The sequence below is a fragment of the Trinickia camelliae genome (genome assembly GCF_053525655.1).
In genome coordinates, this window is sequence record NZ_JBCHAA010000002.1 from 398183 (window position 1) to 454875 (window position 56693).

Annotated in this window: 55 protein-coding genes (2 of these 55 running past the window's edge); 16 read left to right on the plus strand and 39 right to left on the minus strand. The window is 61.6% G+C overall.

Annotated features, from left to right (window positions below; translation table 11 throughout):
* Nucleotides 1–367, minus strand: the 5' portion of a protein-coding gene (locus AAHK20_RS05295) for a cytochrome b (RefSeq protein WP_449180387.1). The gene continues 194 nt to the left of window position 1, outside the view; 367 of the gene's 561 nt are visible here — the first part of the coding sequence; its start codon is at nt 365–367; its stop codon lies beyond the left edge, outside the window.
* A gap of 100 nt (nt 368–467) precedes the next feature.
* On the opposite strand from AAHK20_RS05295, the gene AAHK20_RS05300 reads away from it, so the two are divergent.
* On the plus strand, nt 468–1385 hold the full coding sequence (locus AAHK20_RS05300; protein WP_449180388.1) for a LysR family transcriptional regulator: 918 nt from the start codon (nt 468–470) through the stop codon (nt 1383–1385).
* A 3-nt stretch (nt 1386–1388) separates the two neighbouring features.
* On the opposite strand, the gene AAHK20_RS05305 is transcribed toward AAHK20_RS05300, so the two are convergent.
* Complete coding sequence (locus AAHK20_RS05305; RefSeq protein WP_449180389.1) at nt 1389–2345, minus strand: alpha/beta hydrolase; 957 nt, start codon at nt 2343–2345, stop codon at nt 1389–1391.
* Between the two features lie 152 nt (nt 2346–2497).
* On the opposite strand from AAHK20_RS05305, the gene AAHK20_RS05310 reads away from it, so the two are divergent.
* Together AAHK20_RS05310 and AAHK20_RS05315 are read left to right on the plus strand one after the other, a co-directional pair.
* Nucleotides 2498–3073, plus strand: coding sequence for a DoxX family protein (locus AAHK20_RS05310; protein WP_449180390.1), 576 nt, complete (start codon nt 2498–2500; stop codon nt 3071–3073).
* Complete coding sequence (locus tag AAHK20_RS05315) at nt 3051–3890, plus strand: aldo/keto reductase (RefSeq protein WP_449180391.1); 840 nt, start codon at nt 3051–3053, stop codon at nt 3888–3890. The genes AAHK20_RS05310 and AAHK20_RS05315 overlap by 23 nt, the downstream gene beginning before the upstream one ends.
* Nucleotides 3891–3901: 11 nt before the next feature.
* Here the strand turns inward: AAHK20_RS05315 and AAHK20_RS05320 are convergent, their stop codons facing one another.
* Both AAHK20_RS05320 and AAHK20_RS05325 read right to left on the minus strand, forming a co-directional pair.
* On the minus strand, nt 3902–4516 hold the full coding sequence (locus AAHK20_RS05320; protein ID WP_449180392.1) for an FMN-dependent NADH-azoreductase: 615 nt from the start codon (nt 4514–4516) through the stop codon (nt 3902–3904).
* Between the two features lie 195 nt (nt 4517–4711).
* Nucleotides 4712–5926, minus strand: a complete 1215-nt coding sequence (locus tag AAHK20_RS05325; RefSeq protein ID WP_449180393.1) for a porin — start codon at nt 5924–5926, stop codon at nt 4712–4714.
* Between the two features lie 138 nt (nt 5927–6064).
* Here AAHK20_RS05325 and AAHK20_RS05330 point away from each other — a divergent pair, with 138 nt between their 5' ends.
* Entirely contained in the window at nt 6065–6529 is a 465-nt protein-coding gene (locus AAHK20_RS05330) for a MarR family winged helix-turn-helix transcriptional regulator (RefSeq protein WP_449180394.1), read from the plus strand.
* Between the two features lie 69 nt (nt 6530–6598).
* On the opposite strand, the gene AAHK20_RS05335 is transcribed toward AAHK20_RS05330, so the two are convergent.
* From AAHK20_RS05335 to AAHK20_RS05375, 9 genes are all read right to left on the minus strand, one after another.
* The gene (locus AAHK20_RS05335) at nt 6599–8830 is read right to left on the minus strand and encodes a xanthine dehydrogenase family protein molybdopterin-binding subunit (RefSeq protein WP_449180395.1); all 2232 of its coding nucleotides are present in this window, start codon (nt 8828–8830) and stop codon (nt 6599–6601) included.
* Entirely contained in the window at nt 8827–9291 is a 465-nt protein-coding gene (locus AAHK20_RS05340) for a (2Fe-2S)-binding protein (RefSeq protein ID WP_449180396.1), read from the minus strand. The genes AAHK20_RS05335 and AAHK20_RS05340 overlap by 4 nt, the downstream gene beginning before the upstream one ends.
* On the minus strand, nt 9288–10643 hold the full coding sequence (locus tag AAHK20_RS05345) for an MFS transporter (RefSeq protein ID WP_449180397.1): 1356 nt from the start codon (nt 10641–10643) through the stop codon (nt 9288–9290). The genes AAHK20_RS05340 and AAHK20_RS05345 overlap by 4 nt, the downstream gene beginning before the upstream one ends.
* Nucleotides 10644–10682: 39 nt before the next feature.
* Nucleotides 10683–12152, minus strand: coding sequence for an aldehyde dehydrogenase family protein (locus AAHK20_RS05350; RefSeq protein WP_449180398.1), 1470 nt, complete (start codon nt 12150–12152; stop codon nt 10683–10685).
* 40 nt (nt 12153–12192) lie between these two features.
* On the minus strand, nt 12193–13164 hold the full coding sequence (locus AAHK20_RS05355) for an amidohydrolase family protein (protein ID WP_449180399.1): 972 nt from the start codon (nt 13162–13164) through the stop codon (nt 12193–12195).
* Between the two features lie 445 nt (nt 13165–13609).
* On the minus strand, nt 13610–13990 hold the full coding sequence (locus AAHK20_RS05360) for a BON domain-containing protein (protein ID WP_449180400.1): 381 nt from the start codon (nt 13988–13990) through the stop codon (nt 13610–13612).
* Between the two features lie 123 nt (nt 13991–14113).
* Nucleotides 14114–14416, minus strand: coding sequence for a Dabb family protein (locus tag AAHK20_RS05365; protein ID WP_449180401.1), 303 nt, complete (start codon nt 14414–14416; stop codon nt 14114–14116).
* Nucleotides 14417–14546: 130 nt separating this feature from the next.
* A complete protein-coding gene (locus AAHK20_RS05370; protein WP_449180402.1) occupies nt 14547–15551 on the minus strand; it encodes a zinc-binding alcohol dehydrogenase family protein in 1005 nt (334 codons plus the stop codon).
* A 65-nt stretch (nt 15552–15616) separates the two neighbouring features.
* Entirely contained in the window at nt 15617–16519 is a 903-nt protein-coding gene (locus tag AAHK20_RS05375) for a LysR family transcriptional regulator (protein WP_449180403.1), read from the minus strand.
* Nucleotides 16520–16625: 106 nt separating this feature from the next.
* Here AAHK20_RS05375 and AAHK20_RS05380 point away from each other — a divergent pair, with 106 nt between their 5' ends.
* Entirely contained in the window at nt 16626–17540 is a 915-nt protein-coding gene (locus AAHK20_RS05380) for a pirin family protein (protein WP_449180404.1), read from the plus strand.
* Nucleotides 17541–17650: 110 nt separating this feature from the next.
* Here the strand turns inward: AAHK20_RS05380 and AAHK20_RS05385 are convergent, their stop codons facing one another.
* Both AAHK20_RS05385 and AAHK20_RS05390 read right to left on the minus strand, forming a co-directional pair.
* Complete coding sequence (locus AAHK20_RS05385; protein WP_449180405.1) at nt 17651–18073, minus strand: DoxX family protein; 423 nt, start codon at nt 18071–18073, stop codon at nt 17651–17653.
* A gap of 48 nt (nt 18074–18121) precedes the next feature.
* Entirely contained in the window at nt 18122–18820 is a 699-nt protein-coding gene (locus AAHK20_RS05390) for a pirin family protein (protein ID WP_449180406.1), read from the minus strand.
* Between the two features lie 178 nt (nt 18821–18998).
* Between AAHK20_RS05390 and AAHK20_RS05395 the strand changes: the two genes are divergently transcribed.
* On the plus strand, nt 18999–19916 hold the full coding sequence (locus AAHK20_RS05395; protein ID WP_449180407.1) for a LysR substrate-binding domain-containing protein: 918 nt from the start codon (nt 18999–19001) through the stop codon (nt 19914–19916).
* Between the two features lie 25 nt (nt 19917–19941).
* Here the strand turns inward: AAHK20_RS05395 and AAHK20_RS05400 are convergent, their stop codons facing one another.
* Entirely contained in the window at nt 19942–20907 is a 966-nt protein-coding gene (locus AAHK20_RS05400) for a LysR family transcriptional regulator (protein ID WP_449180408.1), read from the minus strand.
* Nucleotides 20908–21040: 133 nt separating this feature from the next.
* Between AAHK20_RS05400 and AAHK20_RS05405 the strand changes: the two genes are divergently transcribed.
* The 3 genes from AAHK20_RS05405 (at nt 21041) to AAHK20_RS05415 (ending at nt 23932) form a co-directional block, all read left to right on the plus strand.
* Nucleotides 21041–21925: an intradiol ring-cleavage dioxygenase gene (locus tag AAHK20_RS05405; protein ID WP_449180409.1), complete on the plus strand. Its 885-nt coding sequence runs from the start codon at nt 21041–21043 to the stop codon at nt 21923–21925.
* 87 nt (nt 21926–22012) lie between these two features.
* The gene (locus AAHK20_RS05410) at nt 22013–23080 is read left to right on the plus strand and encodes a maleylacetate reductase (RefSeq protein WP_449180410.1); all 1068 of its coding nucleotides are present in this window, start codon (nt 22013–22015) and stop codon (nt 23078–23080) included.
* Between the two features lie 201 nt (nt 23081–23281).
* Nucleotides 23282–23932 carry a TetR/AcrR family transcriptional regulator gene (locus tag AAHK20_RS05415; protein ID WP_449180411.1) on the plus strand — a complete coding sequence of 217 codons (651 nt, stop codon included), beginning with the start codon at nt 23282–23284 and terminating at the stop codon, nt 23930–23932.
* Nucleotides 23933–23943: 11 nt separating this feature from the next.
* Here the strand turns inward: AAHK20_RS05415 and AAHK20_RS05420 are convergent, their stop codons facing one another.
* The 9 genes from AAHK20_RS05420 to AAHK20_RS05460 form a co-directional block, all read right to left on the minus strand.
* On the minus strand, nt 23944–24879 hold the full coding sequence (locus AAHK20_RS05420; protein WP_449180596.1) for a hydroxymethylglutaryl-CoA lyase: 936 nt from the start codon (nt 24877–24879) through the stop codon (nt 23944–23946).
* An 89-nt stretch (nt 24880–24968) separates the two neighbouring features.
* Nucleotides 24969–26723, minus strand: a complete 1755-nt coding sequence (locus tag AAHK20_RS05425) for an FAD-dependent monooxygenase (protein WP_449180412.1) — start codon at nt 26721–26723, stop codon at nt 24969–24971.
* A 124-nt stretch (nt 26724–26847) separates the two neighbouring features.
* A complete protein-coding gene (locus AAHK20_RS05430) occupies nt 26848–28569 on the minus strand; it encodes an AMP-binding protein (protein ID WP_449180413.1) in 1722 nt (573 codons plus the stop codon).
* A gap of 4 nt (nt 28570–28573) precedes the next feature.
* Nucleotides 28574–29362 (minus strand): enoyl-CoA hydratase/isomerase family protein, encoded by a 789-nt coding sequence (locus AAHK20_RS05435; protein WP_449180414.1) that lies wholly within the window; start codon nt 29360–29362, stop codon nt 28574–28576.
* Nucleotides 29363–29427: 65 nt separating this feature from the next.
* The gene (locus AAHK20_RS05440) at nt 29428–31167 is read right to left on the minus strand and encodes a CocE/NonD family hydrolase (RefSeq protein WP_449180415.1); all 1740 of its coding nucleotides are present in this window, start codon (nt 31165–31167) and stop codon (nt 29428–29430) included.
* A gap of 229 nt (nt 31168–31396) precedes the next feature.
* Nucleotides 31397–32320, minus strand: coding sequence for an amidohydrolase family protein (locus tag AAHK20_RS05445; protein WP_449180416.1), 924 nt, complete (start codon nt 32318–32320; stop codon nt 31397–31399).
* 101 nt (nt 32321–32421) lie between these two features.
* The gene (locus AAHK20_RS05450; protein ID WP_449180417.1) at nt 32422–33813 is read right to left on the minus strand and encodes an MFS transporter; all 1392 of its coding nucleotides are present in this window, start codon (nt 33811–33813) and stop codon (nt 32422–32424) included.
* Between the two features lie 38 nt (nt 33814–33851).
* The gene (locus AAHK20_RS05455) at nt 33852–34946 is read right to left on the minus strand and encodes a porin (RefSeq protein WP_449180418.1); all 1095 of its coding nucleotides are present in this window, start codon (nt 34944–34946) and stop codon (nt 33852–33854) included.
* 407 nt (nt 34947–35353) lie between these two features.
* On the minus strand, nt 35354–36115 hold the full coding sequence (locus AAHK20_RS05460) for an enoyl-CoA hydratase/isomerase family protein (protein WP_449180419.1): 762 nt from the start codon (nt 36113–36115) through the stop codon (nt 35354–35356).
* Between the two features lie 240 nt (nt 36116–36355).
* Between AAHK20_RS05460 and AAHK20_RS05465 the strand changes: the two genes are divergently transcribed.
* On the plus strand, nt 36356–37123 hold the full coding sequence (locus AAHK20_RS05465; RefSeq protein ID WP_449180420.1) for a TetR/AcrR family transcriptional regulator: 768 nt from the start codon (nt 36356–36358) through the stop codon (nt 37121–37123).
* Here AAHK20_RS05465 and AAHK20_RS05470 read toward each other — a convergent pair.
* A complete protein-coding gene (locus AAHK20_RS05470; protein WP_449180421.1) occupies nt 37106–38032 on the minus strand; it encodes a LysR family transcriptional regulator in 927 nt (308 codons plus the stop codon). The two genes, AAHK20_RS05465 and AAHK20_RS05470, sit on opposite strands and share 18 nt — an antisense overlap.
* Nucleotides 38033–38041: 9 nt before the next feature.
* Complete coding sequence (locus AAHK20_RS05475; protein ID WP_449180422.1) at nt 38042–38203, minus strand: hypothetical protein; 162 nt, start codon at nt 38201–38203, stop codon at nt 38042–38044.
* On the opposite strand from AAHK20_RS05475, the gene AAHK20_RS05480 reads away from it, so the two are divergent.
* Nucleotides 38202–38804: an NADPH-dependent F420 reductase gene (locus AAHK20_RS05480; protein ID WP_449180423.1), complete on the plus strand. Its 603-nt coding sequence runs from the start codon at nt 38202–38204 to the stop codon at nt 38802–38804. The two genes, AAHK20_RS05475 and AAHK20_RS05480, sit on opposite strands and share 2 nt — an antisense overlap.
* A 321-nt stretch (nt 38805–39125) precedes the next feature.
* Here AAHK20_RS05480 and AAHK20_RS05485 read toward each other — a convergent pair whose 3' ends face one another.
* The gene (locus tag AAHK20_RS05485; RefSeq protein WP_449180424.1) at nt 39126–39509 is read right to left on the minus strand and encodes a helix-turn-helix domain-containing protein; all 384 of its coding nucleotides are present in this window, start codon (nt 39507–39509) and stop codon (nt 39126–39128) included.
* 79 nt (nt 39510–39588) lie between these two features.
* On the opposite strand from AAHK20_RS05485, the gene AAHK20_RS05490 reads away from it, so the two are divergent.
* Nucleotides 39589–40401, plus strand: a complete 813-nt coding sequence (locus AAHK20_RS05490; RefSeq protein ID WP_449180425.1) for a hypothetical protein — start codon at nt 39589–39591, stop codon at nt 40399–40401.
* An 87-nt stretch (nt 40402–40488) separates the two neighbouring features.
* Here AAHK20_RS05490 and AAHK20_RS05495 read toward each other — a convergent pair whose 3' ends face one another.
* Nucleotides 40489–41454, minus strand: a complete 966-nt coding sequence (locus AAHK20_RS05495) for a LysR family transcriptional regulator (protein ID WP_449180426.1) — start codon at nt 41452–41454, stop codon at nt 40489–40491.
* 151 nt (nt 41455–41605) lie between these two features.
* On the opposite strand from AAHK20_RS05495, the gene AAHK20_RS05500 reads away from it, so the two are divergent.
* The 4 genes from AAHK20_RS05500 to AAHK20_RS05515 all read left to right on the plus strand — a co-directional run bounded on the left by AAHK20_RS05500 (nt 41606) and on the right by AAHK20_RS05515 (nt 45488).
* Entirely contained in the window at nt 41606–42427 is an 822-nt protein-coding gene (locus AAHK20_RS05500; RefSeq protein WP_449180427.1) for an aldo/keto reductase, read from the plus strand.
* Nucleotides 42428–42564: 137 nt separating this feature from the next.
* A complete protein-coding gene (locus AAHK20_RS05505; RefSeq protein ID WP_449180428.1) occupies nt 42565–43752 on the plus strand; it encodes an NAD(P)/FAD-dependent oxidoreductase in 1188 nt (395 codons plus the stop codon).
* Nucleotides 43753–43808: 56 nt separating this feature from the next.
* Entirely contained in the window at nt 43809–44558 is a 750-nt protein-coding gene (locus AAHK20_RS05510; RefSeq protein ID WP_449180429.1) for an electron transfer flavoprotein subunit beta/FixA family protein, read from the plus strand.
* A complete protein-coding gene (locus AAHK20_RS05515; RefSeq protein ID WP_449180430.1) occupies nt 44559–45488 on the plus strand; it encodes an electron transfer flavoprotein subunit alpha/FixB family protein in 930 nt (309 codons plus the stop codon).
* Between the two features lie 75 nt (nt 45489–45563).
* Here the strand turns inward: AAHK20_RS05515 and hutG are convergent, their stop codons facing one another.
* From hutG to AAHK20_RS05565, 10 genes are all read right to left on the minus strand, one after another.
* Nucleotides 45564–46367, minus strand: a complete 804-nt coding sequence (hutG, locus tag AAHK20_RS05520) for an N-formylglutamate deformylase (protein ID WP_449180431.1) — start codon at nt 46365–46367, stop codon at nt 45564–45566.
* Nucleotides 46364–47533, minus strand: a complete 1170-nt coding sequence (locus AAHK20_RS05525; protein ID WP_449180432.1) for an alpha-hydroxy acid oxidase — start codon at nt 47531–47533, stop codon at nt 46364–46366. The genes hutG and AAHK20_RS05525 overlap by 4 nt, the downstream gene beginning before the upstream one ends.
* 4 nt (nt 47534–47537) lie before the next feature.
* Complete coding sequence (locus tag AAHK20_RS05530) at nt 47538–48980, minus strand: FAD-binding oxidoreductase (RefSeq protein ID WP_449180433.1); 1443 nt, start codon at nt 48978–48980, stop codon at nt 47538–47540.
* A gap of 7 nt (nt 48981–48987) precedes the next feature.
* The gene (locus AAHK20_RS05535; protein ID WP_449180434.1) at nt 48988–50160 is read right to left on the minus strand and encodes an ABC transporter ATP-binding protein; all 1173 of its coding nucleotides are present in this window, start codon (nt 50158–50160) and stop codon (nt 48988–48990) included.
* A gap of 14 nt (nt 50161–50174) precedes the next feature.
* Entirely contained in the window at nt 50175–51041 is an 867-nt protein-coding gene (locus AAHK20_RS05540) for an ABC transporter permease (protein WP_449180435.1), read from the minus strand.
* Nucleotides 51038–51910 (minus strand): ABC transporter permease, encoded by an 873-nt coding sequence (locus AAHK20_RS05545; RefSeq protein ID WP_449180436.1) that lies wholly within the window; start codon nt 51908–51910, stop codon nt 51038–51040. Before AAHK20_RS05545 ends, AAHK20_RS05540 begins: the two co-directional genes overlap by 4 nt.
* Nucleotides 51911–51957: 47 nt before the next feature.
* Nucleotides 51958–53028: an ABC transporter substrate-binding protein gene (locus tag AAHK20_RS05550; protein ID WP_449180437.1), complete on the minus strand. Its 1071-nt coding sequence runs from the start codon at nt 53026–53028 to the stop codon at nt 51958–51960.
* Nucleotides 53029–53042: 14 nt separating this feature from the next.
* Nucleotides 53043–53957 carry a 4-hydroxy-tetrahydrodipicolinate synthase gene (gene dapA, locus AAHK20_RS05555; protein ID WP_449180438.1) on the minus strand — a complete coding sequence of 305 codons (915 nt, stop codon included), beginning with the start codon at nt 53955–53957 and terminating at the stop codon, nt 53043–53045.
* A 226-nt stretch (nt 53958–54183) separates the two neighbouring features.
* Nucleotides 54184–55797, minus strand: a complete 1614-nt coding sequence (pruA, locus tag AAHK20_RS05560; protein ID WP_449180439.1) for an L-glutamate gamma-semialdehyde dehydrogenase — start codon at nt 55795–55797, stop codon at nt 54184–54186.
* 227 nt (nt 55798–56024) lie between these two features.
* Nucleotides 56025–56693: the 3' portion of a LysR family transcriptional regulator gene (locus AAHK20_RS05565; protein WP_449180440.1), read on the minus strand. It continues 333 nt past the right edge of the window; only the last 669 of its 1002 coding nucleotides appear in the window; its start codon lies off the right edge, out of view; the stop codon is at nt 56025–56027.

Genomic DNA, 56693 nt, shown 5'->3' on the forward strand with positions numbered 1-56693 from the left:
CGACCGGGATATTCGACGCCGAGCTGTAGAGGTAGCCGGTCACGGGAATCGCGAGCATCAGCACATACAGAAGCACATGCACCCCATGCGCACCGACCCGCTGCACCAGCGGCATATCGGCCGGCAGCGGCGGCGGCACGTGGGTCGCGCGCCACAACACACGCACGATCGAGAGCGCGAACACGGTCACGCCGATCCACTTGTGCCATGAGAAGTACTTGAGCTTGGTCGGCGTGAAGCCGGGGATGTCGGTCATCACCCAGCCGAGCGCGAAGCCGCAGATGATCAGCAGCGCAATCAGCCAGTGCAGCGCTACTGCAGTCCGCGTATAGCTGGCCGGCGCGGCCGGCATCGAATTCGAATTCATCGGTTCACCTTACTGTGCAATGCCTCAAGTATGAGGACAGAAAGCGTTTATCACTAGATGGTAAGATCGGAATTGATTAATCCATTTTTGGGGAAATCTCATGCTCGACCTCAATGATCTGGCGATGTTCGTTCAAGTGGTCCGCTCCGGCAGCTTCTCCGAGGCGGCCCGGCGTCTGCGCATGCCGGCGAATACGTTGAGCCGGCGCATCGATCAACTCGAAGTGCAGCTCGGCACACGTTTGCTGCATCGCTCGACACGCAAACTCGCACTGAGCATGGAAGGTCAGGCCTTTTTCGAGCGCTATGCGCCGGCACTCGACCAGATCCTCGAGATCGGGCGGCTCCATGCCGATGAGCAGACGCCGTCCGGCACGGTACGCGTCGCCGCGTTGGCCGGCCTGTTCGAATTCTTTCGCTTGGAATGGCTGGTCGAGTTCTACTCGCGCTATCCCCACATCAGCATCGACTTCTTGCTCGACGATTCGCCATCCGATCTGATCGCCGAGCGCATCGATCTGGCCTTGCGCATGGGCATCGAGACCAGCAGCGGTTTTAAAGTGCGCCGGCTGGGACCGAGCACGATGTTCCTCGCGGCGAGCCCGTCCTATCTGGAACGGCGCGCAGCACCTCGCACGCTGCGTGAGCTGGCCGAACATGACTGTCTGATGATTACCAATCGCCAGGGCCGCAACACGTGGCGTCTGCAGGGGCAACGCGGTGCTCAGGAGGTGTCGATCAACAGCCGGTTCGCGGTCAACGACATGCGCGTGCTCACACAGGCTTGCATAGCGGGACTGGGTATTGCGCTACTGCCGCAGTTGATCGTCGAGCCGATCATCGCGCAGGGGAAACTGGTACGCGTGCTGCCCACCTATCGGCGTTCGAGCACCGACCTCGGCCTGCAGCTCGTCTATACGAGCCGCCCACCCGTGCCGCCTGCCGTAACCGTCTTTGCCGAATTTCTGTTGGAGAAACTGGGCGACTCGCTGACAAACCCATCACGGACCTATGCCTGACGACTAGTCGCTCTGCAGCTTCTCAACGAGAAACGTACCGACGGCATCCAGCGATTGCGCCGATGCCTTCAATTTCCCGATGCTGCCGGCAAAGCCATGCGGCATCCCCATCCAAACATCAAGTTGCGCATCGACTCCTTCGGCAACGGCGCGCTCGACGAATCGACGTGAATCGTCCAGCAGCACTTCGTCGTCTCCGACGTGAATGCGGACGGCGGGTAACCTGGAAAGTTGTCCGTAGAGCGGCGAAGCCAGAGGATGTTTTGGATCAGTGTTCCGCAGATAGGAGTGCACCAGTTCCGAGACCTGAGGACGTGTGAAAAGAGGATCGGCCTCGGCGCGCGTCTCGTACGTCGCGCCCGACAGCGTCAAATCGGTAACCGGCGACCATGCCGCCACCCCGACAAGCGTCGCATCACTGGAAACCGCTCCATCGGCAATACGCGAGGCGAGCACCAATGCGAGATTGCCCCCGGCAGAGTCTCCCGTGACGGCAATTCGACGAATACCCCTTTCCTCAAGCTCTCGGTAACAGGCGAGCACATCATCAACAGCGGCGGGGAATGGATGTTCGGGCGCGAGCCGATAGTCGGGAATAAACGCTCTCGCTTTGGCTCTCGCTGCGATATGCCCGACAAAATGGCGGAATGCCTCGGCGGCTCCGAAATTGAACCATCCCGCATGCAGATGGAGAATCGCCTCATCGGATCGATGCTGCTCCGGATACACCCAAAGGCCGCGGATACCGCCCACCGAGGCGACTTCGAACGTGACGTCGTCGCGCGGCTGGACTCTCTCGATCATGGCATCGAATGCGCTGCGTGCTTCGATGCCCATACGCTTGCCTTTAGCGGCACTCATCCCGGCTCGCATGGCGGTGACGATAGCCGCATCGTCCGGATCGAGGGCATGCGTGACGATGAAGTCGCTTGATTCGCTGTCGTCAGGCAAATGATTCATCGTCAGATCTTTCTTCTCAATGGGTCGAATGGTGGGACGATCCTATAGGCCGGACGACCCGTCGCATATCTCCTGAGCGGCAAAGCATCGTTGCGCTCGATGGAACGATAGCGCTCGACAGGCGCGCGCCTGCGCCACGCAGCATCAACTGCATGGCATCCATCGCTCCCGACGATGGATCGCATCGAAATATAGAGACTTCCTCTGCAACGCAGCAGCGGCTAATCTGCGCGGGTCACTCCATCGAACACGTTGCCTCGAGCATGAACACCTCGCAATCCACGCGCCGGGATCTTCGCCTCTTTGCCGGACGCGTTCTGATGGCTGCTGTCTTCGTCTTAAGCGGGCTCGGAAAGCTGGCCTCGCCGTATGCGGCATTCCGGTATATCGCGTCGTTCGGGTTGCCCGCGGCAGAACCGGGATTGATGGTGGCGATGTTGCTCGAACTCGCGTGCGGGACGTTGCTGATCGTCGGTTACCGGACACGATGGGTCGCATCGGTGCTGACGGCGTATTGCATCATCACCGCGTTCATCTTCCATCACGCATTTGACGATCCGAATCAGATGTTTCATTTCCTGAAGAATCTGGCGATGGCGGGCGGTTTGTTGGGTTTCACCGCGTCCGGCGCGGGCGCGTTCAGCATCGACCATTTTCTCGGCCGGATCTCGAAGCATGGTGTTCCAATCTCCCCAAAAATCGATCATGCAGAACGTCTATGCAGGTGATGCCGTCATTCCCGCGTTGGGGTACGGCACCTATGGAATGAGCCCGCAAGAGATTCATCGTGTTCTTCCAGCCGCGCTTCACGCCGGCTTTCGCCATATCGACACCGCTCAAATCTATGGCAACGAAGCTGCGATCGGTGAATGCGTCGCCGCATCACGCATCCCGAGAGCGGAGATGTTTGTCACGACCAAAGTCTGGGTCAGCAATTACGCAATTCACAAGCTCGAGGCTTCCGTCGACGAGAGTCTTCGCAATCTCAAGACGGACTACGTCGATCTCCTTCTGCTGCACTGGCCAAGTCCGGCCACACCGCTAACCGAACAAATCGCCGGACTGACCGCAGTAGCGAAGATCGGTAAAGCGCGCCACATCGGCGTCAGCAATTTCAATCGGGCGCTGATGGCGGAGGCCGTCGAACTCTCGGCTGTTCCGCTCGTGACGAATCAGTTCGAATACCATCCCTATCTGAACCAGTCCCGGCTTATCGAAAGCACGCGTAAAGCTGGACTTGCGGTCACCAGCTACTGCGGCATGGCGATCGGTCAGGTCTTCTCCGACGAAGTGCTGAAGGAGATGGCAGCGCGCCACGGTAAGACCATCGCTCAGATTGTGCTGCGATGGCTGGTGCAACAAGACGGCGTCATCGCTCTTTCGAGAACGTCGAAGATCGAGCGACTGGCGCAGAACGCAGCGATCTTTGATTTCGAGCTAAGCGCCGCGGACATGGCCGCCATACAGGGATTGGCGAGGCCGGGTAGTCGAATTGTCGATCCGCGCGGGCTAGCTCCGGATTGGGATAGCACCGAACCTCGCTAGCCGGGTTCGTATCAAGCCGTCATTGCCGCGATGTCGGATCGCGCCTTCCTAATGGCTGTGTTCTTGCTTTCGAGGCCGAACGCGAGTCCTTCCGCGCGTACGATCGTCACATCATGCAGACCGAGAAACGAGAGCACGCCCTTTAGATAGCTCTCGTGGTGCTCGAGCGAAGCCGTCGGCGAACCTGGCTGATAGACATTCCCTCTCGTCGAAGCGATGAAGACTTTTTTATTGGGCGGCAGGAGCGTCTGGACTTCTCCGCCTTCGCCGTACTTGAAGGTCTGGCCGGCGACGACGACGCGATCGATCCACGCCTTCAGTTGCGAGGGAACCGAGAAGTTATACATGGGCGCGCCAATGACGATGATCTCGGCATCGAACAGTTCGGCAATATATTCCTCGCCGGTTTCGAGGTCGCAGCTCAGCCCGGCGCCTTCGACGTGCCCGCCCGCCCATGCTTTAACGTGCGCACCCGACAGATGCAGAGCGGGATCGGCTGCCAGATCACGGTAGATGAGTTCGATACGCGGGTGCAACGCGGTTTGGCGTTCGACGATTTCGGCGGATAGCGCACGACTGACAGAGTGAGGACCCTGAATGCTGGAATCGATATGCAACAATTTCATTTCTGAGGTCTCCGGCGTTGGCTTGCCTCACTCCGTCACATCGGACGCGCGGCGAAAAGTCTGCTTGGCGAACACACTCGCAATTTCGCATGGTTGCGTCGCGTCTGAATAGGCATTATTTCTCGATGCTTCCTATCGCCCCAGTGAATGGATCGGTCGTGGCCTTCCCCATTGCTTCAGGCGGCCACGGCCCCCTTAGAACAGGTGGCGAATACCCACCAACGCTCCGGTTTGATCCACTCCCGGCAATGGCGTAGACGCGGGCGGCACCACGCCGCCATCAATCGAGAACGACGCATTGCGCTGGTTGAACACGTGCCCGGCGGTGACATACACCGCAGTGCGCTTGGACAGCAGATACATCGCGCGCGCGGCAATGACGGAACCTCCGGCGCTATTGCGCACGCTGATATGGCCGACCTGAGCGTCGAGAGAAATATCCGGACGGGGCAAATAGTTTCCACCGAGCCACCAGTAGTTGCTCGTCGCGTCAAAAAGGGTCGGCGTCTGCGCTCCGTGATTGATGCGATGTTGGAATCCAGCGCCGATAGTCGCGTTGCCGAACTTCACGTAGCCATCGATAACAGCACGCGTATCGGTTTGCGAGCTGACAGGCAGCGGCGAGCCCGTGCCGCCGCCACCGTAGTTGCGATCGACAGCGGCCACGGCACCCCACTTCCCCGCGTCATACTTCACCATGGCGGAAAACGCCTTGCAGGCCTGCCAGTTGGCCGTCTGTTGGGCACAGCCTCCTGCCGGCGCGCTATCCACTGCGTCACGTCCGAACGAATACATCGCGGCCACCGTCAGCCCCGATGACTTGAACGTGTAGGCGATCGAATTGTCGACTCGCGGCTGGGTCAAGTACGGGTCCAGATCGGCAGCGGCATAGATATTCGGCGCCAAGGTGTCGCCGGTTAATACCGCCCAAAAGATTTGCGAGTATTGCCGACCGAGCGTCAACGTCCCCCACCGCCCCGACGAAAGTCCGACATAAGCTTGCCGGCCAAATATACGCCCGCCTTGATTCAGCGTGCCTTGTCCCGGGGCGAAACCCGACTCCAATACGAAAACAGTGCTAAGACCGCCACCCAGGTCTTCTTTGCCGCGGATGCCCCACAGCGACGGCAGCGAGGCTGTCAAAGTCGGCACGTGCACTGAACTGGACTTCTGGGCGCCGATGTTCGTCACATACTCGACGCCGGAATCGATAACGCCATACAGGGTCACTGCGCTCTGCGCATGCGACGTGCCCGATGCACCTGCCGCCAGCGACGCGACTCCGCACCCGACCATACGGCGCCATGAGCGGCCACGTCTGGCCCGATTCACACGTGAACTCATTTTTTTGTCTCCGTCCTTCAACCCATTGAAAAATTCGTTTTTTATATGTATTACTAACCAATGCATCGAGTATATTTCTGGATCTGCTTGTACCTGCTTTGACTTGTTCCGGACTATTGTTTATTTGATTTTTCAACTACTTTCCCGATGGAGTATAGTTGATTTTTCAAGTATATCTGCCCACGTAAACCCTCGGCGCCACCGATGATCATGAAGACACCCAAACGGCAGCAAGAGCTCGAGCAGGCGATTCCCTTCCTGTTGACACGCGCCGGAAGCAGGATGGGAAACGCGTTCGCGAAAGCACTGAAAGCCTTTGACCTGAATCTCAGCGAGTGGCGAGTCTGCGCTTCGCTGCTGTACGTACCGCGCCAGACGTTGTCTGAACTATCCGTGCATTCGTCGTCGGATATTTCCGCGCTGTCCAGGATCATTGACCGCCTCGAGAGTCAAGATCTGGTCAAGCGCGAGAGGAGTGCGACGGACGGACGGTCAATCAAGATCGTCCTGACGAGGAAGGGCGAGGACCTGGCTCAGCGCATCGTCCCTGTCGCAAAGCAACATGAGTCGGTGCTCCTTTCCGGCTTCACCGCGAGCGACGTTCAGTCGCTTCGCGCGATGCTGCTCAAGTTGTACGAGAACGCAGGCGCGCTTGACGAGCTTGAATAGCCCGGCTCGAACCTGACCACTTCGCTTGGGCTCTCAACGCCCCTGCCTGCCAGCGGAACGCTGCGAGCATCAGGAGCGTTGCTGGTTCAAAACCTTCTCCGGCGCCAACGGCAGATCGCGTATGCGTACACCGCTTGCATTTGCCACCGCATTGGCCAGCGCAGCACCCGTCGGACCGACTGAAAACTCACCCGCGCCAATCGACGCTTCATCGGGACGCTCCAACACCACGACGTCGATCGGCGGCACCTCCTCAAAGTACAGGATCGGATAGTCCTGCCAATGGCGCGTCGTAATCTCCGTTCGATCGAACATGACGCGCTCCTTGAGCGCCCAGCTCAGCGCCTGGACGATGCCCCCCTCGATCTGGTTCTTCACGCCGTCGGGATTGATCACGCAGCCCACGTCGACTGCGGCGGTCACGCTCGTCACACTGACCACACCGGTGGCGCGGTCGACGTGGACATCGACAACGATCGCCGCATAGGCCCCGATGTTCTTGTAGCGTGAATAGGCAAAGCCGCGACCGCGCTGTCCGTCGCCTTTCAACCCAGGCTGCCATCCGGACCGGCTTGCCGCTTCCCGCACCACGGCGATCGCACGCGGATCGCTCAGATGCGCCAGCCGAAATTCGACCGGGTCTGCGTTTGCCGCGACAGCCAGTTCGTCCATGAACGACTCGATCGCAAACACATTTCCGAAAGCACCCAGCGTGCGCAGCGAACTCGTGCGGATGGGAGCGTCCAGCAGAAGATGATTGGTTATTTTCTTGCGCGGCAAATCATAGACCGGCACGGCGTTGCGATCGCCATTGCCGTATGGCTGCGGAATCTCCGGCGGCGGCGACGGTTCGAACGGCTTGGCGAGGTGCCAGGCGGCCAACAGGTTCACGCCTCCAGGTTGGCCCGGCCGCATCGCGTGCGAATTGCTCCACACGTCATAGTTCCAATCGGCAATTCGGCCGTCCTTGGTCAAGCCCGCTTTCACCCGCATGACCATTGCCGGGCTGATTGGCGCCCAAGCGAATTCGTCATCGCGCATCCATTGAAGCTTTACCGAACGCCCTTCGGTTTCACGCGCAAGTAACGCCGCATCGAGCGCTACGTCATCGGCGCCGTTATGCCCGTAACAGCCCGAGCCGGGAACATGCACCACGTCGACCGCACTCGTGGGCATATCAAGCACCTTCGCAAGATCGCCCCGCAGCGGAAACGCGCCCTGCGTGTGCGACCAGACGGTCATATGCCCGTCCTTGAGCAAGGCAACGGAACATGAAGGACCAATCGAAGCGTGCGATAGATACGGCCGGGAATAGGTAGCCTCCAGTTGGGTCGCGATATTGGACGCCGGCGTATCTTGTCCCGCTTCGCCGACCACCTTGTCTTTGCTCCGCCAACTCAGCAATGCCTGCTGGAGATGATCGACGTCGGGCAGCGCCACGAAATCCGCGCTCCACTGCGCGGCCTCCTGCAACGCGCGACGTGCCGCGATCGCCTGCTCTTCCCGCTCGGCGATCACACCGAGGAAGCTGCCGTTTCGAACCACAGTGACCACACCGGGGAGCGCTCTTACGGACGCGTCGTCGACGGCCACTAGCTTTGCACCGTACCTCGGCGGCCGCACGATCCGACCGAACAACATGCCGGGCAACCGCATGTCCTGAACGTACGATGCGCCACCCGCAAACTTCGCCGGAAAATCAATCCGAGGCACCGACTTGCCGACCACCTTGTATTCCGACGCTCGCTTGGGAGCGACTGCAGCGGTCACATCGCGCGAGAGAAGCGCCCGTTCGTCCTTGACGATATCCGCATAGGCGATCCGGCGGCCATCGGCGAGCAGCATCACGCCGTTCTCGACACGGACGTCCGACTGCGCAACGCCGAACCGCTGGCAGGCCGCTCCAAGCAGTACCGCACGCGCTTGCGCTGCGGCGGCTCGTATTGCCGCCCCGCTCTGCTCGACCGACTGGCTGCCGAAGGTATAACCCTCGTTCGGGCTGTGGGCCGTATCCGCGGAAACCATGCGAATGCGCGCGAAATCGACATCGAGTTCGTCGGCGGCGATTTGCGCGAGTGCGGTGAGAATGCCCTGCCCCAGCTCCGCCTTTCCCGTGAAGATCGTGACCGTTCCGTCGAAGTCGATTCGAATCCATCCGTCGAGCCTGCGATTGGTACGCAGGTCAATCGGCAAGTTCGGCTCCGCTTGTGCAAACGCTGAAAATGGCGCGAGCGAAAATGTCGCGACGATTGCCCCGGCCAGTTTGCCGAAGGCGCGCCGGGAAAGCTTGACAGTCTTCATCCGCGCAATTCCTGCGCGGCGCGCTGGATTGCCCGGACGATCCGGCTGTGCGCGCCGCACCGGCATTTCTGGCCCGCCATTTCGCGGCGTATGACCTGTTCGTCCGGATTCGGATTCCGATCCAGCAGCGCTTTCGCGGCCATGATCATGCCGCTCGAACAATAACCGCACTGTGCGGCCTGCTCCGCGAGGAAAGCCTTCTGCAATACATGCAGCCGCTCGCCATGGCCCAGGCCTTCAACCGTGGTCACGTGAGCCGTGCCTACCGCGCCAACCGGAAAAACACACGAGCGTGTCGCTGCGTTGCCGACCATGACCGTGCATGCGCCGCATTGCGCCTCGCCGCAACCGAACTTCGGGCCGTTCAACTCGAGATCGTTGCGCAACACGTAGAGCAGCGGCGTATCAGCTGCTACGGCCAGATGGTGTCGCTTGCCGTTTACCGCGATCGAAATGCTCATTTCGTTTCCCTTGACACGCGGCTGAGCACGACCAGCATCAGACAAGATGCGAGTGCGGGCACGGCGGCCGCGACGAACAGCGAGGTGTTCGACCACTGCAGTTTGATGAGTTGACCGGCTACGACAGGACCAATAATCGAGCCCGCCCGGCCGATTCCGAGACTCCAGCCAACCCCGGTTGCCCGCAGCGAGGTGGGATAGCGCGTCGCGGTCAACGCGTTGACTGCGGGCTGTCCGCCCACGATGCAGATCCCGCTGATCAGCACGACGGCATAGCGCAGTCCCGTCGAAAGATCAGGAAGACCGACGGCCGACACCGCGAATGTCGCCACCAAAAAGCTGAGCGACAAGACACGATAGAAGCCGAAGCGGTCCATCAACGGCCCCATCAGAAGCGCCCCCGCGGTGCCGCCGATCTGCAACGAGGTGCCGATCAGCACGGCCGTCGCGACACCGTGGCCGACGCGCAAGGAAAGCATCGGCAGCCAGTTCGACAGAAAGAAGAGATCGAGCAGGTTCGCGAAGTTGATGCCCCATAGCAACAACGTGGTCGTGCTGCGGCCATGGCGAAAGAGCTCGCCAACGGAGGCCTTCGCGTTCGTCTGCCCGTGAACGGCAAAGCGGGTGTCGGGTCCGACTTGCACGTCCGGCGCGATTTGCCTCAGCCACTGAGCAAGCCGTTCCGGGCTGCGCTGCTTGAGCACCAGCAATTGAAGCGATTCAGGCAGATACCTGGCCATCGCAACCGCAATGACCAGCGGCAATACCCCGCCAACGACGAACACCGACCTCCATCCCATCGATGGGAGCAGCATGGCGCAAAGAAGGCCTCCTGCGATCGCGCCACCCGTGAAGCCGCATGAGACCCATGTCATCAGCGACGCTCGATGTTTCTGCGGACTGTACTCGCTGACCAGCGCGATGGCATTGCCCATCACGCCACCGATGCCGAAACCCGTCAGGAAACGAACGACGAGAAACTCCGGAACGTGCTGAACAAGGCTGGTGGCGAGCATGCATAGCCCATAGAACACCGTCGCTCCGACCAAGACCGGCCGGCGCCCCACTCGATCGGCCATGGCGCCGAAAACGATCGAGCCCGCCAACATCCCCAGCAAGCCTGCGCCGAAAACGGGTCCGAGGTCTGCAGGGCTGATGTGCCACGCCTGCACAATCGCGGGAGCGACGAAGCCCATGGTCTGCACGTCGAACCCATCCATCACCACCGAGCAGCCGATCATGATCATGATCCACTTCTGGAAGGTGCTCAGTGGCCGGCTATCGATCAGCGCACTGATGTCGACGATCGACGATTGCGCCTCTTGCACGCGTTGCGCAGTTCCGGGGGTCAATTTGTCACCTCGCTCCGTTTGAGCATGAAAACATCCGCGCTAAAAGGGGTAAGCGGGAAGGTCTTCGCGGCTCGTCACCCACTGCCATTCCGTGAACTGGTCCGCGTTGGTCAGCGTGCTGTAGTTGTGCCCGTTGCCGGACAGACCCAGACCGCCCATCGGCCCAAACACCTCGTGCATGACGGTCTGGTCGTTGATGTGGACGATGCCGGCATGCAGCCGGTCGGCAATCCGCTGAGCCCGGCGCAAATCGGAAGACGCCACGGCCGCCACCAGGCCGTAACGGTTCTGATTGGCCAACGCTACCGCCTCGTCATCGTTCTTGAACACCGTCACAGCGGCGACGGGACCGAAGATCTCTTCCTCGAATGCGGGCATTCCCGGCGCAACGTCCACCATGACGGTCGGCTTGAAGAAGAGCCCGTTGCGGGAGCCGCCGGCGAGAATCCTCGCGCCTTGGATTGCGGAGTCCGCAACGATGCGCTCGACGTTCGCGGCTTGCCTTTCGTTGATGATGGGGCCGAGGTTGAAATCGCCCTTGAAAGGGTCGCCTACCGATAGCGCCTTGGTTCTCCGGACGAGGCTTTCGATGTACGCGTCGGCAATGTTTTCTTGAACGAGATGGCGGCCCGCGGACATGCAGACTTGCCCTTGATGCAAAAACGATCCCCATGCGCCGGCGCTCGCCGCCGCTTCGACATCGACGTCGTCGAGCACGATGTAGGGATTCTTGCCGCCTAGCTCGAGGCTCGCGCGTTTGAGCAAGCCGCCCGCTACGGCGCCGATCGCTTGCCCGACCCGCGTCGATCCCGTGAAGCTGATCATGTTGACGAGCGGATCGCGGACCAGCGCGTCTCCGGTTTCCGCTGCACCAGGAAGGACATGGAACAGCCCCTCGGGCAGCCCCGCCGCCTCGAACAGCCGCGCATAGAGGATGCCGCCGCAGACCGGCGTTTGAGGATCGGGCTTGAGCAGCACGGCGTTGCCAGTGGCCAGCGCCGGTGCAATGGCTCGCGCCGCGAGTATGAATGGAGAGTTCCACGGCGTAATGACGCCGACCACGCCCATAGGGATTCTGCGCGCGACGCTGTGCCGACCCTTGGCGTCGCTCGCCGCGATAAAGCCGGATGGCTGGCTGCCTAACGCCGCAGCCTCGAGAATCTCGCGTATCGCCAGCTTGACCTCCAACTGCCCCTTCGGCCGAATCGACCCTGACTCCCGGACAATCTGAAGCGCGATCTCCTCTTTGTGAACGTCCAGCAAGCGAGCGACCTCGCGCAAAATATCGCCTCGCTGAGGCCCCGGTGTTGCGGCCCAAGCGCGTTGCGCATCGGCCGCTATCGCCGCGGCGGCCGACACATCAGCGGCAGACGCGCAACCCACCGATCCAATTCGCTCGCCGGTCGACTTCTCGGTCACGGGGATCGTCCCCGCGCCTGCTGCTTTCCATCCACCGCTATAGATTTTGTTACGCCACTCGCTTTCTGGCGCCAAGCCGGTCACAGACATCAGAGTTCTCCCGTTCCTGGTCTCATCGAAATCATTGAAATCATCGAAGACCGAACAGCCGTCGTGCGTTTTCCCGACCGATCTTGACGCGGTCGGTTTCGCTGATCGAGCACGTGTCGAACCACTGCGATGCCTCGTCGTGCGTTTCGAACGGATAGTCGACCGAATACATGATCCGCTCGCTGCCCATTTCCAGCATCGTCGAAAGAAGCGTCTGCGTTCGGAAATTCCCACTCGTCGTCACGTAGACGTTCTCCCTCAGATATTCACCCACAGTGCGCTGGCACGGCAATCCTCGCGGCGCCTTCTGGAGAATATGGTCGACACGCCAGACGTTGAACGGAATCCCCTCGCCGAGATGGCCGAGAATCATCTGCAACGTGGGATTGCGGTCGAACAGACCTGACGTAATCAATCTCAGCGCATGAATACTCGTTTCGACCGCGAACGCCCAAGTCGCGGCGCCCAGCCATGGAAAGCCGTCGTAGATCGGTTCACGGGACGGCAACGGATCGCGCGGATGCATATAGAACGGCTTGCCGAGCGCTGCCGCGTTTGCCCAGAAATCGGCGTATTGCGGGGCGTCGTAATACACGACGTTTTCTGCCTCGCCGACCTGCGAGAAACCATTCACCATGAAGCCGTGGAATCCGAACTCCTTCACACAGCGCTCGAGTTCGCGCGACGCGGCTTCCGGGTCCTGCATCGGCAACGCGGCGAATCCGCCCAAGCGCGACGGATGACGCGCAACATGCTCGGCGAGGACATCGTTGGCGCGCCGCGCGACATCGATCGCTTCTTTGATGTTCGGAATGCCCTGAATGCCAGGCGAGTTGAGCGACAAGATCGAATACTCGGTGCCGCCCTGCTCCATCCGTTCGAGCCGCTGTTGCTCGATGTCCATCAGATTCGACTTCAGCATCTCCCATACGTGGGACGGTGCGTAGCCTTTCGATTGCTCAATAGTCAGGTCAATCGCAAAGTGTTCTTCAAGCGCAATCTTGTTTCTCATCAATCAGCTCCAGTTCGGCGTATGACGCCTTGCTCACGTAGGGAATTCGATGGGTCCCCGAGTTCAGCGCGGCATCATTTAGTTGATTTTTCAACTACTTTCCTGACCGAGTATATTTGATTTTTCAAGTAAATACACTCACGTAAACCCTCGACGTTTGCGCGGCTCTTAACGACACCCATGCAGGCGCAAGTGGCCACACCGCGTGGCGCGTGGCGCGTGGCGCGTGGCGCTTAGCGAAACGCAGAATTCAAATGGATTGATTAGATGGAAGAGCGCGCCATGTCATGAACACCACTAGGCAAGTGGCGTGACAGCGAGCATAACGATGCGAGGCGCGCGAATCGCTCAACGCGTAGCGCGCGATCCAAAAGCGGCGTCGTTCGGAAACTACGCCCCCGACGCGTCATTGCAACGCGCCGGGCTCAGGTCAAACCGGAACCCGTCAAAGCTGCGGACGCAGCACGATTTTGCTGGTGACCGACTTGACGCCCGGCACCTTGCCGGCAGCATCGGTTGCGATGTGTTCCTGGTCCTGGGTATCGATAAAGCCTCCGAGGACCACCTCGCCGGTTCGCGCGTTTGCAAACACCGCGATATCCGCGCCTGCGAGCCCCTTCGTTTTATTCAACACCTGGTGCACTTTTTTCGCAAACAAGCGGTTCGCCGCGCGCACAGACTTATTCGAGACCTCAGGTTGGGATGCAACGCCCGCCCCTGTGGCACCGTTTGGCGCACTCGCGTTGGACGCCGGTTCCTGAGCGAGAGCAATCGTTGACAGCAATCCGGCAAACGCCCACAACACCGCTTTATATGTCGTTCTCATTGGCTCACCATGGTGTTTCACAGGTTAATGTCGTTCGGCGCATGCACCGAAACCGACGTTGTACGCGCCCCTTCGCCAGGGCCCTTTTACTGCTAAGACGTAAGCTGCAAACGATCGGCGTGCCTAGCGGGCAACGTAGTCAACCTGGTGACGCGTCTCGCGCATGCCCGTAAGCGCCGTGCGGACCCGAAGGTGTTCCGGGTGGTCCGCATAAGCGTCGAGGGCAGCGCGTGAATCGAAGTCCGCTACCAAGACGACATCGCACGCGTAGTCGACGCCGCTGACATCGAGACCCACGTCGAGCTCCAACAGCCCGGGAATCAAGCCTCGAAGACTCTCGAACTCCTTTTTGACCCACAAGGCCGTTTCACGGCGCTCGCTTGCTGTTTGGCCCGCGACACGCCACATCACGATATGCCTGATCATTGCCCTGCCTCACGAAGTGGATTCTATTATCTTTTCCGTCTGCCAAGTTTTATGGTTAACGATAACTGGCCGCTCTGCGAAGAAAAATGCCCTCGAGGGAAAAGTGATTTCCACCGGCTGGAAGAATGGACTAGAAGCCTTCGAGGACAGTCTTGCCGATCGCTCTGCCTGTTTCGATCCGCTCGTGAGCTTTGCGCAGATTCGCTGCCGTGATGGCGCCGCCCACGTGCGTGAGCGTCGTGCGCAGCAAGCCCGCATCGACCATCTCCGATACCTCGCGCAGCAGGCGGTGCTGAGCGTCCATGTCGGCCGTCTCGAACAGCGACCGGGTGAACATCATCTCCCATGAAACGGTGATGCTCTTCGGCTTGAACGGCGCGATGCTGTCGTCGAAGTTGTCGATCAGCGTGATGTGCCCCTGCGGGTTCATCGCGCGGGCGAGGCTCGGTGCGCTGCCACGCGTCGAGGTGATTGCCGCGATGTAATCTACGCCGCTGAAACCGATTGCCTGTAGGGCTTCGTCGATAGGCTTGCTGTGGTCGGCAACGTGCTTCGCGCCGAGCTTGCGCACCCACTCGACGCTTTCGGGCCGGGATGCCGTGGCGATGATGGTGAGACCGGTGAGGCGGTTCGCGAGCTGGATCAGCATGGAGCCCACTCCTCCGGCTCCGTTCAGAACGAGCAGCGTCCCGCGCGGTTGGCGCAAACCGCACGGCACCTTCATGCGGTCGAAGAGCATTTCCCATGCTGTGATTGAAGTGAGCGGCATGGCTGCTGCTTCGGCGAACGACAACGAGGCCGGCTTGGGTCCGACAATCCGCTCGTCGACAAGATGGAACTCCGAGTTCGTGCCGGGGCGATCCATCGCGCCCGCGTAGAACACCTCGTCACCGGGCTTGAAGAACGTGACGTCGCTTCCCACCGCTTCCACCACGCCCGCCGCGTCATAGCCCAACACTCTGGGATGCGGGTGCTCCGTGGGATCTTCCCAGCGACGGCGTTTCACATCGACAGGATTTACCGACACCGCCCTCACCGCGACCCGCAGGTCGCGCGGACCGGGTACCGGCATGGGAAGTTCAAGGTCGGTCAAGACTTCGACACCGCCTTTGGTTGCATAGCCAACTGCTTTCATGACTTTCTCCAAGCCGCTCGACGGCGGCTAAAACAACCCGCAAGCGCGAATGCCCGCGCACGCATTCACGCAGGCGCAGAGCCCGCCTTTAACGTCTTCACGAACCAGGTGCCCGCTGGGCCGGGCGGCGTGTCCTTGCGGAAGGCCGCGAACATCGGAACCGGCGGCGTCACCGGTTCGAATTTGTCGAGACGAAGCCGATGCAGCGCGCCCGACGCGATATCGTCCTCGACCATCGCGAGCGGCATGTGCCCCCACCCGAACCCTGCCCGCAAGAATTCGTGCTTCGCTTGCAAGTCCGCCAGGTTCCAAGTGAGCGGCGAAAAAACCTCGAAGCTTTTCCCTTGCGTCAAATCGGTGCGATCGGTCAACACCAGTTGGACGTGATGTTCCAACTCGTGCATTCCGATGACGCGCTCGTGCGATGCCAGCGGATGAGTCGGAGCCACCACCGTGACCATGGTGATATCCATGATTTTTTCGGCATGCAGGCCATCCGGAACAACAAGCGTCGAGCCAATGATTCCCAGTCGGCAGACACCGTCCAAGATCCGTTTGGCCGCCCCACCCAAAGCGTCGACATAGAGGCGTAACGGAGTGTGTGGAAACTCGACGGCAAATGCCCGCACGGCGGCGGTCAAGCGCTCCATCGGATAGAACGCGTCGACCGCGACAGCCAGTTCCGGCTCGAGACCTTCTTCCAGAGTGCGGGCTCGCGCCTTGAATCCGTCGACGCCACGCATCACGGCGCGGGCATCGCTGACCAGCGCCGCACCGCCTGCGGTCAGGCGGGGATAGCGTGCGCTGCGGTCGAAAAGCTGTATTCCCACCTGCCTTTCGAGATTCGCGAGCGTCTGACTGACGACCGACTGCGTCCGGCGCAGTCTGCGGCCCGCAGCAGAGAAGCTGCCTGCGTCGACCGCCTCGATGAATGTCCGCAGTTGATCGAGGGAAACTCCATCCAGCATATATCGCTCCTGACGATGGATCGCATCGAAATCTTTAGTCTTCCTCTTGAAATCGAGAACGGCTAACCTTTACTGGACATCAAGATGATCGAGGAATGCCGTTGCCATGTCAGCGCAAACAATCAAATCGACCGACTCACCCGCGCGCTCAGGATACAAATCCATCGCCGCGAGCGGTACTGCCAATCTTGCGACGCAGCTTCCCATGACGAGAACGATCGTCGCCCGAACCGCAGGCAGGCAGCATGGCCCGGTCAACCGGTTGCTCAGTCCCGGTGACCTTGGCGCACTGCTCAAACCCTTTGTCTTCCTCGACTACTTCGACATCCCCGCGCATTCCAATGCACGGTTTCCGATGCACCCGCATTCCGGAATCGCAACCACAACCATCCTGCTCGATGGCGAAGTCCGATACGAAGACACGACCGGTGCATCCGGCGTCTTGTCGACGGGCAGCGTCGAGTGGATGAACGCCGGTCGTGGCGTCTGGCATGACGGCTACCCTGAAGGCCGCACGCCAGTGCGCGGCTATCAGTTATGGACTGCGTTGCCGAGCGACCTGGAACTGGGCGAACCCAACAGCCAGTATCTGTCCGCCGGCGAGATACCCATGACCGGTCCGGCCCGAGTCATTCTGGGCCGCTACGACAATGCGCAGAGCCCCGTGTCGGCGCCTCCGGGCATCAACTACCTGCATGTGCGGCTTTCCGCCGGCGAGCAGTGGCGGTATGCGCCGCCTGCTGGTCACGTCGTCGCTTGGCTGAGCATTCAGCACGGTGCGCTTCGCGTCGCCGGGCAGCGGATTCACGCCGAGCTTGCCGTGTTCAGCGAGTCAGAGGGCGTTCTGGAGTTCATCGCCGAGTCCGATGCGGAGTTCGTGCTTGGTTCCGCAGTCGCGCATCCGCACGAGCTGTCGCTCGGGTACTACTCCGTGCATACCTCTGAAGAAGCGCTGCGAGCCGGAGAAACACGAATTGCGGAGCTAGGGGAACAGCTTCGCAGTTCCGGTCGTATCAGGTAGCGCTTGCGCCAGTGAGCGTGACCGACCCTCCGGTTGCGACCACTACGCACCCGAAGGGTCCGATGTCAAAGCCGACGGCGTTGCCGCCAACGACACTGCCGCGTCGCTGCTTAGCCCGCGTTCAAAGACGCCACGCGCGTGCTGGCCCGTCCGGCGCGCGCGTCGAGGCTGAATGCGCCGGCGCCGAAGTAAGCGATCTGCAGCAGGCCACCCGCCATCATCACGTTCTTCAAGAAGTGAATCATCTGGTTCTGATCGGCGAAGTTGTGGTGAAAGAAAATCGCCGTGACCACACAGAACACCGCCATCGCCAGCGACACGAAGCGAGCCCGATAGCCCGACAACAACAACAGGCCGCCGCCCAGCTCGATCAGCACGGAAACCACAAAGGCGAGCGGCGGCACGGGCAGACCCATCGCCGCGATATAGCCGACCGTCGCGGCGTATGCGCCGAGCTTGCCCAGCCCGCTCATGACAAACGGCGCGCCGATCATGATGCGACCCAACAGCGGAAGAAATTTGAAACGTTCCATGACTAACTCCTTAAATGAAATTGCGTAGGTGGAATGCGATAAAAGGAATCAGCCGGCGTCCACCATCACCAGCTCGGAATCTTCAAGGGCGGAAATCTGCGCGGCGGCGACGCTTGTAATCGCCACGCCGTCCAGCGGACCAACGGTCTCGCCATTCACTGCGATGCGTCCCGAGGCCACGACGAGATAGACACGGCCCGCCGGGCTCAGCTCGTGTCGAACACTCTCTCCCGCCTTTAGCATCGCGCCGAGCACACGCGCATCGGCCCTGATAGGAAGTGCACCTTCATCGCCGGCGAATCCACTAGCCAGGACTACGAATCGTCCCGATCGGTCGCCCTTGGGAAACGGCTTGGTGTCCCACGCGGGTTTGCCGCCGGCTTCGCGAGGCAGCAACCAGATCTGATAAAGCTTGAGCGGCACCTCGCCCCGGTTGAACTCGGCGTGGCGTATGCCCGTGCCGGCGCTCATGACCTGGACATCGCCAGCTTGGATCGCTCCCTCGGACCCCAACGTGTCGCGATGTCCGAGCAGGCCCTGGCGAACGTAGGTGATGATTTCCATGTCGCGGTGCCCGTGCATGGGGAAGCCGCCGCCGACGGCGATCTCGTCGTCGTTCCAGACGATCAGCGGACCCAGCGCGGCGTGCGCGGGATTGCCGCCGGCGCTGACCGCGAAATGATGTTTCGCGCGCAGCCAGTCCAGATTCGCTCCGTCCAATGATTCCCAACGCCGATGTGTGAGCATGTCCTTCTCCGTTTCCCGCCGCCGCAGTTGCGACGCTTGTCACCTGGGCCGCCGACAGAATTCGGCGCTGGTGCGGGCGATGGGAGAATGCTATATTCGCAACGAATACGTGCATAGCACGCGAATTGGAACGCATCATTGCTGCTGATAGAACGATAAACGGAAGCAAGGACTGCCCATGAACGCAATCACGGACCTCAACGATCTCCGGCTCTTCGCGGAAGTGGTCGAGCACGGCAGCTATACGGCGGCTGCGCGCAACCTCGGCATTCAGACGTCGAAGCTCAGCCGGCGCATCCGCGCATTGGAAGAAGAACTCGGCGTGCGCCTGCTCAATCGCACGAGCCGAAGCCTGTCATTGACGGAAACCGGGCGGCAGTTCCATCAGCATTGCCTTGCGCTGGTCGCGGAAGCCAAGGCCGCCAAAGACATCGTTGAGCGGACGCTGTCCAAGCCGCAGGGCACCGTCCGCATCAGCTGCCCGGTGGGACTGCTGGAATCCGGCGTCTCCGCGATCATCTCGCGCTACGTGCAGGACAACCCCGATGTGCAAATCCGGCTGGACGCCACCAACCGCCGCGTGGACGTTGTGGAGGAAGGCTTGGACTTTGCCATCCGTGTCAGGCTGCCGCCATTGGAAGACACCGATCTCGCCGTCCGCCAGCTTGCCTTGTCGCGCCAGATTCTCGTTGCCAGTCCCCAATTGGCGGCGCGCTTTCCGGCGCCAAGCTCGATCGAATCCCTGAACGATTGGCCCACCCTCAGCATGGCCAGCAGCAGTGAGCGGTTCGTCTGGAATCTCGTCGATGCCGAGGGACGCGAGACATCGTGGGCGCATCAGCCCAGCCTGGCCACCGACGACCTGGCCAGCCTTCGCGTTGCGGCAATATCCGGCGTCGGCGTAGCGTTGTTGCCAAGAGAGCTGGTGGACACGGATATTCGCAGCGGCCGGCTGAAGCACCTGCTCCCGGAACTGGCTTCCCCGCCGGGCATCGTGCACGCGATCTTCCCTACGCGCCGAGGCATGGTTCCGGCCGTCCGTCACCTGCTCGATGCGCTCGTGAAGGGATTCGAAGACATGAAGAAGAAATGGTAAAGCGACGCCGATGCACTGGCTGTAGTCAGCGAGCCTGGTTTTTCTGAGTGCCTCGTGCAACGAGGGCTTTCTTCGGCACTGCGTTCCAGCGATTCTCGAGGTCCAGCTTCCTCACATGCTCGCTCAACGCATCGGCAAACACCCGAATCTTCGCGGGCTGGTTCCGGCGGCTCTGGTACGCCAGATTGATCGTCAGCGGCGGCAGTTCCCAGTCGTCCAGCAGCGGAATCAGCCGGCCGGCGACGATATCGTCGTGCACGATGTAGAGCGGCTGAACCACGATTCCCAGGCCGGCCCGTCCCGCGGCGCAAATCACCTGACCTTCGTTCGACTCCAGCACGCCGCTGATGGGAATGTCGCGCCGCTCTCGGCCTCGCTTGAATTCCAGCAGATAGGGATTCGCCGCGTAGCTATAAATGAGCAGCTTCTGATTTGCGATGTCTTCCGGCGTCTCCGGTATGCCGTGCTGCGCGAGATAAGCCGGCGAGGCGGCCAGCACGCGGCGCGTATGCGCCAGCCGCCGGATGGTGATGCCCGAATCCCCTTCATGTTCGCGCGTGCGAATCGCGCAATCGATGCCCGCCTCGATGAAATTCGGGTAGCGGTTCGCTGCCGTAATGTGCACCGACAGCTCGGGGTACCGCTCATTGAATTCCGGCAGCCACGGCGCGATATGCAGCACTGCGAACGACACCGAACTGGTTACGCGCAGCACGCCGCTTGGGCGCAAGGCCATGTCGGTTACAGCACCATCGGCCTCCGCGATGTCCGCGAGAATCGACGCGCAGCGCCGCTGATACTCGCGCCCTGCATCGGTAAGCCACAACCGGCGGGTGGTTCGCTCAACCAGACGCGCGCCTAAGCGGTCTTCGAGCGCGCTCAACATGCGGCTCGCCGCTGCATTCGAAATACCCAGACGTTCCGCTGCTTTGGACAGGCTGCCAAGGTCGGCCGTCAACGCAAAGAACTCCATCTGCGTGTAGCGATCCATGCGACGATTCTTCCGCTCAGTGGAAATATGTTTTCACTATAGCGCATATTTTTCCGCCTCGAACGTCGCTAGAGTGCCGATATAGCCGCCTCTTCAGGAGTGGAGTCGGCGAGCAAACACTCGGAGACAGGCCATGCGCAATATCAGCGAAGACACCATCACCCAGGCAGTGCTCGCAGCGATGTCCGGCTGTAGCAACGACAGGCTGCGAACCGTCATGACCAGCCTCGTCCAACATTTGCACTCCTTCGCGCGAGAGGTCAGGCTGACCGAAAGCGAATGGCTGTACGCGATCAACTTCCTCACCGACGTCGGCCATATCACTGACGATAAGCGTCAAGAGTTCATCCTTTTGTCGGACACGCTCGGCCTGTCGATGCTGACCACGACGCAGAACAACAGGAAGCCGGCCGAATGCACGGAGGCGACAGTGCTGGGTCCGTTCTTCGTCGAAGGAGCGCCCGAGTATCAGAACGGCGACGACATATCCAATGGTGCGGCAGGCCAGCCGTGCTTTGTCACTGGCCGGATTAGCGGCCTGCATGGCGAGCCGGTACCGAACGCGACGCTTGAAGTCTGGCAATCGGACGAAGAGGGCAATTACGACGTGCAGTATCCCGAACCGCAGCACGCCGAAGACCAGCATCGGGGCCGCGGCCGCTTACGCACGCTTCCTGACGGACGCTTTCACTTTCGGTCGATACTCGCTGAGGCGTATCCCATCCCCCACGATGGTCCGGTGGGCCGGATGCTCGATGCGCTCGGACGACATCCCTGGCGCCCGGCGCACCTGCATTTCTGGATCAACGCAGCCGGGTACGAGCCCCTGATCACGCATGTTTTCCGCAACGGGGATCAGTACCTCGACTCGGACGCCGTCTTCGGCGTGCGCTCGACGCTCGTGGCGGACTGGGTCGAGCACCCTCCGGGTGTGGCGCCGGACGGCACGCAAATGGACACGCCGTTTTACACGCTCGACTACGACTTCGTCCTCAATCCTGTCGGACACACGCGATGATCGGGGGCATCGAACGTTGCTCTGCGCATAAGAGATCCAGTCATCCCATCCGCGTTCCGCGCGCTCAATGTGTCTTCGAGGTCCTCCGTGCCCACATCTGACTTTATCTACAACGGTCGCGCCACGCGCGTCGTATTTGGTAGTGGATCACGCGTCCATCTCGAACGCGAATTGCTGACGCTGGGCGCGCAGCGCGCGCTCGTTCTGTGCAGCCCGGAACAGCACGCGCTCGGCGCATCGGTCGCCGAGCAACTGGGGAACCGCGCCGCAGGCTTATTCGATCGCGCCGCCATGCATGTACCGGTTGAGCTGGCGGTCGAAGCACGAACGACCGCGGTAACGCTCGGCGCAGATTGCGTGATCGCCGTCGGCGGCGGATCGGCGATCGGCCTTGCCAAGGCGATCGCTCTCGAGTCGAGCCTGCCCATTCTCGCCATGCCCACCACTTACGCGGGCAGCGAAATGACGCCCATATACGGGCTCACGGACGCGGGCCTCAAGCGGACCGGGACCGATATTCGAGTTCTGCCCAAGACGGTCATCTACGATCCGGACCTGACGCTGACCCTGCCCGTCGGCATGTCGGTGACGAGTGGCATCAATGCCATTGCTCACGCAGCCGAAGGCTTGTATTCACGCGACGCCAATCCGCTTACGAGCTTGATGGCGGAAGAAGGCATCGCGGCGCTCGCGCGCAGCTTGCCCAACATCGTCGCCAATCCGAGCGATCCCTCTGCGCGCGCCGACGCCTTTTACGGATCGTGGCTGTGCGGCGCCGTGCTGGGAAGCGTCGGCATGGCGCTGCATCACAAGCTCTGCCACACGCTCGGCGGCAGTTTCAATCTGCCGCACGCGCAGACTCATACCATCGTGCTGCCGCACGCGCTGGCTTACAACGCCGACGCTGCACCCGACGCCATGAAGCGCATCGCTCGCGCAGTGGGACATGAAAACGCCGCGCTGGGTCTGTTCGAACTCGCGCGTGCAAACGGCGCACCCATAGCGTTAGAAGAAATCGGCATGCGCGAAGATCAGCTCGATCTGGCCACCGACCTCGCATGCAGCAATGCGTACTGGAATCCCCGGCCGCTGGAACGCGACGCGATTCGTGCGTTGTTGCAGCGCGCATTCGATGGAAGTTCGCCCAAGCCGTGAAGCAGGACGCCTTTCGGTGTCGTTTAATGCGTCATTCGCACTGCCACACATAGTGGCAATTCACGCCAGCCATTAGGCCGAGAAAATCGCAAGGATCTATGCTAATGTGCATAGACGCATCCTCTTGTGTTTTCGCAACAGAGTCACGGCATGGCGCAACGTATAGCTATCGATTCAAAGTCCGCGCGGACACATCGTCCGATGGAATCCAAGCGTGCCGAGCAGCAACGAGCACAGGAAACCCGTTCGGCCATTCTGGAAGCCGCATTGGCGGAATTCGCGTCCAAACGTTTCGACGCTGCAAGCATTCGCGGCATTGCAGACCGAATTGGTTTGCAGCATCCGCTCATCACCTATCATTTCCGAACCAAAGAAATCCTCTGGCGGGCCGTAGCCGAATACGTATTCGAGCGCGTGCGCCGGGAACGCGATTCCTATCTAACAGACTTGGGTTCGGTTAGCGCGCTCGATCGCGTTAAGCACGCTTATCGGGCGCTATTCCGTTTCACTGTCGACTATCCGGAACTTCATCGTTTCATGCTTCAAGAAACGTTAGGTTACAGCCCCCGGCTGCAATGGATCGCCGATACGATTCTCAAGCCGCTGATCGATTGGCTCCTACCGCAAATTCGCGCAGCTCAAGACGAGCAGGCGTTGCCGAAGGTCGAGCCTATTATCTTTCACTACATGTTGATCAGCTTGACGTCGACGCTGTCGGGCTTTGGCCCGGAAATCTCGGCGACCACCAATCTTTCACCGTCCGACCCAGCTTTAGCCGATGCCTATTGGCGCACTGTCGAGCAGCTCGTGTTCGAGCCGTTGCCCGTATACAGTGCGCTAGCGAGCGTTTAGAAGACGCGCAATCAATTGATGGACTTGCGCGCCGCTAACGCCTTGCCGGCACGCGCGCCATTTTCCTTGCCCATTTCTTGACTCATCCACGCGCCAGTCGATACGACTGCGTCGAGGTCGATTCCGGTTTCAATGCCCAGTCCGTCCAGAAGGTACAGGAGATCTTCGGTGGCAACGTTCCCCGTGGCGCCTTTCGCATAGGGGCATCCGCCAAGACCGGCGACGGACGAATGAAAGATCGACATTCCGACCTGCAGCGCCCCAACGATATTCGCCAGTGCCTGGCCGTAGGTGTCGTGAAAGTGGCCGGCCAAACGCTCCAACGGAAACTCTTTTGAAGCCTCTTCGATGACTCGCTGGACGTGCGTCATCGTACCTACGCCGATCGTGTCGCCAAGGTCGATTTCATCGCACCCGAGATCGCGGAAGCGCTTGACCATATCGACGACCGCATCAACGGGCACCTGCCCCTGGTATGGGCATCCGAACGAGCAGGAGATGCTGCCGCGCAAACGCAGTCCCGCTTCTTTCGCCCGTTGCGCTACCGGAACGAAACGTTTGACCGATTCGTCGACGGAGCAATTGATGTTGCGCATGGAAAAGGCTTCGCTTGCCGCACCGAAGATGACGACCTCGTCGGCTTTGCTCTCCATGGCGGCTTCGAGCCCTCTCATGTTGGGCGTGAGCGCGGCATATGAAACTCCCTGCACGCGCTCGATTCCCGCCATCACGGCAGCACCATCCCCCATCTGCGGGACCCATTTCGGCGAGACGAAGGAGGCCGCTTCGATTCGCCTCACGCCTGCGTCAACGAGCCGATTGACGAGTTCGATCTTGACTTCGGTCGACACGATTTTGCTTTCGGCTTGCAGGCCGTCTCTAGGCCCTACCTCGACGATTTGCACTCGCTGCGGAAAACGACCTGCGCCGCCTGATGCTCCCGATATCCGCTCCTTCACTTTTCTCTCCCTTTTCTCCTGCGTCTTGCCCCTCGCCCTTCCTACGCGGCCCAGAGCAAGACGCAGGCAACAACCGTTTATTTCGCGAGCACGCTTCGCATGACGCGCCGAAGTTCAGCAACCGGATCATCCACCAGTTTGAAGCTCCGCCAAGCCACATGATGGTCGGGGCGAGCCAGCACGCAGCCGCTGTCGCTGATCTCCCGCACCCGTGCCCAGTCGCCGGCAAGGTCCGCATACTTCTGGCGCGGCCCAATGAACTGCACGTCGATTTCGACTCCAAGTTCTTCGCCGACCTGAGCGGCGGCTTCAGTCCACGCCTCGCCTCCGAGCCCGGTGAAAAGCGCGAACCGTCCATGCCCAGCCAGGTCGAGCGTCGATTGCGGCCGCCCCCGTTTGTCGAACACCCAGGCATGCGGCAAACGAGCGCCTGGCCACGTTGTCGCGTGGTAATAGAGTTCCCGGTCGCGCTCAAAGGCCGGTTCAGCCTGACCGTCCGCGACGATCGCGTTCGAGCGATAGCGTTGATTCATTTCGACGCCGTGGGCGTCCAATTCATAGCGCTTGAATGCCAAGGCGTCGCGAATCTCCTCGCGTTGCTTTTCCGCCGCGGCAGTCGCTTGGCTTCGAGCATGCATGTTGGCCTGCATCACTTCCCCGTCCGTCGTTTCGTCAATCCCGAGCGCATGATAGAGGGGGGCAAATTCGGCAATCGACTGATTTGCACGAGTGACGATTTGCTTCGCGATCGGGGCGCGTTCCGCCGTATAGCTATCAAGAAGCGCTTCGCCCGCTTTCCCTTTGATCACCGCTGCGAGTTTCCAAGCGAGATTGAACGCGTCCTGAATGGACGTATTGGAGCCCAATCCACCGGACGGCGGGTGCCGATGCGTTGCATCGCCCATGCAGAAGACTCGTCCGTCTTGCATCCGAGTCGCGTACATGTTGTTGACCGTCCACGTGTTCGCGCCCAGCAATTTAATCTCGAGATCCGGCTTGCCAACCAGCTGACGCGCGATTTCGGTAGCCTTGGCCTCATCGACTACCGGAGTCGGTTCGTTGATGTCGTAGCCCCAAACGATCAGCCATTCGTTCCATGGCCGCACCATCCGTATCAGGCCCATGCCGATACCGCCGACTTCCGCACCGGGTTGCATGATCGGGTAGAGCACCGCAGGGCGATGCGCGACAAATTCCGAGAGGTCGGCACGGAACCAAATGTTCATCGAGCCGCGCACACCCATCTTTCCTTCGAAAGGCAGCCCCGCGTTCTTCGCTACCTTGGAGTTCCCGCCGTCCGCGCCGATCAGGTACTTCGATCTGACCGTGAACTCCTCTCCGCTCAAGCGGTCGCGGCACAGCGTAATGACGCCTTCGTCGGTTTGCGTGTGGCTCAGGTACTCAGTGCTCATTCTCGACTGCGTGCCGCGAGAGCAAGCCGTCTTGAACAGAAGCGGCTCCATGAACGTCTGCGGCAAATCGTTCATCTTAGTGGGACTCGCCAGCCGGCGCTCCGCTCTCGACGCGGGATGCACGCCCCAGCTGGGCACCCGGCCGATCTCCTCGCCCGTCAAGCTCTCGCAGAACACCGTTCCGCCCATGAGATCTTCGTCGGTCGCATGGAGGTAAGCCTCCTGCTCCACCTCCGGGCCGAGATCGCGAAGAACCTCCATCGTTCTTTGGTTCGTGATGTGCGCCCGCGGCGTGTTGGCCAGCCAACGGTACATGTTGACGACCATATTCTCGACACCGTAGGTCGAGAGCAGCGCCGCGCAGGCGGAGCCCGCCGGCCCCGATCCCACGATGAGCACGTCTGTAGTGATTTCTGCCATGTCGAATCTCCTAGTCTCAAGAACTCGTCATCCGATGACGTTGAAATTTTTATATGGATAACTAATTGCATTAATCGGTCTATCGGCCTGATAGAACAGCGTCTATCCGGCCGTCACGCACCTGTCATGCGGTCTTCTTCTCGCTTAAATTCAGCAACCGAATCATTTCCTCGCGCATCGCAAATTTCTGCACCTTTCCCGTGACCGTCAACGGCAGTTCATCGACAAAGCGAACGTACTTAGGCACTTTGTAGTGAGCGATTTGTCCTCGGCAAAAGTCGCGGATGTCCTCCTCGCTGGCATATTCGCCTTGCCGAAGCACAACCCACGCGCACAGCTCCTCGCCGGTTTTTTCGTCGGGTACGCCGAACACCTGAACGTTCTGAATCTTGGGGTGCCTGAACAGGTACTCCTCGATCTCGCGGGGATAGATGTTCTCGCCGCCGCGAATCACCATGTCCTTGAGTCTGCCGACGATATTGCAGTAGCCGTCGGCGTCGATCGTCGCGAGGTCGCCCGTATGCATCCATCCATCGATGATGCTTTCACGCGTCTTCTCCTCGTCGCCCCAGTAGCCCAGCATCACGGAGTAGCCCTTCGTGCAAAGCTCTCCGGTTGCGCCAACAGGCACGATATTGCCAAGGGGATCGACGATCTTCACTTCGAGGTGAGGTTGGATCCGGCCGACGGTGGACGTGCGCTTGTCGAGCGGGTCAGTGATTGCACTCTGAAACGACACCGGGCTCGTCTCGGTCATTCCATATGCGATGGTGACCTCCCGCATGTGCATTTTCGCCACCACTTGCTTCATGGTCTCGATCGGACACGGCGAGCCCGCCATGATGCCCGTGCGGAGACTGCTCAAGTCATAGGACGCGAAGTCCGGATGCTCGAGCGCCGCGATGAACATCGTCGGCACGCCGTGAAGCGCCGTGCAGCGCTCTTGCGCGACTGCCGCGAGCGTTGCGCCGGCATCGAATCCCTCGCCAGGAAAGACCATCTGCGCGCCCACCGATACGCACGCCAGTACCGCGAGAACCATTCCGAAGCAGTGGTAAAGCGGGACGGGGATGCAGAGCGAATCGGCTTCGGTCAGCTTCATCGCCATCGCCACGAAACGCCCGTTATTGACGATGTTTCGATGCGTCAGCGTGGCGCCTTTCGGGTTGCCCGTGGTGCCGCTCGTGAACTGAACGTTGATCCGGTCGTGAGCAGACAGCGCGATCGTTGTTTGACCTTCGTCGCGCAGAATCGCTTCGCCCTTCCCCATTACGGCGGAGAACGGCAGCACGCCCGGCAGGCCCGAATCGCCGACGGATATCACCGTACGGAGTTCCGGCAGGCGCGCGCAATGCAGATAGCCGGTTTGCTGCGACGCGAGCTCCGGAGCGATGTCGAGCAGCATCGAAATGTACTTCGACGTTTTGAATTGCTCGGCCGTCACGAGCGCCTTGATCCCTACCTTGCGCAACGCGTATTCGAGTTCCGAAACGCGGTAGGCGGGATTGATGTTGACCAACACCGCGCCGATGCGCGCCGTGGCGAACTGGGTGAGCAGCCATTCGAATCGATTCGGCGACCAGATCGCGACGCGATCGCCCTTCGCTATGCCCAACGACAAGAGTCCCGCGGCGAGCTGATCGACTCGTTCGTCGAATTCCTTCCAGGTCCAGCGCACGCCTTGCTCGCGGAACACTACGGCTTGGCGCTCGGGAAAGCGTTGCGCCGTATCTCTTAGAAACTCGCCGATCGTGGCTTCGCTCAATGGAATATCCGTCGCACCGCGGACGTAGGCCATGCCGTCGGCGGGTGCGATGAGCGCAGGTAAACCCGGTAAGGATTGCATAACGTTACTTCCCGTAGAACACCATGTCACTCGGCTCCTCGTCGCGGTCGAACGCCTCAGCCGTGTGGGCGAAACCGCGCGTGGCGTCTTCCGTGAGGTAAAGGGGCATCGTGATATCGAGCATGGCAATGTCGGCGCCCGCCACGCCGCCGCTCGACCAGGTCTTGAGGAGCGTACGCGTCGCCGCATAGGAAAGCGTCGGGCCGTCTGCCAGTTTCGTCACCAGCTCGTTCGCGACACGCTCGAGCTGATCCGGTTCGGCCACATGGGTGGCGATCCCGAGTTCCCCGGCCAGGCTGCCTGGAATCGGCTCGCCCAGCATGGCGAAGCGTGAAGCGCGGCTGCGCCCCACGCGCTCGGCCAGCCGCTGCAGCGCACCTGCGATCGGCAACATCGCCGTCGTCACCTCGACACAGCGGAAGACCGCATCGGTCGCCGCCACGACGAAGTCGCAAGCCAACGCGAGCTCGAGGCCGCCGCCGAACGCCAGGCCCTGCACCACCGCTACCGTCGGCACGCGCAGCGCTTCGATCGCGCGATACGACGTGTTGACCTCCGCAACGAACGTGCGGAACCAGTTCATATCCTTGCCCGGCCATTCGCGAACCTCGCCGCCGAGGCTGAAATGCGGCCCCTCAGCGCGGATGACGAGCACCCGGATATCCGCCTCGCTGGCCTCGTGAACGGCGTCCCGCAGGCATTGGGCAAAGCGCTGGTCGAGCCGGTTATAGGGCGGATTCGCCAGGACGATGCTCCCCACCTTCCCGTCGCGTTCGAAACGTATGCTTTTCATCTGCAAACCTCGTGTTATCAATCAATGACGCCGGGCGTTCATGTCGCCCTTCAAATATCCGCAAATCAGGTCGACTCGCCATTCAGCGGAATGAGGGGGAGCAGCAAATGCGATGGGCGGTCGGCGTCGCGGTAGATCTTGTGCGTGACCGTGTTGCTGCTGCAAACGTGATACGGGATGTACTCGACGTCGGTCATCGCGCCCGTGCCCGTCGGCGCGTCGAGACTGCAGATCTCGATGCAGATGCGATGACCGGCCTTGAATTGGTTGGCCGTCGCCAGGATCTGGATTTCATACTTGACGACCTCGCCCGGCGTAACCGGCTCGATCGAATCCTTCGTCAGCTTGTAGAACGGCTCCGCAGGCGTGGAGCGGTCCGGATCCAATGCACGGTACGAGGCCTTCAGCCAGCCGCGAGTCAGCTCGCGCTCCGGCAGATTCTCCGGAACGTTGCGCTCGCCTACGCGCGCGGTCACGACCGATACGTCGGGCCCAACGTCCTTGAGCACCACGATCCAGTTCGTATCCGGCTGGTCGATCTCGGCATAAAGCGTGAGCGAGATCGGCCCCGCCACGAGGACGTCGTGCGGCAGCGGATCGGTCATGTAGCGCAGGCGCTCGACCTTGGCGGTCTTCTTGAGCGGCATCTGCGTGAAGACATCGGGCTCGCGCAGCGCGTTGCCGACTTCCGCCGCGGGACGCGGTGCGTCCGTGGAAAGCCGCTCCCAACCGCCGAGGTAATACTTCGTGTATTGCGCTTCGGGCAACGGCCAGTCGGTGCCCGTGCGCCATTCGTTGGCGCCCATGACCCAGTAGCGCACCGGCGGCTCGTTCATGATGCCGGTGTCGATACCCTTGAGCCAGTAGTCGTACCAGCGGATGACCTCGTCGTGGTACTGATGGAACGGCCGCTCCAGGTGCGCCGGGCCCGTAAAGACGAGCTTGCGCGGTTGCTTGACGTTCGCAAAGTAGTGCTGAGCGCCCAGCCAGTGCAGCTTGTACGTGTAGGCATAGGCGCCGGAGCCCGTATAGAACGGCACCTTGATCTTCGTGAAGGTTTCCTCGGCTCGCTCGACGGTGCCGTCCGGCTCCCACGGATTCGTCATGATGTGATACATCACCCACGTCCGCTGACCCTTCTGCGTCAGGATGTTGTAGAGGTTGATGTACATCTTGTAATCGGGATTGCGCATTGCCGAGCGCCAGAGCGCCTCTTGCTCGTCGGGCAGCGGCCCCGGCCTATCGCGCGATTCGTGCACGGTGCTGAACACGTCGAGCAAGTACGGGAAGGTATGAATGACGCCGCCCGGATTGAAATCCCGAAACCCGAACATGCCGCCGTATGCGCTGCAGGCGTCGTAAGGGAAGATCGCCTTGAGCGCCGGATGCCCTTGCGCCGCCGCGCGCCATTGCTCTCCCGCGAAGCCCGAAATGCCGACCATCCCGACCTTGCCATCCGACCACGGCTGCTGCGTGATCCACTCGATCATGTCGTAATGATCGGTGTTCTCTTCGCCGTAGTGGCCTTCCGACTTGGCCGAGCCACGCGGCTGCGCAATGACGTGCACGTAACCGTTGGCAACGAAGCGGCGCGAGTCGCCGGCTTCCACCGGCCCGAACCACAGCGGCGCATGCGCGGGTTGCGGAGGCAATACGTCGGCAATGTCCGGACCCTGAAGATCCTTGTTGTGCAGCGCCGATGCATAGAGCACCGGGTACTTCCCACTCCCCTCCGGCCGATACACATCGACCGCGAGACGGGTGCCGTCTCGCATCGTTACGATGAGGTCGCGTTCTTCAATCATGTCCCCTCCACCTTCATTGGTAGGTTCGGCTTCAACGGTCGGCCGCTGTCGTATTTGAGGCGGCCCATACTTTCGGATGTCGGACTTCGCGCTTGCCGATTGGCGATGTCCTGCGACCATGCAAGTTCTGAAAGTCACTATACTTCACGGTCGTAAAGTATGCAAGACGAACAAGGCCCAATACCCGAATGTGGTCCAGCATTGGAAATGCCCGTCTAGCTACGCAGCGCTAGCGACCGAGCAACCGGGCCGCGTTTTCTCCGTACACCTTATCCATCTCGACACCCGGAATTTCGATGCCGTCGAGCACCGTTCCGAATTGCCGGATGGCATGAGTCGGCGCAAACGGGAAGTCGGTGCCGAAAAGGATGTGATCAGGATCGGTGATCTGCGCAAGCGCGCTCAGCGACGAATTGCCTGCCGATAGCGCCGTGTCGAAGTAAAAGGCCCGCACCGCCGCAAGCGTGTCGCCGACGCGCTCGGCTACCGCAGGCATCATCGAAATGGAAAGGGCAATGCGAGGAATGAGAAACGGCAAGGTCCCACCGGCGTGGGACAGAATGAATCGAATTTTCTTAAAGCGAGTCATTGCGCCCGACATAATCAGACTGGTGGCTGTACGTGTCGTCTCAAAGGGATACTCGAGCACAGAAGCCGGCGCGACGCGCGGGATTTCATGCGGCGGCTGATTGGGATGCACGAAGACGACGGCGCCGCGTCGATTCAGTTCTTCGAAGAGAGGCACGAAATGCTCGTCGCCCAGGTACTTCCCTTCATAGTTCGTAAAGACGATGAACCCGTCGACCTTCAGCTCGTCGAGGCAATAACTGACCTCCTTCAAGGCGGCGTCGACGTCCGGCAGCGGCAAGCTCGCAAACGAACCGAATCGCCCCTTATAGCGGGACCGAAGGTCGGCCGCATGGTCGTTACATTTTCTCAACAGCACGGCCGCATCCGGAATCGCCGGCCCGGACGAGATGGAGATGATGCCCTCGTCGATGCCGTTCTCATCCATCATGGCGATGGCGGCCTCTTCGGACCACGTGGGGGCTACGCCGTTCGGCATTGCCGCATTCAGCAAATCCAAACCTACGGCGTCCACATACAGCTTCGGCAAGAAATGCTGGTGAGTGTCAATTTTTCGCTTCGACATGGTCGTCGTCTCCTGAATTGCGATTCCGGACTGTGAGCGCGGTAACCGACGCCGCCTCGCGTTCCATCCATCTTATACACAATACTTTACACACGCAAAGTTTAACTCGGTGAAGTCGCGTCGGTCGTGGATACGACATCGATGATTTCGACGTTTTCGCTCGGCAAGTGTCGTTGCGCGTCGAGAACACGGGTCATGCGGGCCATACAAGCGCTGGCGATCAAAAGCGGTATCGACAGCAAAGCGCAAACAAGCAGATAGGACCACCCTGAGATGATGATCAGACCAATCAACGATGACCCGATGATTGAACCGAGCCGACCGATCGCAACCGTCCAGCCTCCGCCGGACGCACGAAGCGCGGTTGGATAGAAGATGCCTGGAATCGTGTTGACGCAGGTCAGTGGTCCACCGACGGCCAGCCCCGCCAGAAAGACCACGTTCGCGTGCCACGAAGTGGTTTCGGACAGACCCAGGGCGACGACAAGCAGCGATCCTGCTCCAAACGCGCCACAAATGACTGCGGCCACGTTATAACGGCGCACGAGAAATGCAAAAAGGACCGAACCGCCAAGCGCGCCGAACTGGAACATCGAGGAGATCTGCGAAGCCTCGTGCATCGATAAGCCAGCCTGCTTCAAATGCGTGGGCAACCAGCTTCCAACGAGAAAGAACACCAGATACCCGGCAAATTCCGCGATCCAGGTCAGCACGGTTCCCAGCCTGTATTCCTTTCCGACGAGCGCCAGGCTTCCCCGCTTCGAACCGGCCGGCGCCGCAATGACGAAATGAAAGCGGGAATAGTCAGCCGCGGGAAACAGCTTGGCCACGACTCGCTGGACAGCCGCGTTGGACTTGCGGCTCGCCACCATGTAGAGCGGCGACTCGGGTACTTGCCATACAAAAAGGGCCGCTACGCAAAGCGGCAGTGCGCCGCTCAATGCCAGCATCCCTCTCCAACCCAAGGCGCCGATTGCGAACGATGTGACGAAACCGGCGGCAGCCGCGCCGAACAGGAACCCGCAAAAGAGCGAGGCGAGCATGGCAGAGCGCGATCGATCCGGACTATATTCGGCAACCAGCGCCGACGATGCAGGCATCGCAGCGCCGATACCCAGACCCGTGATAAAGCGCAAGAGAACGAGCTGAACGATCGATTGAGCCTCGCTGGAAGCAAGAGCGGCTACGCCGAACCACGCGATCGCCACGATGCCCACTGTCCTTCGACCCACACGATCGGCCATCATCCCGCCGACAATCGAGCCGACCAACAGCCCAACCAATCCCAAAGCGACCAATGGCGCCGATGCTGCAGGAGGCAGTTGCCATTCGTGACTGACGGCAGGCGCGATAAACGCCATGACGATCGTATCGAATCCCTCGATCGCGACCGCCGCGAAGCAGACAAGAAACACGATCCACTGTTTCTTCCCCATCGGCATCTCGTTGAGGAATTGGCGTATATCGCGACGAACGTAGTCTGTGTGTTCCATTAGGTTTCCTTGAAGCGTGTGAGGCAGTGCGTTCCTCGTCAGAAGCGGTGACGAAGCCCGACGCGCAAAAGACCTTGGGATTGACCGTTTGAGGCACTCGTGACATAGGTCATTTGCGCCTGCGTTGCCGAACCTCCGGCCTTCATCAACTGAGCCGCGAAATAGACGTCGGTTCGTTTTGACAGGTAGTAGTCCGTAAAGAGACCGAGCGCGCGATAGATGGGCGCAGCGCCGGTGGCGTCAACCTTGCCGTGTGTATAGACGTACACGATGCCGGCCAAAATATCCGGCCTCAGCAGGTAGCCAACGTTCGCCTCATAGTTGTCAAAGCGCACGTCACTGCCCAAGAACCCGCTCTTGAAGCGCGTGTTGGTATATTCGAGACCGATCGTTGCGTTGCCGATTTTGTACGTTCCTCCAACCCCTGCGAGCCTCTGGCTCTGTGCGTTGGGCACATAAGCAGCAAACGTGACCGCGTTCGGCGCCACGCTGTTGAACACGGCGGCAAAAGGATTCTTGATATACGTATAGGCGGCGGCAAGATACAGCGGTCCGCCGGCGTAAGTCACGCCAAACGATTTGACGCTATTCGTGGAGAATTGGCCCGCCTGTCCACCAAAGCTATACAGTCCGGCGAACGAGAGTCCTGCCAGTGTGGGACTGACGTATTTGACGGCGTTGTTGATGCGGTTGGTCCCTGCGGTGTTATCGATGTCGCCGGCATGAGCGAAGTAGACCGACCAATTCAAGCCAGCATTGATTTTCGACAGCAGATCAGCCATCTCTTCGTACTGACGTCCAAGAGTCAGCGCGCCATACTTGCTTGTGATGCCGACGTACGCCTGACGGCCAAAAAGCGCGCCGTTATTGCCAATGTTGCCGGTGGACGGATCAAAGCCGTCCTCCAGCACGAAGACGGCTTTCATGCCGCTACCGAGATCTTCCGCGCCCTTAAGGCCCCATCTCGAGATCGACGCTCCGCCGCTCTGAAGCTGCCAATTCGAGTGGCCCTTCTGATTGGTCGTATAGGTAATCCCTTCGTCAACGATTCCATACAACGTGACACTGCTTTGCGCATACACGGAAGCGGATGAGACGCAAAGTAACGCGATGGCGCACGGCAAGCCCTTCATCTCCAATCTCCTGACCTTTTGGTTCTACTGGCGACTGAACGTCGCCGGTAGTTGTGTATAGATTTATATTTTCCGATCGTGCAGGTTTAGTTTAGGAAAACACTTTCCGATCGTAAAGTATTGTGAGACTGGGACTATCCCTATGAGGCGGAGGCACGCGGTCGCATTGCCGCCGCTCGATGCGTGGCTGTGAAGATCAAAGGAAGGGATGAAGAAGCGTGGAGGGTGCGCGTGGAGGCGACAGCGCGCCTTTTGGCCGTTTCTTCGGCCCCGTTAAGCTCGATTGAACTGAGGGCGCCGGCAGCCGTCGTAGGGTGACGTGCTGCTACGTCTCGTGCGACCCACGAGCGAAATGCGGTCCGCTGATGGGACCTTCGCCTTCTAGTTGGCGAGTTTCTTGTCGAACCCTATCGTCCAACGAACGCAGCGACGCGCTGATAAAACGCTTCCGTCGAGGCACATCTCAAGAACGCCTGCTTTTCGTCCTCGAGATGTTGCTCGAGCCCGTTCTCCGAAGCCTTGCCAACCAGCGATTTCATCTCGCTGACGGCCGATGGCGGCAAGTCCGCTAGATGCCGCGCCATAGCGAACGTAGCCTCCTCCAGAGAAGCTGGATCAGCAACGTCTTGCACAAGTCCCAGCGAACTCGCTTCTTCAGCATTCAGCGAATCTTTCACCAGCAGAAGTTGCAGGGCGCGCGCCGCACCCAAGCGGCGTGCCAAATGAAAGGAGAGGCCTCCGTCCGTCGAAGTGCCGAGCTTGCCGTAGCCGACGACGAAGCGAGCCGAACGTGACGCGACGACCAGATCGCACGCCATGGCCAATGAGAAACCTGCGCCCGCTGCGGCCCCTTGTACGCTCGCGATCACAGGAATCGGCAAGCGCCGCAGTTTCAGGATCACAGCGTTAAGGGCACTGATCAGTGTTTCCAAAAAACCATCGGCTCGCTGCAGCCCATCCAGAATCTGAACGAGATTTCCACCGGCCGAAAATATCCGGCCCGTAGCTTGCAGAACCACCGCGCGATACTTCTCGTTCGCCTCGACGTCGCCAAGGGCCCTCAATAGGCCTTCACAGAACTCCAGGTCGATTGCGTTTGCCTGCGCTTCGTTTCCCAAGGTGATGACAGCGAGATCGTCACGCGAGGTCAAAGTGATGGTGTTCTGCATTTGCCGATACCTGCGTTCGGGAAATTAGGGTAGGAGAATTTGGTGCTGTTCACGCAGCCACTATACTTTACCATCGTTAAACTTAAAAGGCGTGACGCGACGATCGTGCGCCGGACTCTCGCAGCCGAGCGGCACACATGAACCGTTGTATTATCCTTTTGTATAGTTTTTTACGGCCACGCTCGCCAAGGTTCCCGTGCAAGCGCGCTCCGGCAACGACATTCCTAATCGAGAAGCCAAATGGTGCAACGTAAAGTGTCCAGCAAGACTCCTGACAGGAAGGGGCGTCCGACAGAGCTACAGCGCGCGGAGCAGCAGCGTTCGCAGGAAACGCGGGCCGCAATCCTGAACGCGGCGCTTTCGGAATTCGCCGCGAAGGGCTTCGAGGCCGCCAGCATACGCAGCATCGCGGACCGGGTCGGATTGCAGCACCCGCTCATCACTTACCACTACCGTTCCAAAGATATTCTCTGGCAGGCGGTCGCCGAGTTTGTTTTCGAACACATCCGTCAAGAGTGGGACGCTAATCTGGCGGATACGCCATCTACCGCCACCGCCGCGGAACGCGTAAAAGTGATGTACCGGGCGCTATTCAGATTCACGGTCGACTATCCGGAGTTTCATCGCTTCATGCTGCAGGAATTCCTCGGATACAGCCCGCGACTGCAGTGGCTCGCCGACACGGTGCTCAAGCCGCTGCTCAATGTGCTGCTGCCGCAGATTCGTGCCGCACAAGAAGAAGGCGCGTTGCCCCAAGGCGAACCGATCATCTTTCACTATCTCTTGATCAGCCTGACGTCGACCCTTTCCGGTTTCGGCCCCGAGATGCAGGCAACCTCCAACATTTCCTCGTCAGATCCCGCTGTCGTGGATGCCTACTGGCAAACGGTCGAGGAACTCGTCTTCCGCAAGCGGACGCGCTCCAGCCGGTCCGATAAGGCCGACTCGCGTTCGAGCCACGTAGACAAGCAACCGCGCGTATCGGGTCGCTCAAAGAGCGCCGGCTAGTCTCTCAGCCAACCTATCCCGCTCGAACGCCTCGACCACGAAATCGGCAAACATTCGCGTTTTTGCCGGCAGGAGCGTTCGCGTCGCGTAGTAGATCGAAATTGAGCCGGCGTCCGCGTACCAGCGTGGGAGCAAGCGCACGAGCTCGCCCCTTTCGATCGAAGGCACGACATCCGACGTAGCGAGCAGCGCGACGCCCAGCCCGAGCGTTGCGGCTTCGCGCATCGCTGCCGGGTCGTTGACCACAATGGTTTCGCGTAACCGCGCAGGCACCTCGCCACCCGCCGCGTCGCGCATCGTCCGGTGGTGCACGCGGCCGGTGCGGCTCGAGCGCATCACGATGCCGTCGAGCTCGGCGAGATCACCGGGATCGGCCGGTAGCACGCGGCCAGACAGATACGCCGGAGACGCCACCGCGACGAGATGCGCAGGCGCCAATGCGCGCGACACGATGCCCGGTGCGAGCTCGAATCCGCCGCCCATTGCTGCGTCGTAGCCCTCTGCAATCAGGTCGACCTGCCGGTTCTCAAAGTGCCAATCCGGACGAATCAGCGGATAGCGTGCGAGGAACGCGGGCAGCAGCGGCATGACGTAGGTGATGCCGAACGTCGGCGGCAGGCTGACTTTCAACACGCCAGCGGGCTCGCTGCGATCGGTCGAGACGGACGCGATCGCTGCCTGCAGCGCGTCCAGATTGCCGCCGATCTCCACCAGAAAGCGCTCGCCCGCCTCGGTCAGCGTGAGCTTGCGCGTCGAGCGCTGGAACAGTCGAACGCCAAGATTGCGTTCCAGCAGCGCAACGTTCCGGCTGACCGCCGCAGGTGTCAGCGCAAGACGCCGAGCGGCCGCGGAGAAGCTGCCCGTTTCGGCGCTGCGTACGAACGATTCAAGGTTGGCGAGCGTTTCCATGCGGCAATACTAAAGCATCGCTTGAAAATGATTCAAGGAATTACCGGCTACCGATGGAGAAATGAAGACGGCAACATTCAGCCCAGATGCGGTCGAGTCGCCGACGCGAACATCGTCGACGACGGCGGCTTGACCGCCCGATTCATCACTCTTTACCTGGAGCATTGCCATGAGCACCATCGGTATCATCGGAGCCGGCGCCATCGGGTCTGCGTTCGCGCGAGCGCTAGCCGGCAAAGGCATCGAAGCCATCATCGCCAACAGCCGAGGCCCGGCCTCGCTAGCGGACCTCGCGCGCGAGCTCGGTCCCTCGATCACGCCGGGAACGCGCGAGCAAGCGGCCGCGCAGGACATCGTCTTCGTCGCGGTGAACTGGTCGAAGCTGCCGACGGCCCTGGCCGGGCTGCCGGATTTCGGCGGACGCATTGTGATCGACGCGAACAACCCGATCGAAGCGCCGACGTTCAAGCCGGCGGATTTGCATGGCCGGACGTCGAGCGGAACATTCGCGGACCTCGTGCCGGGCGCACGCGTCGTCAAGGCGTTCAACCATCTGCCAGCCCACTTCCTCTCCGACGATCCGCAGGCCGAGGGCGGGCACCGCGTGCTGTTCTTCGCCGGCGACGACACGCCTGCGAAACAGGCCGTCAGCGGACTGATTGAGCGGCTCGGCTTTTTCGGCATCGACCTGGACTCGCTCGAAGCCGGAGGTAAGCTGTTTCAAATCCCCGGCGGCCCGCTGCCGGTGCTCAATCTCGTCAAGTTTGCGTAACGAATGAAAGGCGCGGCATACCGCGCCTTGCCCAAAAGCGTCGGCTGGATATCCCTCTGCCTAGCAAAACAACGATAGCGACTGGAGCACCGGCGGCGGGGTGCGTCGCGCGCGGGGGCGCGAGATCGGCGCATCAGTGAGTGCGGCGACCACGCGCCCCAATCGCCGGCTGATTTCCGGGTAATTGCATGAGGAAACAGTCTGCAAATCCGGGAGCAGACCTTCGAGTTCATCGATCAGCTCCGGCAAACCCGTGCTACGTGCCGCTTTTCTTCGCGTTCCATGCCCCACAGTCGCCTCCTCAACGTTTCGGATAGTTGATCAAGCCGCGCCCCGACGTCCGTCCCCCGGGGGCTCCGCCGGCCCCTCGGTTCGGCCGCTGAGCCCCTTCAAACCTTCGATCACCAAGAGCAATGCACGCCCGTGCTCGTCCGATCCGTCCCAGGCATCGACGATGGCGTTGCGCAACAGCTCGTTGTAGCCGCCGACTCGCTTCCCCAAAAGATGCGCGTCGATACCATAGAAACTGCATAGCTTATTGAATGACGCACTTCTGCGCATTCTGTGCCCGTCCGACAAGCGAAGGCGCGAGACCGTAGGCTGACTGACTCCCGAAAGCCGTGCTATTTCGCTGGACGAGCGATTATCCGCCATGAGTCGGCGCAACAGGTCCTGCACGGGAAAATCAGTGTCCGGGACTTCCATTCCATTCATTATACCGATACATTAACGGCTAATGAATTGCCCGTCGAATTTGGCGAACGGCACCATCCCGAGGAAGTTGATGACACTGAAGCACCTACCGCCCGCGTTTTGCTGGACCAAGATCGGCAGTGAATCCGGTGAAGCGCTCCCCACGATCGTTCTTCGCAAGGAATGGGAACGCAGGCTGGGCGGCGGACGCTTTCTCTGGGGCACGAGCCAGTCGCTCGGCGGCAGTGCCCGAGGCGCCGCACACCGCATCGGCTCGCTCATGGCCCTGTTCTCGCCGGCGTCGGGCAACCTCAAGCCCGTCGACAAAAAGCGCGAGGACGTGCTCCTTTGGAACGCGTGGATCGACGTGAGCGGCCAAGTCCGGCCGTTGCCGCCCCACACCTTCATCACGAGCCGCAAAACGCTTCCGTCGGGTCGACGCAGGGAACATCACTACGCGCTCGTTTGCTCGTCTCCGGCGGAACTGAGTATTGGCAGCCGAGTGAAGGTGTACCCCGAGCACCTGCGCAATGTGAGCACGGGAAAGACGTTGGGAGCCGCCTTCGGCACGGCCGTGGTGGAGTGCATTGAGCGAGCGAGCGAACAGACTGGCAAGAGCTATCCCATCGCGCTCGCGGTCGAGCTCGAAGCGCCCTATTTCGTTCGGCTCGCCCAGCCGAGCGTGCTGAAAGGCCGGGACCTCGCCGCGATCCACAAGGCGTCACGCGAAGGAGACTTCGAAACCTGGCTCGAGCTCGTGAAGCGTTTTCGCAACCCGCCGTCGATCGCGCGCGAGCGTGGCTTCACGCGGGATCTCTTCGATATGCCCTCGGTGGAGTCGGTTGCTCCCTTGGGCAACGTCGCTGGTGCGCAGCCTAACTTCGCGAGCAGACCGCGTCCTTGAACGCGGAACGCCCGTTTAAAAACGGGGCAGTCGTGCACTGGCAGGCGACACGCCCTGGCTCAAAGAGCAACGCTTCGAGGTCGCGCCTTAGCTTCGGCTTGCCTGCCGGCGTCCGCGCCGGAGGCCTATCTGGGGCTGCGCGACGGGCGCCGCTGCCGACAATGACTCGATGCAGAAATTGATGAACGCCTGAACTTTCGCAGCCAGATGACGCCGCGATGGAAAGAGCGCATACAACGGGAACCGTTCGTCCGACCAATCCGGGAAGAGGTCCACGAGCAAGCCCTCGCGCATCACCTGCTCGATGCCAATCTCCATTACCTGAGCGATGCCGGCGCCGGCAACACACGCGCCGAGCATGGTCTCCACATCGGACACGAGGAGGCGCCCCTCTGCAGGTATCTCCATGACCTTCTTACCCCGATGGAACTCCCACTCGAAGGGCTTGGCCGTCACCGGGTTGTAAAACATGATGCGCTGATGTTGCCTCACCTCCTGCGGATTTTCTGGCTTCCCGTGCTCTGCCACATACTGCGGAGACGCGACCGTAATGATGCGTGTCTCGAGTAGCTTGCGCGCAATCAGTGTTCCCATGGGCGGAGGTCCAAAACGCACCGCGAGGTCGAATCCATCTGCCACGAGGTCGCCGACGTCGTCGCGCATGATAAGTTCGAGGGAGAGGTCCGGATGATGCGCCAAAAAATCCGGCAGCCTCGACGCCAGCACCGTCCTCGAAAAGAACGGGTCGACGTTGACACGAAGCTTTCCCTGCACAACGTTCGCCGAACCCGACGCCGCCGAAGCCGCCTCCTCGATGCTCGTCAGATGCGGGCCCACCGCGTCGTATAAACGCCTCCCTTCGTCGGTCAGCGTCAGCGAGCGCGTCGTACGGTCAAGCAGCCGTACGCCTACCCGCTTTTCGAGGCGCGAAATAGCGCGGCTAACGCCCGATGGCGATAGTCCCAGAGCGTCCGCTGCACGCACGAAACTGCCGCTCTCCGCGACTGCGGCGAGCACGGTGATGCCAGAAAATAGCCGTCCATCGAACGTCATGCCCTCTCCAATGCCTGTCTCATTCCGAGAGTTTAGTCACGAGTGATTTGAACGACACGTACTTTATTCAACAATCAGAAACTGCGAAATTGTCCTCCTGAACGCGGCGGCGGCTTGCGCTGCAGACCTTAACCCGCTTGGGAGAGCATCGATGGAAGCTTTGAAGACACAGGGAATTGAACTGCCACGCCTCGGATTTGGCACGTTCCGCATGCCGGGTGGCGGCTGCCAACCGGTAGTCGAGAGCGCGCTGGAACTGGGATATCGACACATCGACACCGCCGAGATGTATCAGAACGAGGAAGCGGTAGGCGCGGCAATTGCCGCCTCGGGTCTCGCCCGCAAGCAGCTGCATCTGACGACCAAGGTATGGCACGAAAACCTCGCGCCGGAGTCACTGCGTCGCGCGCTGGACGCCAGCCTCGAAAAGCTCGGTGTCGACTACGTTGACCTGTACATGGTGCATTGGCCGTCGCGTGACATGGACCTCGGCGCCGTCATGGAGACCATGCAAGGTTTTCTGCAAACCGGCAGCGTTCGCTCTATCGGCGTGTGCAACTTCAACATGACGATGCTGCGAAAAGCCATCGAGGAAATCGGCGCGCCCATCGCCTGCCACCAGATCGAATACCACGCATTTCTCGACCAGTCGAACATGCTGAGCTACCTGCGCGAGAAAGGCATTCCACTCGTCGCCTATGCGCCGCTTGCACAAGGCAGGGCAGCGAGCGACCCCGTGCTTCAGGAAATCGGCGCCAAGCACGGTGTGACCGCCGCCCAGGTTGCACTTGCGTGGTTGCTGTCGCAGGACGGCGTGGCCGTGATTCCCAAGGCTCAACGCCGCGAAAGTCAGCAATCCAATCTCGACGCGCTGAAGGTGAAACTCGACGATGACGACCGGCGCGCTATTGCGGCGTTGCCAAAGAACCACCGTTTCGTGACGCCACCGTTCGCACCGGAATGGGACGCGTAACCGCCGGCGGCACAGACTAGCGCCCACTGCATCAAGATGCGGCGCTTCTACTAAAAATCGCTCTCGCTTATATTCGCCGCCCCCGGATTTTGACCCCGCACACTACTCGCACAGTCAGAATATGAAGGGTGCGAACAGTGAAAACCTTTGATGTAGTGGTGATCGGCGCGGGCGTGATCGGTACTTCGGTCGCGTTCCATCTGTCGAGGCTCGGCGCGAAAAACGTGCTGGTGCTCGACCGCGCGACCATCGGAGCCGGCACGACTTCGCAGTCGTCGGGCATCTTGCGCACGCATTACTCGGTGAAGGAAAACGTCGAACTGGCGCGCAAGTCGTGGTCGGTGTTCAACGATTTCGCCGCCTACCTCGGCGACGACGAAGCATCGTGCGGCCTCGTGAAATGCGGCTACATGATCGTCGCGGCCGAAGGCGACAAGCTGGAGCCGCTGCGCGCGTCGCTCGACCAGCAGAGGCAGCAAGGTATTCCGCTCGAATTGCTCGACGCCCGCGAGGCGCACGAGTTGATGCCGATTGCGCGATTCGACGACGCGGCCCTGATCGGCTATGAACCTGAGGCGGGCTTTGCGGACGCGTACCTCACCGCCACCAGCTTCGCGCGCGCCGCGCGCCGCGGCGGCGTGACGATCCGCGAGAACGTCACTGTGAACAGGCTCCTGATCGAGAACGGCAAGGCGGTCGGCGTGTCGACCAGTGACGGCGATTTCGCGGCCTCGACGGTCATCAGCACACAGAATATTTGGACGCCGGAACTCGCCGGTTGGACCGGCAAGACGCTGCCGATCGCACCGGAACGGCACGCGGTGCTCGCGCTCGAATGCGCGGAAGCTGCGTACACGTTCACGATGCCGGTGTTCAAGGATCTCGCGTCCGAAGGCATGCTGTATTACCGCAGCTACGGCGGCAACCAGATGCTGGTCAGCGAAGGCGTGGTCGGCGAGAAGCTCAATACCGCCGACACCGAACAAGGCGACATCCCGATGGACTATGTCGTCGATGTCGGCGTTCAGGTCGCCGCGCGCTTCCCCGCTTACGAAACGGCGGGCATCGCATCGTCGTGGACGGGCGTCTACGACGTCACGCCCGACTGGAATCCGGTGCTCGGCGCGTTGCCCGGCGTCGACGGTCTGGTGGTCGGCTATGGCTTCTCCGGTCACGGCTTCAAGCTCTCGCCGACGGTCGGCAAGATCCTCGCGCAAACCGCGCTTGGCCTGCCGACCGACGTGTCGCTCGCGCCGTATTCGATCGAACGCTTCTCGACCGGCGCGCTGCTCACCGGTAAATACGGCCTCGGCGCCGTGTCCTGACGCGCGGCCGACGACGGTACGCATCGAATCTCGCACAAGCACTAAGGAAAGCACGCATGAAGGTCATGACAGCAGTCAAGCGCGTTGTCGACTACAACGTGAAGGTTCGCGCGAAGGCGGACCAGAGCGGCGTCGATATCGGCAATGTGAAGATGTCGATGAATCCGTTCGACGAGATCGCCGTCGAAGCGGCGACGCGTCTGAAAGAGGCAGGTCAGGCGAGCGACGTGATCGCGGTCACCTGCGGTCCGGCGCAGTGCACGGAGACGCTGCGCACGGCGCTTGCCATCGGCGCGGATCGCGCGCTGCACATCCAGACGGACGTCGAATTGCAACCGCTCGCGGTCGCGAAGCTGCTGAAGGCGGCCGTCGAGCGCGAACAGCCGCAACTGGTGATTCTCGGCAAACAGGCCATCGACGACGACGCCGCTCAGACAGGCCAGTTGCTCGCCGCGCTGCTCGACTGGCCGCAGGCAACGTTCGCGAGCGCCATCGACATTCAAGGCGACAAGGTCACCGTCACGCGCGAAGTGGACGGCGGCCTCGAGGTGATCGAACTGCAACTGCCCGCCATCGTCACGACGGATCTGCGTTTGAACGAGCCGCGCTACGTCACGCTGCCCAGCATCATGAAGGCGAAGAAGAAGCCGGTGGACACCGTTGGCGCCGCTGACCTCGGCGTCGATCCCGCGCCGCGCCTGAAGACGCTGAAGGTGGTCGAACCGGCGGCGCGCAAAGCGGGCGTGCGCGTGGCAGGCGTCGCGGCGCTGATCGATAAACTGAAAAACGAAGCAAAGGTAATCTGAATGACCACTCTCGTCATTGCCGAACACGGCAACGCATCGCTCAAGGCAGCGACGCTGCATACGGTCGCTGCCGCGCGGCATCTGAACAACGGCGTGCACGTGCTGATCACCGGACACGGGGCTCGCGGCGCCGCCGAAGCCGCGAGCGCAATCGAAGGCGTCGAGAAGGTGATCCTGATCGACGCACCCCACCTCGCGGAAGGTCTTGCGGAGAACGTCGCCGCGCAGGTCCTGGCGCTCGCTTCCTCGTACACGCATGTGCTGTTTCCGGCGACGGCCGCGGGCAAGAACGTCGCGCCGCGCGTCGCGGCGAAGCTCGACGCATCGCAGATCTCCGACGTGATCGCGATCCATTCCGCTGACACGTTCGACCGGCCGATCTACGCGGGCAACGCGATCGCCACCGTGCAATGCACCGATGCGATCGTGGTCGCGACGATCCGCACGACCGCGTTCGACGCCGCGCCTGCGAGCGGAGGCAGCGCGCCCATCGAAACGAAGGACGCGCTCGCCGACACCGGCCGTGCGCGTTTCGTGCGCCGCGAAATGGCGGCGAGCGAGCGGCCGGAACTGACCTCGGCGCGCATCGTCGTGTCGGGCGGACGTGGCATGGGCAGCGCGGAAAACTTCTCGCTGCTCGATCCGCTCGCACAGAAGCTGGGCGCGGCGGTGGGCGCGTCGCGCGCCGCGGTGGATTCCGGCTTCGCGCCGAACGACTGGCAGGTTGGACAGACCGGCAAGATCGTCGCGCCGCAGTTGTACGTCGCGGTCGGCATTTCGGGCGCGATCCAGCATCTCGCCGGCATGAAGGATTCGAAGGTCATCGTCGCGATCAACAAGGATGCCGAGGCGCCGATCTTCAGCGTCGCGGATTACGGCCTCGTCGGCGATCTGTTCGAGGCGGTGCCGGAGATGACGCAGGCTTTGTGACCTGAACGACGCACGCTGTCTATCCACGCAGTAGGTTGGCCGTCGTCGTGAACCTCACGGCGACGGTTTTTTCATTCAACGCGCCAACCCCCTCGCCGCTTCCAGCGCCGTCATCACCATCCGCTCGACCACCGGCTTCACCCGCTCGGCGAGATCGGCACGATAGTCGAACGGCGCGTCCTCGTTCATATACGTCGACTGGCACATCTCCAGCTGGATCGCGTGCACGCCCGCTTCCGGACGTCCGTATTCGCGTGTGATGTAGCCGCCCTTGAAGCGCCCGTTCGCCACCCACGTGAACGGCTGCGCGCCGAGCGTATCGGTGACGGCGCGCAGGATGCGCGGATCGCACGATTGCTCCGAGTTCGTGCCGAGGTTCAGATCCGGCAGCTTGCCGTCGAAAAGACGCGGCAGCACGCTCGCGATCGAATGCGCTTCCCACAGCAGCACCGTGCCGTGCTGTTCGCGCATCGCCTGCAGCGTCTCGCGCAGTTTGGAGTGATACGGCATGTAGTAGTCGCGCAAACGCGCCTGCGCTTCTTCGACGGATGGCGTCTCGCCACTGCGGTACAACGACTCGCCGCGAAACGTTTCGGTCGGACACAGGCCCGTCGTGGTCTGCCCCGGATAGAGACTTTCGCCCGAAGGTGGCCGGTTCAGGTCGATCACGTAACGCGAGACTCGCGCGCTCAATATGGACGCGCCCGCCTGCTTCGCGAAGTCATAGAGCTGGTCGAGATGCCAATCCGTATCGGCAACCGTATGAGCGATATCGGTGTACTGGTCGCGTAGCGTGTCGGGGATGATCCGCCCCAGGTGCGGAATCGACACGAGAAGCGGCAGCGTGCCGGCGTGAAAATCGAAAACGGCTTCGGTCATGCTTCGAGTTCCTCAAGTATGCAAGGCTCGCGCGCCAGTCGGAGCCACGACGTATCGAGCGCGTCGATGCGCGTGCAGCCGATGAGCCGCAAGCAGATTTGCAATTCGTCGTGGAGCAGCGCGAGCACGTGATCGACGCCTTTGCGTCCGTGTCCCGCCAGTCCGTAAAGCGGCGCGCGTCCGAGCAGCACGCCGCGCGCGCCAAGCGCAACCGCCTTCACGATATCGCTGCCGCGTCGCACGCCGCCATCGATAAAGAGGTCGAAATCGCGCGGCACTGACGCGCTCGTCTCGGCCAGAATCTCCATTGCGCTGGGTGCGCCGTCGAGCTGCCGTCCGCCATGATTCGACAGCACGACGCCATCGACATCATGCTGCGACGCGCGTACAGCATCGGCGACGCTCTGCACACCTTTGATATAGAGCTTGCCCGGCCAGTTGCGCCGCAACCACGCGAGATCGTCCCACGCGAGCGAGCGGTCCATCTGGCGGCTCAGCGCGGCGGCCTGCGCTTCGATGCCCGGCCCAAGGCCCGCGCTCTTCGCGATGTTGACGAGCTGCGGCACGCCATGCCGTCCTACGCGCGCGACCCAGCGCGGATGGGCGAGCACATCCCACAGGAGACGCGGCGTCCAGCGCAGCGGCAGCGAGAAGCCGGTGCGTGCGTAGTGATCGCGTTGTCCGGTAACGGGCGTATCGACGGTCAGCAGCAGCGTCGTGAAGCCGTTCGCGCGGGCGCGCGCCATCATGCTTTCGGCGATCCGCCGGTCCTGCTGCACGTAGAGTTGCAGCCACAATTCGCCGTCGCTTGCACGCCGGACGTCTTCGATCAGGCTGGTGGACGCAGTCGAAAGCGCGAACGGCAACCCCGCTGCGTACGCGGCCTGCGCGAGCGTTTCCTCTGCGCGCGGCCAGTAGAGTCCGTTGAGTCCGGTCGGCCCGACGACCGCGGGCCACGCGGCCGACGCGCCCGCGAGCGTCGCGCGCGTATCGACGGCATCGACATCGACGAGCACGCGCGGCGTGAAGCCGATGCGCCGGAACGCGGCGCGATTCGCCGTCATCGTGATCTCGTCTTCGGCGCCTCCCTCGAGATACCGATAGGCGAAGTCGGGCAGATAACGCCGCGCCGCCTCGCGGTAATCCGCTACGTTTGCCGCGGCCATGCGTTCACCATGAACGGTCCGGCGCCGGCGGCAGCACGCGGCCAGGATTCAACGTGTCGTTCGGATCGAGCAAGTCCTTCATCTGGCGCATCATCGCGAGTTCCTGCGCGTCCTTGTAGAGCGACATTTCCTCGACATGCAGCGAACCGATGCCGTGCTCCGCGCTGAACGTGCCGCCCATCGCCGCCGCGATGTCGTAGAGCAGATGGCTCACATCGCTCTGCATGCGCATCTTGTCGGGCACCTGAGCCCAGAATTCATGCGTGAACATCGCGATGTAATGCAGGTTGCCGTCGCCCATATGGCCGACGATCACCGGCACTGCCATCGGATAGTGCTGCGCGAGCGCAGCGCCTGCCTGCGCGACGAAATCGGGAATGCGGTACGTCGGGACCGCGATGTCGTGCGTGAGACCCATGCCTTCGCGCCCGTTCGCCTCGGTCACGCTGTGCCGGATGTTCCATAGGCCGCCGCGCTGCTGCTCGCTCGACGCGATCACCGCATTGACGATCGCGCCCGATTCAGACGGCGCTTCGAGCGCTTCCGTGAGCCTGTCCGTGAGCGCCTCGCTCGTCCCCGTCGACGCCGCGAGCTCGACGAGCACCATCCACAGCGGCGTCTGCTGAAACGGATTGCGCGCCTTGGCCGCATGACGCAGCGAGATATCGAACTCGCTCTGCGAGATCAGCTCGAGTCCGACGAGCTCGCCCGGAAACGCCGATTGCAGCCCGATGCCGACCTGCACTGCCGCATCGACGGTAGCGAAGCCGAGCAGCGCGGTCGCGACCGCGCGCGGCTTCGGAAAGAGCTTGAGCGACGCCGCCGTCACCACGCCGAGCGTGCCTTCCGAGCCAACGAACAGGTTCTTCAGATCGTAGCCGCTGTTGTTCTTGCGCAGCGTGCGCAAGCCGTCCCACACCTTGCCGTCGGGCAACACGACTTGCAGGCCGAGCACGAGATCGCGCGTGTTGCCGAAGCGCACGACGTTCGTGCCGCCTGCGTTCGTCGCGATGTTGCCGCCGATCTGGCACGAGCCTTCCGCGCCGAGCGTGAGCGGGAACATGCGATCCGCTTCGAGCGCCGCTTCCTGCAAGTCCGCCAGGATGCAGCCCGCTTCGACGGTCATCGAGTTATCGATCGCGTTGATTTCGAGGATACGGTTCATCTTGCCGAGATTCAGCAAGATGCTGTTACCGCTCGCGTCCGGCACCGAGCCGCCGCACACGCTCGTATTGCCGCCTTGCGGAAACACCTTGACGCCGTTCGCATTGCAGTGCGCGAGCACCTTCGACACCTGCTCGACGCTGCGCGGAAACACCACGCACGCCGCGGTCCCTGTATGACGCTTGCGCCAGTCGATCAGATGCGGCGCCATGTCGGCGCCGGTCACGACGCTGGCCGCGCCCACCAGCTCGCGCATCGTTTCGGCTATCTGTTGTTGTCCCATGTTCGTCCTAGCTCTTCAGCACCACGCTATCGCTCGCCGACCACGCGACCGTCATCGGCTGACCAGCCGGCAGGCGCTCGGCCGCGCGCGACGAAATCGTCTTGACCAGCAGCGGCGCGCCGCCCTGGCGTTGCAGTTCGATACGCGTCATGCCGCCGACGAACGAAGTCTGTGCGATCGTGCCAGTGCAGACGTTCTGCCCCGCCGTCGCCGCCGCGCCGCCTTCCAGCACGACGATCTTCTCCGGGCGCACCAGCACCTTCACGCGCGAGCCGGCCGCATGACCTTCGGCGCTGCGCACCGCAAGCGCGAAGCCGTCCGCGGTCGTGACCGTGTCGTTCGCCGTCACCGTCCCTTCGATCAGGTTCGATTCGCCGACGAAATCCGCAACGAACTCGTTGACCGGCTCGAAATACAGCTCGTCGGGCGTGCCGATCTGAGCGATGCGTCCGCCGTTCATCAGGCACACGCGATCCGACAGGTTCAGCGCTTCTTCCTGATCATGCGTGACGTACACCAGCGTCGTGCCGAGATCCTTATGCAGGCGTTTGATCTCGCCCTGCAACTGGTCGCGCAGCTTCTTGTCGAGCGCACCGAGCGGCTCGTCCATCAGAATCACCGACGGCGAATACACGATGCAGCGCGCGATGCCCACGCGCTGCTGTTGTCCGCCCGACATTTCGCGCGGCTTGCGATGCTCGTAACCGACAAGGCCGACGCGCTCCAGCGCATTGCGCACGCGCTGCGCGATTTCGTCCTTGCCGAGTCCGCGAATCCGCAGCGGGAACGCGACGTTGTCGAATACATTCAGGTGCGGCAGCAGCGCGTAGTTCTGGAACACCATGCCGAGACCTCGTTCGCGCGGCGGCACAGTCGAGACGTCGTTGCCATTCAACAGGATGCGCCCGCTCGTCGGTGCGACCGCGCCCGCGATGATGTTCAAAATCGTGCTCTTGCCCGATCCGCTCGGTCCGAGCAGGCTCAAGAACTCGCCTTCGCGGACCGTGAAATCCGTGTTGTGCAAGGCAACCGAATTGCCATACGTCTTGCCGACGCCTTCGAAAACAATCATCTTGCCCTTCACATTCGTTGCGTCAGATGCCGTACGCGTGCCTGCATCGCTGCGCAGTTCCACACCAGCTGAAGGCAGCCCTTCATTCTCGCGCAGTACGTGAGCCATTGTTACCTCCAGCTTCAATGTGTGGACTTGGGCGCGGCCGGCTTAGGTGCGGCCGGCTGCAGCAAAGCCGAGACACAGCAGAACACCAGCGAAAGCACGGTGAGCAAAGCGGACACCGCCGCGATCACCGGCGAGACATCCCATTGGATGCTGCTGTACATCTTGACCGGCAGCGTCGTGGTGGTCGGGCTCGTGATGAACCACGCGATCACCACTTCGTCGAACGACACCAGGAAGGCGAACAGCGCGCCGGCGAAGATCGACGGCTGCAATTGCGGCAGCACGACCTTCATGAAGACCGTTCTGCGCTTCGCGCCCATGATGGTGGTCGCGAACTCGAGCGCCGGATCGAGTTTTTTGACGCCCGCCATGACCGTCATCATCATGAACGGCGTGACATATGCGACGTGGCTCACGACGAGACCCGCTGTCGTGCCGACCAGATGCAGGCGCGACAGATACAGATAGAGGCCGAGCGACATGACGATCACCGGCACGAGGATGGGGCTCATGATCAGCAGCATCACGAAACGCTTGCCGGGAAACTCGAAGCGCACAAGCCCATAGGCCGCCGGCACGCCGATCAGCGCCGCGAGCACTGTCGTCATCGAGGCCACCTTCAGGCTTTGCAAAATCGAGCCGACCCATGCAGGGGAGCCGAAAAGGTGCTGGTACAGCTCCAGCGTCAAGACTCGCGGCGGAAAAGTCAGCTCCCCGCTTCCGCCGAACGAGATCGGCAGGACGATCAGCGTCGGCACCAGAATGAACAGGTACACCGCCAGCGCGACCACATTGCCCAGCCGCGCGTAGCGGCGCGTCAAGCGATCGATCACCGCGCCGCCGCTCTTCACGCGCGCGGGCATCTCCATGGAGGGTGTCATGCGAAGACTCCTTGTTTCGTGTCGCCTTGCGCGTTGCTCGCCGCCAGGCGGCGTGCGCTGTACTTGCGGAACCCATCGGTCCCGAGCGCGGCGAGCGTCACGATGCCGAGCAGGATCACGCCGATCGCCGACGCCATGTTCCAGTCGAGCGCCTCGCGGGTATAGAAATCGACAAGGTTGGACATCATCGCGTCCTTACGCCCGCCCAGCAGTGCGGGAATCACGAAGAATCCCATCGACATGACCGTCGTGCTCAGCCCCGCCGAAACGACGCCCGGCAAACTCAGCGGCAGCGTGATCTGAAAGAAGATGCGAGGCGGTTTCGCACCGGCAATCTCGGCGGCGAGATAGAGCGAGCGGTCGATGGCCAGCAGACTGGCCAACACGGGAAACACGATGAACGGGATCAGGTAGTTCGTCATGCCTACAATCACGCCGAATCGGTTGAAGAGCATCGGCAACTGGACCTGCGCGTGAAACAGCGCGGAAAGCGCTTGATTGACGAGCCCGTTGCGACCGAGCAGCACGGTGAACGCATAGCTCTTCACGAGAATGCTGGTCCAGAACGGCACCAGCACGAGCACCATGTAGATCGCCCGTTTGCGCGGACTCTGGCGGGCGAGATGCAAGGCGATCGGATAGCCGAGCAGCAGGCTCGCTGCTGCAGCGCTGACACTGATCTCGAACGTCGACCATAGGGTCCGCAGAAACAGCGCGCTGTGCAATAGCCGCTGGTAGGCGGCCAGCGTCGGCCCATCGGCGCCCCACAAGCTCGTGTAGACGACATACGCGAGCGGCACCAGCATCACGAAAAACAGGAACACCGTCGCCGGGCCGACGTAAAGCAGCCCATCGTGACGTGATTTCATGTTCGTCTCCTCCTTCAACGGCCTCACGGATGGCGAGGCCTCCCTGCTTAACCGAGCACCCACTCCTTGAAACGCAGCGTCAACTCGTCGTAGTGGTCTGCCCACCATACGTCATTGCTGATCGCATTGGACTTGCTGGCGGGATCGGACAGCCATTTGCGCGTTTCCGGCTTCATCAGCGCGAGCGCGGAGCGGCTGGCGGGCGTATTGACCAAGTACTCCATCAGCGCGGCCTGACGGTCGGGACGCATCGCAAACTGCACGAACTTCATCGCGTTGGCCTTGTTCGGCGCATTCTTCAACACGACGAGATACTCGAGGCCGACGAGGTTCTGCTTGAAGGAGAAGTCGATCGGCTTCTTCGCTTCCTGCGCGGCCTTGACTCGCGTCGAATACGTGTAGCTGAAATCGACCTGACCGGTTTCGACGAGCGTCACCGTCTGCGGCGTCTGATCGACCCAGTTCGAGATGTAAGGCTTGATGCGGTCGAGCGCGCGAAAAGCACGCTCCACGTCGAGCGGATACAGCTTGTCGGGCGGCACGCCATCGGCGAGCAAAGCGATTTCGAGCGTTTCGCTCGCGCGATTGCGCAGCGTCCGATGACCCGGGAATTTCTTGACGTCCCAGTAATCCGCAAAGGTCTGCGGATGCTTGCCGTCCGGATACTTGCTGTTGTCCCAACAGATACCGCCGGTGAAGCCGTAGAACGGCACGGCCTCCTTCGTCATCGGCGCGATCAGGTCTTTCGTGTTGAAGAGCGCGGGATCGAGCGGTTCCCAGTAGCCGTTCTTCGAGCCCGTCATCGCCATCGGGCCGACGGCGTCGAACACGTCCCACTGCACATTGTTGGTCATCACCTGCGCCTTGACCTTCGCGAGATCGGGCGTATCGACCAGCGTGACTTGCACGCCGAACTCCTTTTCGAAGGGCTTGGCGAGCGCTTCTTCGACGCCCTGGTGATAGTTGCCGCCCCAGCTCACCATGACGAGATTGCCTGCGGCCATCGCCTTACGGGAAGTGATGACCATCGGCGCGGCGATCGCAGTGGACAGCAGCGTCGCGCCGGCGCCTTGCAGGAACTTGCGTCGCGGCAGAACAGGTTTCGAGTTCGATGACATGGCTTTGCCCCTGGTTATGGACGCGTGGTCCACTCGGATTCGCGCGCGACAAGCGGCGCAAGGATATCGGCAAGACGGCTGCGCAGGCTGTCCGACGCCGCCGTCAACGGTGGCACGAGGCCGCCGAAATCGAGGCCGCGCAGCTGCAGTGCCGCCTTCACGCCCGCCGGATTCGGCTCGGCAAACATCGCGTCGATCAGCGGACGCATCGACGCGTGCAGCGCGACGGCTTCAGCGAGCTGGCCGCTCATCGCCAGACGCAGCACTTCTGCCCAATGCTTCGGAATCAGGTTTGAGCTGACGATGATCGCGCCCACCGCGCCCATCGCCACGTGTAACGGCAGGACGTCTTCCTCGCCAGTCAGGATCGCCATCTTGTCCTTCGCCAGCTCGGCGACGCGCATCTGTTGCGCGAGGTCCGGATTGCACGCCTTGATGCCGACCACTCGGGTCATGTCCGCAAGCTTGTCGACGGTTTCGTAGTGCAACGACACGCCGGTGCGATAAGGAATCTCATACAGGATGATGTCGGCATCGACTTCGTCCGAGAAGCGCTTGTAGTAATCGATGATGCCGGCCTGCGTCGGACGGTAGTAATACGGCGTGACGATCATCAGCGCCTTCGCTCCGGCGGCGACATATGCCTTGCCCGCTTCGATGGAATCGCCCAGACCGGGCGACAGCACGCCCGGCACGACGTGCATCTTGCCCGCGCCCGCTTCGAGCGCGGTCTCGACTACGCGAAGACGCTCGGACGCGGTCAGCGCGATCGCCTCGCCGCTGCCGCCAAGCGGTACGATGCCGGCCGCGCCTGCAGCCGCCAGGTTGGCGATATGCCGTTCGAGCGGCGCGGAATTGAAGCGGCCGCTCGCGTCGAGCGGCGTCGGCACCGCCGTCAGGATCCCTGCATACTGGTGGTTCGTACTCATCGTCTCGGATCTCTGTTCTATTTGAGGTAGGCCGCGTGGCGCGTCATGCATCCGGTCATCGGCTAGTCACAACGCTAGTCACCACGATAGGCAGCGCAAAATTACCCTGCGCCTAACATCACTCGCCGTTGGCCTTTCCATAAGAGCGCGTGAATCAAGCGGCTCGCCGCGGCCACGCGGATAACGTTCGGCGTCACGTTGCGCGCGGCCATGCGGCATGCGCGCTTCAGCCGCCAAACGACCACTCGCGCGGCGGCAGATAAGTCTCCTTGACCACACGCGGCGACGCCCAGCGCAGCAGGTTCAGGTGCGAACCGGCCTTGTCGTTGGTGCCGCTCGCGCGGCCGCCGCCGAACGGCTGCTGGCCGATCATCGCACCGGTCGGCTTGTCGTTCAGGTACAGGTTGCCTGCTGCGTTCACCAGCGCGGCTTCCGCTTCGCGCAGCGCGAAGCGATCGGTGCAGAAGATCGATCCGGTCAGCGCGTACGGGCTCGTCGAATCGATCAGCGCAAGCGTGTCCGACCAGGCGTTGTCCGCGTAGACGAACACCGAGAGGACCGGGCCGAACAGTTCCTGGCTCATCAGCGCGTGCTTCGGATCCGAGACTTCGAGCACCGTCGGTGCGACGAAGAAGCCCGGCTCCGACCACGTCCTGCCGCCGGCGACGACCGTGACGCTGCTGTCGTCCTTCGCCGCGTTCAGCACAGCCGTCAGCTTCGCGTGCGAAGCCTGCGAGATCACCGCGCCCATGAACGTGTTGCCGAGATCGGCGGGGTCTCCCACCTTCAGTTGCGCGAGGCGCTCGACCATCTGCTCGCGCACGGCGGGCCACAGGCTCTGCGGAATGTATGCGCGCGACGCGGCGCTGCACTTCTGGCCTTGATACTCGAACGCGCCGCGGATCAGCGCGATGGCAAGTTCGGCCGGATGGGCGGACGGATGCGCGAGCACGAAGTCTTTGCCGCCCGTTTCGCCTACGAGGCGCGGAATCGTGCGGAACGCATCGACCTTCGATGCGACGCCCTTCCACAGCGACTGAAACACCGCCGACGAGCCGGTGAAGTGGATGCCCGCCAGATCCGGCGAATCCATCACGACACGCGTGGTCAGTTCAGCTTCGCCCGGCACGAAGTTGATGACACCGGCGGGCATGCCCGCTTCTTCCAGCGCCTCGTAGAAAATCCAGTTGGCGAGCGCGGATTTCTCCGACGGCTTCCACAGCACCGTGTTGCCCATGATGGCGGGCGCCGTCGTCAGGTTGCCGCCGATGGCCGTGAAGTTGAACGGCGATACGGCGTACACGAAGCCCTCGAGCGGACGCCAGTCGGTGCGGTTGACGGCGGTGGCGACCGACATCGGCTGCTCGGCGTAGACGCGCTGCGCGTTGTACGAGTTGAAGCGCAGGAAGTCGATCAGTTCGCAGGCGGCGTCCGGCTCGGCCTGGTCGATGGTCTTGCTCTGGCCGAGCACCGTCGCGGCATTGATGCGCATGCGCTGGCGCGTCGCGACGATGTCCGCCGCGCGATGCAGGATCGTCGCGCGGCTCGCGTGCGACAGCGCCGCCCAGTCGCGCGACACCGACTTCGCATTGGCGATCGCCTCGCCGATCTGCGCTTCGGTCGGACGGTGAATGCGCGCGAGCAAACGCGACTGGTCGTGCGGCGCGCGCACTTCGACGACGTCGTTCGAGAAGTAACGCTTGCCGCCGATCACGGTCGGAATCTCGACGACGTCGCGCACGTTCAGTGCCTGTCGCAGTTGCGCCGCGGCTTCGGTTCCTGCGCCGAAATGCACCTCGGGTTCATTGACCGGCAACGGAAAGTTTGGACTGGAATTCACCCATGCTCCTTCGAATACGGTGGGACGGATGGCCGGCCGGCGCCTGCGGGCGGCCTCGGAAGTCCGCGTGACTCTGGCCGGTCGGATGCAGAATCGAGCGTAGTGGTCGCCAAAAAAACAGGCGCTTGCTTCATGTGCCCTTATGCATAGGATCGCCGGCCGTTATGGACCGCCGGCCGCCGACGCGGCGCGAACCGTGACCGCGACCCGCGAGGCAGCGCAACGCGTCACGTTTCGTCGAGGACGCAGATGTCTCGCGCATCGAGCCCGATCGCGGCCGCGATATCGCGCGACACCTGCCGGCTGTAGGCGAGGCGCAGCATCTCGTACAGATCCGCCGGCAGACGGCCCAGCTCGTTCTCGCGGTAGGCGAGGTAGAACGCACGGCTCAAACCCTCGTATGGGCGGCCATGCCGGGAGAAGGACGACAGCGGCACGACCCGAATGTCCGGCACGTAGTGACGCGACTGCCAAAGACAGAGCGGCGTCGTCAGGGCAAACCCGAGGCCGGCCGCCACGAGCGAGAGCATCGGGTCGGTGGCGTCGAGTTCGTAGGTGCGTTCGATGTTGTCCGCGTGCGCGGCGAGGTAGCCGTCGACCTGCTGGCCGATCAATGAGCGCGCGCTGTAGCGGATCAGTTGCAGATGGCGGCTCAGTTCGGCGAGCGTGGTGAAGCGGTCGATCTCGAAGCTCTTTGGCAGCACCACGAAATAGGGCTCGGAAAAGAGCTTCTGGCGACGCACGCCGGGCGCCTGCGACAAGCTGCCGGTCGTGACGACGACGTCGAGCTGACGCGCTTCGAGCTGTCCATCGAGCGTGGGCGTGATACCCGACCACATCCGGATCGAATGCGAGGTGTCGGCGAGCGCCCGTATCACGATCGGGCCGATGGTGGC

Excerpts from the sequence above, each read along its gene's own strand:
- AAHK20_RS05335 (WP_449180395.1), bottom strand. The coding sequence starts at position 8,830 with ATGAAGACTGTCAAGCTTTCCCGGCGCGCCTTCGGCAAACTGGCCGGG.
- AAHK20_RS05480 (WP_449180423.1), top strand. The coding sequence starts at position 38,202 with ATGAGCACCATCGGTATCATCGGAGCCGGCGCCATCGGGTCTGCGTTC.
- AAHK20_RS05430 (WP_449180413.1), bottom strand. The coding sequence starts at position 28,569 with ATGCAATCCTTACCGGGTTTACCTGCGCTCATCGCACCCGCCGACGGC.
- AAHK20_RS05355 (WP_449180399.1), bottom strand. The coding sequence starts at position 13,164 with ATGAGAAACAAGATTGCGCTTGAAGAACACTTTGCGATTGACCTGACT.
- AAHK20_RS05300 (WP_449180388.1), top strand. The coding sequence starts at position 468 with ATGCTCGACCTCAATGATCTGGCGATGTTCGTTCAAGTGGTCCGCTCC.
- AAHK20_RS05460 (WP_449180419.1), bottom strand. The coding sequence starts at position 36,115 with ATGCAGAACACCATCACTTTGACCTCGCGTGACGATCTCGCTGTCATC.
- AAHK20_RS05360 (WP_449180400.1), bottom strand. The coding sequence starts at position 13,990 with ATGAGAACGACATATAAAGCGGTGTTGTGGGCGTTTGCCGGATTGCTG.
- AAHK20_RS05375 (WP_449180403.1), bottom strand. The coding sequence starts at position 16,519 with ATGCTGGATGGAGTTTCCCTCGATCAACTGCGGACATTCATCGAGGCG.
- AAHK20_RS05415 (WP_449180411.1), top strand. The coding sequence starts at position 23,282 with ATGGAATCCAAGCGTGCCGAGCAGCAACGAGCACAGGAAACCCGTTCG.
- AAHK20_RS05450 (WP_449180417.1), bottom strand. The coding sequence starts at position 33,813 with ATGGAACACACAGACTACGTTCGTCGCGATATACGCCAATTCCTCAAC.
- dapA (WP_449180438.1), bottom strand. The coding sequence starts at position 53,957 with ATGAGTACGAACCACCAGTATGCAGGGATCCTGACGGCGGTGCCGACG.
- AAHK20_RS05455 (WP_449180418.1), bottom strand. The coding sequence starts at position 34,946 with ATGAAGGGCTTGCCGTGCGCCATCGCGTTACTTTGCGTCTCATCCGCT.
- AAHK20_RS05320 (WP_449180392.1), bottom strand. The coding sequence starts at position 4,516 with ATGAAATTGTTGCATATCGATTCCAGCATTCAGGGTCCTCACTCTGTC.
- AAHK20_RS05390 (WP_449180406.1), bottom strand. The coding sequence starts at position 18,820 with ATGCTCACACATCGGCGTTGGGAATCATTGGACGGAGCGAATCTGGAC.
- AAHK20_RS05550 (WP_449180437.1), bottom strand. The coding sequence starts at position 53,028 with ATGTCATCGAACTCGAAACCTGTTCTGCCGCGACGCAAGTTCCTGCAA.
- AAHK20_RS05330 (WP_449180394.1), top strand. The coding sequence starts at position 6,065 with ATGATCATGAAGACACCCAAACGGCAGCAAGAGCTCGAGCAGGCGATT.
- AAHK20_RS05435 (WP_449180414.1), bottom strand. The coding sequence starts at position 29,362 with ATGAAAAGCATACGTTTCGAACGCGACGGGAAGGTGGGGAGCATCGTC.
- AAHK20_RS05540 (WP_449180435.1), bottom strand. The coding sequence starts at position 51,041 with ATGACACCCTCCATGGAGATGCCCGCGCGCGTGAAGAGCGGCGGCGCG.
- AAHK20_RS05350 (WP_449180398.1), bottom strand. The coding sequence starts at position 12,152 with ATGTCTGTGACCGGCTTGGCGCCAGAAAGCGAGTGGCGTAACAAAATC.
- AAHK20_RS05470 (WP_449180421.1), bottom strand. The coding sequence starts at position 38,032 with ATGGAAACGCTCGCCAACCTTGAATCGTTCGTACGCAGCGCCGAAACG.
- AAHK20_RS05315 (WP_449180391.1), top strand. The coding sequence starts at position 3,051 with ATGCAGAACGTCTATGCAGGTGATGCCGTCATTCCCGCGTTGGGGTAC.
- AAHK20_RS05515 (WP_449180430.1), top strand. The coding sequence starts at position 44,559 with ATGACCACTCTCGTCATTGCCGAACACGGCAACGCATCGCTCAAGGCA.
- AAHK20_RS05525 (WP_449180432.1), bottom strand. The coding sequence starts at position 47,533 with ATGGCCGCGGCAAACGTAGCGGATTACCGCGAGGCGGCGCGGCGTTAT.
- hutG (WP_449180431.1), bottom strand. The coding sequence starts at position 46,367 with ATGACCGAAGCCGTTTTCGATTTTCACGCCGGCACGCTGCCGCTTCTC.
- AAHK20_RS05425 (WP_449180412.1), bottom strand. The coding sequence starts at position 26,723 with ATGGCAGAAATCACTACAGACGTGCTCATCGTGGGATCGGGGCCGGCG.
- AAHK20_RS05465 (WP_449180420.1), top strand. The coding sequence starts at position 36,356 with ATGGTGCAACGTAAAGTGTCCAGCAAGACTCCTGACAGGAAGGGGCGT.
- AAHK20_RS05340 (WP_449180396.1), bottom strand. The coding sequence starts at position 9,291 with ATGAGCATTTCGATCGCGGTAAACGGCAAGCGACACCATCTGGCCGTA.
- AAHK20_RS05445 (WP_449180416.1), bottom strand. The coding sequence starts at position 32,320 with ATGTCGAAGCGAAAAATTGACACTCACCAGCATTTCTTGCCGAAGCTG.
- AAHK20_RS05475 (WP_449180422.1), bottom strand. The coding sequence starts at position 38,203 with ATGGCAATGCTCCAGGTAAAGAGTGATGAATCGGGCGGTCAAGCCGCC.
- AAHK20_RS05490 (WP_449180425.1), top strand. The coding sequence starts at position 39,589 with ATGACACTGAAGCACCTACCGCCCGCGTTTTGCTGGACCAAGATCGGC.
- AAHK20_RS05365 (WP_449180401.1), bottom strand. The coding sequence starts at position 14,416 with ATGATCAGGCATATCGTGATGTGGCGTGTCGCGGGCCAAACAGCAAGC.
- AAHK20_RS05395 (WP_449180407.1), top strand. The coding sequence starts at position 18,999 with ATGAACGCAATCACGGACCTCAACGATCTCCGGCTCTTCGCGGAAGTG.
- AAHK20_RS05535 (WP_449180434.1), bottom strand. The coding sequence starts at position 50,160 with ATGGCTCACGTACTGCGCGAGAATGAAGGGCTGCCTTCAGCTGGTGTG.
- AAHK20_RS05370 (WP_449180402.1), bottom strand. The coding sequence starts at position 15,551 with ATGAAAGCAGTTGGCTATGCAACCAAAGGCGGTGTCGAAGTCTTGACC.
- AAHK20_RS05500 (WP_449180427.1), top strand. The coding sequence starts at position 41,606 with ATGGAAGCTTTGAAGACACAGGGAATTGAACTGCCACGCCTCGGATTT.
- AAHK20_RS05325 (WP_449180393.1), bottom strand. The coding sequence starts at position 5,926 with ATGCATTGGTTAGTAATACATATAAAAAACGAATTTTTCAATGGGTTG.
- AAHK20_RS05380 (WP_449180404.1), top strand. The coding sequence starts at position 16,626 with ATGTCAGCGCAAACAATCAAATCGACCGACTCACCCGCGCGCTCAGGA.
- AAHK20_RS05510 (WP_449180429.1), top strand. The coding sequence starts at position 43,809 with ATGAAGGTCATGACAGCAGTCAAGCGCGTTGTCGACTACAACGTGAAG.
- AAHK20_RS05495 (WP_449180426.1), bottom strand. The coding sequence starts at position 41,454 with ATGACGTTCGATGGACGGCTATTTTCTGGCATCACCGTGCTCGCCGCA.
- AAHK20_RS05385 (WP_449180405.1), bottom strand. The coding sequence starts at position 18,073 with ATGGAACGTTTCAAATTTCTTCCGCTGTTGGGTCGCATCATGATCGGC.
- AAHK20_RS05310 (WP_449180390.1), top strand. The coding sequence starts at position 2,498 with ATGGCATCCATCGCTCCCGACGATGGATCGCATCGAAATATAGAGACT.
- AAHK20_RS05400 (WP_449180408.1), bottom strand. The coding sequence starts at position 20,907 with ATGGATCGCTACACGCAGATGGAGTTCTTTGCGTTGACGGCCGACCTT.
- AAHK20_RS05405 (WP_449180409.1), top strand. The coding sequence starts at position 21,041 with ATGCGCAATATCAGCGAAGACACCATCACCCAGGCAGTGCTCGCAGCG.
- AAHK20_RS05485 (WP_449180424.1), bottom strand. The coding sequence starts at position 39,509 with ATGGAAGTCCCGGACACTGATTTTCCCGTGCAGGACCTGTTGCGCCGA.
- AAHK20_RS05545 (WP_449180436.1), bottom strand. The coding sequence starts at position 51,910 with ATGAAATCACGTCACGATGGGCTGCTTTACGTCGGCCCGGCGACGGTG.
- AAHK20_RS05305 (WP_449180389.1), bottom strand. The coding sequence starts at position 2,345 with ATGAATCATTTGCCTGACGACAGCGAATCAAGCGACTTCATCGTCACG.
- AAHK20_RS05530 (WP_449180433.1), bottom strand. The coding sequence starts at position 48,980 with ATGGGACAACAACAGATAGCCGAAACGATGCGCGAGCTGGTGGGCGCG.
- AAHK20_RS05440 (WP_449180415.1), bottom strand. The coding sequence starts at position 31,167 with ATGATTGAAGAACGCGACCTCATCGTAACGATGCGAGACGGCACCCGT.